The sequence below is a fragment of the Variovorax nivicola genome (genome assembly GCF_051216475.1).
Classification (GTDB): Bacteria; Pseudomonadota; Gammaproteobacteria; order Burkholderiales; family Burkholderiaceae_C; genus Variovorax.
Genome location: NZ_JBPJZK010000004.1, coordinates 1 through 54,296, shown reverse-complemented (window position 1 = coordinate 54,296; position 54,296 = coordinate 1). Strand labels below are relative to the sequence as shown.

55 protein-coding genes are annotated in these 54,296 nt (G+C 66.4%); 32 read left to right on the top strand and 23 right to left on the bottom strand.

The window, feature by feature from the left end; translation table 11 throughout:
* The first annotated feature begins 77 nt into the window (after positions 1 to 77).
* A complete protein-coding gene (locus tag ACSFBF_RS16945; RefSeq protein ID WP_093058685.1) occupies positions 78 to 770 on the top strand; it encodes an ArsR/SmtB family transcription factor in 693 nt (230 codons plus the stop codon).
* 12 nt (positions 771 to 782) lie between these two features.
* Here the strand turns inward: ACSFBF_RS16945 and ACSFBF_RS16940 are convergent, their stop codons facing one another.
* The 8 genes from ACSFBF_RS16940 to ACSFBF_RS16905 form a co-directional block, all read right to left on the bottom strand.
* Positions 783 to 1,790 (bottom strand): Bug family tripartite tricarboxylate transporter substrate binding protein, encoded by a 1,008-nt coding sequence (locus ACSFBF_RS16940; RefSeq protein ID WP_435468907.1) that lies wholly within the window; start codon positions 1,788 to 1,790, stop codon positions 783 to 785.
* A 101-nt stretch (positions 1,791 to 1,891) separates the two neighbouring features.
* A complete protein-coding gene (locus tag ACSFBF_RS16935; RefSeq protein ID WP_435468905.1) occupies positions 1,892 to 2,902 on the bottom strand; it encodes a Bug family tripartite tricarboxylate transporter substrate binding protein in 1,011 nt (336 codons plus the stop codon).
* 125 nt (positions 2,903 to 3,027) lie between these two features.
* Positions 3,028 to 4,545: an AMP nucleosidase gene (locus ACSFBF_RS16930; protein ID WP_435468903.1), complete on the bottom strand. Its 1,518-nt coding sequence runs from the start codon at positions 4,543 to 4,545 to the stop codon at positions 3,028 to 3,030.
* A gap of 316 nt (positions 4,546 to 4,861) precedes the next feature.
* Positions 4,862 to 5,410, bottom strand: a complete 549-nt coding sequence (locus ACSFBF_RS16925) for a TIGR00725 family protein (RefSeq protein WP_435468901.1) — start codon at positions 5,408 to 5,410, stop codon at positions 4,862 to 4,864.
* Positions 5,361 to 6,182, bottom strand: coding sequence for an ABC transporter permease (locus ACSFBF_RS16920; protein ID WP_435468899.1), 822 nt, complete (start codon positions 6,180 to 6,182; stop codon positions 5,361 to 5,363). The genes ACSFBF_RS16925 and ACSFBF_RS16920 overlap by 50 nt, the downstream gene beginning before the upstream one ends.
* Before the next feature lie 19 nt (positions 6,183 to 6,201).
* Positions 6,202 to 7,281 carry an extracellular solute-binding protein gene (locus tag ACSFBF_RS16915; protein WP_007829669.1) on the bottom strand — a complete coding sequence of 360 codons (1,080 nt, stop codon included), beginning with the start codon at positions 7,279 to 7,281 and terminating at the stop codon, positions 6,202 to 6,204.
* A 34-nt stretch (positions 7,282 to 7,315) separates the two neighbouring features.
* Complete coding sequence (locus ACSFBF_RS16910) at positions 7,316 to 8,344, bottom strand: ABC transporter ATP-binding protein (protein ID WP_435468896.1); 1,029 nt, start codon at positions 8,342 to 8,344, stop codon at positions 7,316 to 7,318.
* Positions 8,341 to 9,108 (bottom strand): ABC transporter permease, encoded by a 768-nt coding sequence (locus ACSFBF_RS16905; protein ID WP_435468894.1) that lies wholly within the window; start codon positions 9,106 to 9,108, stop codon positions 8,341 to 8,343. Before ACSFBF_RS16905 ends, ACSFBF_RS16910 begins: the two co-directional genes overlap by 4 nt.
* Positions 9,109 to 9,292: 184 nt before the next feature.
* On the opposite strand from ACSFBF_RS16905, the gene ACSFBF_RS16900 reads away from it, so the two are divergent.
* Both ACSFBF_RS16900 and ACSFBF_RS16895 read left to right on the top strand, forming a co-directional pair.
* Entirely contained in the window at positions 9,293 to 10,207 is a 915-nt protein-coding gene (locus ACSFBF_RS16900) for a LysR substrate-binding domain-containing protein (RefSeq protein ID WP_435468892.1), read from the top strand.
* Positions 10,208 to 10,235: 28 nt separating this feature from the next.
* Positions 10,236 to 11,138 (top strand): ketopantoate reductase family protein, encoded by a 903-nt coding sequence (locus tag ACSFBF_RS16895; protein ID WP_435468890.1) that lies wholly within the window; start codon positions 10,236 to 10,238, stop codon positions 11,136 to 11,138.
* Here the strand turns inward: ACSFBF_RS16895 and gorA are convergent.
* Together gorA and ACSFBF_RS16885 are read right to left on the bottom strand one after the other, a co-directional pair.
* Positions 11,135 to 12,493, bottom strand: coding sequence for a glutathione-disulfide reductase (gene gorA / locus ACSFBF_RS16890; RefSeq protein WP_435468888.1), 1,359 nt, complete (start codon positions 12,491 to 12,493; stop codon positions 11,135 to 11,137). The two genes, ACSFBF_RS16895 and gorA, sit on opposite strands and share 4 nt — an antisense overlap.
* A 79-nt stretch (positions 12,494 to 12,572) precedes the next feature.
* Positions 12,573 to 14,534, bottom strand: coding sequence for a DUF6600 domain-containing protein (locus ACSFBF_RS16885; RefSeq protein WP_435468886.1), 1,962 nt, complete (start codon positions 14,532 to 14,534; stop codon positions 12,573 to 12,575).
* 139 nt (positions 14,535 to 14,673) lie between these two features.
* Between ACSFBF_RS16885 and ACSFBF_RS16880 the strand changes: the two genes are divergently transcribed.
* Positions 14,674 to 16,734, top strand: a complete 2,061-nt coding sequence (locus ACSFBF_RS16880) for a PEP/pyruvate-binding domain-containing protein (RefSeq protein ID WP_435468884.1) — start codon at positions 14,674 to 14,676, stop codon at positions 16,732 to 16,734.
* Positions 16,735 to 16,746: 12 nt separating this feature from the next.
* On the opposite strand, the gene ACSFBF_RS16875 is transcribed toward ACSFBF_RS16880, so the two are convergent.
* Positions 16,747 to 17,658, bottom strand: a complete 912-nt coding sequence (locus tag ACSFBF_RS16875; RefSeq protein ID WP_435468882.1) for an MBL fold metallo-hydrolase — start codon at positions 17,656 to 17,658, stop codon at positions 16,747 to 16,749.
* Between the two features lie 98 nt (positions 17,659 to 17,756).
* Between ACSFBF_RS16875 and ACSFBF_RS16870 the strand changes: the two genes are divergently transcribed.
* From ACSFBF_RS16870 to ACSFBF_RS16860, 3 genes are read left to right on the top strand one after another with little or no spacing between them, the layout of a single operon-like run.
* Positions 17,757 to 18,080 carry an ArsR/SmtB family transcription factor gene (locus ACSFBF_RS16870; protein WP_435468880.1) on the top strand — a complete coding sequence of 108 codons (324 nt, stop codon included), beginning with the start codon at positions 17,757 to 17,759 and terminating at the stop codon, positions 18,078 to 18,080.
* 2 nt (positions 18,081 to 18,082) lie between these two features.
* Positions 18,083 to 18,520, top strand: a complete 438-nt coding sequence (locus ACSFBF_RS16865; RefSeq protein WP_435468878.1) for a YeeE/YedE family protein — start codon at positions 18,083 to 18,085, stop codon at positions 18,518 to 18,520.
* A gap of 17 nt (positions 18,521 to 18,537) precedes the next feature.
* A complete protein-coding gene (locus tag ACSFBF_RS16860; protein ID WP_435468876.1) occupies positions 18,538 to 18,984 on the top strand; it encodes a DUF6691 family protein in 447 nt (148 codons plus the stop codon).
* 8 nt (positions 18,985 to 18,992) lie between these two features.
* On the opposite strand, the gene ACSFBF_RS16855 is transcribed toward ACSFBF_RS16860, so the two are convergent.
* The 3 genes from ACSFBF_RS16855 to ACSFBF_RS16845 all read right to left on the bottom strand — a co-directional run bounded on the left by ACSFBF_RS16855 (position 18,993) and on the right by ACSFBF_RS16845 (position 22,790).
* Positions 18,993 to 20,924, bottom strand: a complete 1,932-nt coding sequence (locus tag ACSFBF_RS16855) for a TRAP transporter large permease (RefSeq protein ID WP_435468874.1) — start codon at positions 20,922 to 20,924, stop codon at positions 18,993 to 18,995.
* Positions 20,921 to 21,589: a TRAP transporter small permease subunit gene (locus ACSFBF_RS16850; protein ID WP_435468872.1), complete on the bottom strand. Its 669-nt coding sequence runs from the start codon at positions 21,587 to 21,589 to the stop codon at positions 20,921 to 20,923. The genes ACSFBF_RS16855 and ACSFBF_RS16850 overlap by 4 nt, the downstream gene beginning before the upstream one ends.
* A gap of 91 nt (positions 21,590 to 21,680) precedes the next feature.
* Entirely contained in the window at positions 21,681 to 22,790 is a 1,110-nt protein-coding gene (locus ACSFBF_RS16845; protein ID WP_435468870.1) for a TRAP transporter substrate-binding protein, read from the bottom strand.
* 220 nt (positions 22,791 to 23,010) lie between these two features.
* On the opposite strand from ACSFBF_RS16845, the gene ACSFBF_RS16840 reads away from it, so the two are divergent.
* The gene (locus ACSFBF_RS16840) at positions 23,011 to 23,421 is read left to right on the top strand and encodes a rhodanese-like domain-containing protein (RefSeq protein ID WP_435468868.1); all 411 of its coding nucleotides are present in this window, start codon (positions 23,011 to 23,013) and stop codon (positions 23,419 to 23,421) included.
* 307 nt (positions 23,422 to 23,728) lie between these two features.
* Here the strand turns inward: ACSFBF_RS16840 and lysM are convergent, their stop codons facing one another.
* Entirely contained in the window at positions 23,729 to 24,190 is a 462-nt protein-coding gene (gene lysM, locus ACSFBF_RS16835) for a peptidoglycan-binding protein LysM (RefSeq protein ID WP_435468866.1), read from the bottom strand.
* Positions 24,191 to 24,324: 134 nt separating this feature from the next.
* Here lysM and ACSFBF_RS16830 point away from each other — a divergent pair, with 134 nt between their 5' ends.
* Positions 24,325 to 25,110: a type III pantothenate kinase gene (locus ACSFBF_RS16830; protein WP_093081040.1), complete on the top strand. Its 786-nt coding sequence runs from the start codon at positions 24,325 to 24,327 to the stop codon at positions 25,108 to 25,110.
* A 3-nt stretch (positions 25,111 to 25,113) separates the two neighbouring features.
* Here ACSFBF_RS16830 and ACSFBF_RS16825 read toward each other — a convergent pair whose 3' ends face one another.
* Genes ACSFBF_RS16825 through ACSFBF_RS16815 form a run of 3 tightly spaced genes read right to left on the bottom strand, consistent with a single transcriptional unit; the run spans position 25,114 to position 28,167 of the window.
* Positions 25,114 to 26,442 carry a serine hydrolase domain-containing protein gene (locus ACSFBF_RS16825; protein WP_435468864.1) on the bottom strand — a complete coding sequence of 443 codons (1,329 nt, stop codon included), beginning with the start codon at positions 26,440 to 26,442 and terminating at the stop codon, positions 25,114 to 25,116.
* Between the two features lie 23 nt (positions 26,443 to 26,465).
* Entirely contained in the window at positions 26,466 to 27,281 is an 816-nt protein-coding gene (locus tag ACSFBF_RS16820) for a crotonase/enoyl-CoA hydratase family protein (RefSeq protein WP_435468862.1), read from the bottom strand.
* Between the two features lie 37 nt (positions 27,282 to 27,318).
* Positions 27,319 to 28,167, bottom strand: a complete 849-nt coding sequence (locus ACSFBF_RS16815) for a 3-hydroxybutyryl-CoA dehydrogenase (RefSeq protein ID WP_435468860.1) — start codon at positions 28,165 to 28,167, stop codon at positions 27,319 to 27,321.
* Between the two features lie 184 nt (positions 28,168 to 28,351).
* Between ACSFBF_RS16815 and purT the strand changes: the two genes are divergently transcribed.
* The 10 genes from purT to ACSFBF_RS16765 all read left to right on the top strand — a co-directional run bounded on the left by purT (position 28,352) and on the right by ACSFBF_RS16765 (position 38,608).
* Complete coding sequence (gene purT, locus ACSFBF_RS16810) at positions 28,352 to 29,554, top strand: formate-dependent phosphoribosylglycinamide formyltransferase (RefSeq protein WP_435468858.1); 1,203 nt, start codon at positions 28,352 to 28,354, stop codon at positions 29,552 to 29,554.
* A gap of 63 nt (positions 29,555 to 29,617) precedes the next feature.
* Positions 29,618 to 30,559: an alpha/beta hydrolase gene (locus tag ACSFBF_RS16805; protein ID WP_435468856.1), complete on the top strand. Its 942-nt coding sequence runs from the start codon at positions 29,618 to 29,620 to the stop codon at positions 30,557 to 30,559.
* 110 nt (positions 30,560 to 30,669) lie between these two features.
* Positions 30,670 to 31,500, top strand: coding sequence for a helix-turn-helix domain-containing protein (locus ACSFBF_RS16800; protein WP_435468854.1), 831 nt, complete (start codon positions 30,670 to 30,672; stop codon positions 31,498 to 31,500).
* Between the two features lie 21 nt (positions 31,501 to 31,521).
* Positions 31,522 to 32,397, top strand: coding sequence for a branched-chain amino acid ABC transporter permease (locus tag ACSFBF_RS16795; RefSeq protein WP_093058707.1), 876 nt, complete (start codon positions 31,522 to 31,524; stop codon positions 32,395 to 32,397).
* 7 nt (positions 32,398 to 32,404) lie between these two features.
* Positions 32,405 to 33,481: a branched-chain amino acid ABC transporter permease gene (locus tag ACSFBF_RS16790; protein ID WP_093058708.1), complete on the top strand. Its 1,077-nt coding sequence runs from the start codon at positions 32,405 to 32,407 to the stop codon at positions 33,479 to 33,481.
* Positions 33,478 to 34,296: an ABC transporter ATP-binding protein gene (locus ACSFBF_RS16785; RefSeq protein ID WP_435468851.1), complete on the top strand. Its 819-nt coding sequence runs from the start codon at positions 33,478 to 33,480 to the stop codon at positions 34,294 to 34,296. The genes ACSFBF_RS16790 and ACSFBF_RS16785 overlap by 4 nt, the downstream gene beginning before the upstream one ends.
* A complete protein-coding gene (locus ACSFBF_RS16780; RefSeq protein WP_435468849.1) occupies positions 34,293 to 35,066 on the top strand; it encodes an ABC transporter ATP-binding protein in 774 nt (257 codons plus the stop codon). The genes ACSFBF_RS16785 and ACSFBF_RS16780 overlap by 4 nt, the downstream gene beginning before the upstream one ends.
* 5 nt (positions 35,067 to 35,071) lie before the next feature.
* Positions 35,072 to 36,928 (top strand): AMP-dependent synthetase/ligase, encoded by a 1,857-nt coding sequence (locus tag ACSFBF_RS16775; RefSeq protein WP_435468847.1) that lies wholly within the window; start codon positions 35,072 to 35,074, stop codon positions 36,926 to 36,928.
* A gap of 47 nt (positions 36,929 to 36,975) precedes the next feature.
* Positions 36,976 to 38,139, top strand: a complete 1,164-nt coding sequence (locus ACSFBF_RS16770; RefSeq protein ID WP_435468845.1) for an ABC transporter substrate-binding protein — start codon at positions 36,976 to 36,978, stop codon at positions 38,137 to 38,139.
* A 7-nt stretch (positions 38,140 to 38,146) separates the two neighbouring features.
* Positions 38,147 to 38,608, top strand: a complete 462-nt coding sequence (locus ACSFBF_RS16765) for an EVE domain-containing protein (protein WP_435468843.1) — start codon at positions 38,147 to 38,149, stop codon at positions 38,606 to 38,608.
* A gap of 22 nt (positions 38,609 to 38,630) precedes the next feature.
* On the opposite strand, the gene ACSFBF_RS16760 is transcribed toward ACSFBF_RS16765, so the two are convergent.
* Together ACSFBF_RS16760 and ACSFBF_RS16755 are read right to left on the bottom strand one after the other, a co-directional pair.
* Complete coding sequence (locus ACSFBF_RS16760; protein WP_081270399.1) at positions 38,631 to 39,284, bottom strand: MarC family protein; 654 nt, start codon at positions 39,282 to 39,284, stop codon at positions 38,631 to 38,633.
* Positions 39,285 to 39,286: 2 nt separating this feature from the next.
* Entirely contained in the window at positions 39,287 to 40,033 is a 747-nt protein-coding gene (locus tag ACSFBF_RS16755) for an SDR family oxidoreductase (protein WP_435468841.1), read from the bottom strand.
* 72 nt (positions 40,034 to 40,105) lie between these two features.
* Between ACSFBF_RS16755 and ACSFBF_RS16750 the strand changes: the two genes are divergently transcribed.
* Positions 40,106 to 40,711: a 2-hydroxychromene-2-carboxylate isomerase gene (locus ACSFBF_RS16750; RefSeq protein ID WP_435468839.1), complete on the top strand. Its 606-nt coding sequence runs from the start codon at positions 40,106 to 40,108 to the stop codon at positions 40,709 to 40,711.
* A gap of 38 nt (positions 40,712 to 40,749) precedes the next feature.
* Entirely contained in the window at positions 40,750 to 41,433 is a 684-nt protein-coding gene (locus ACSFBF_RS16745; RefSeq protein WP_435468837.1) for a dienelactone hydrolase family protein, read from the top strand.
* Between the two features lie 52 nt (positions 41,434 to 41,485).
* Here the strand turns inward: ACSFBF_RS16745 and ACSFBF_RS16740 are convergent, their stop codons facing one another.
* Complete coding sequence (locus ACSFBF_RS16740; protein ID WP_435468835.1) at positions 41,486 to 42,400, bottom strand: LysR family transcriptional regulator; 915 nt, start codon at positions 42,398 to 42,400, stop codon at positions 41,486 to 41,488.
* 133 nt (positions 42,401 to 42,533) lie between these two features.
* Here ACSFBF_RS16740 and ACSFBF_RS16735 point away from each other — a divergent pair, with 133 nt between their 5' ends.
* Together ACSFBF_RS16735 and ACSFBF_RS16730 are read left to right on the top strand one after the other, a co-directional pair.
* On the top strand, positions 42,534 to 42,872 hold the full coding sequence (locus ACSFBF_RS16735; RefSeq protein ID WP_435468833.1) for an alpha/beta hydrolase: 339 nt from the start codon (positions 42,534 to 42,536) through the stop codon (positions 42,870 to 42,872).
* 219 nt (positions 42,873 to 43,091) lie between these two features.
* The gene (locus tag ACSFBF_RS16730; RefSeq protein WP_435468831.1) at positions 43,092 to 43,460 is read left to right on the top strand and encodes a DUF4148 domain-containing protein; all 369 of its coding nucleotides are present in this window, start codon (positions 43,092 to 43,094) and stop codon (positions 43,458 to 43,460) included.
* A gap of 83 nt (positions 43,461 to 43,543) precedes the next feature.
* Here ACSFBF_RS16730 and ACSFBF_RS16725 read toward each other — a convergent pair whose 3' ends face one another.
* Entirely contained in the window at positions 43,544 to 44,695 is a 1,152-nt protein-coding gene (locus tag ACSFBF_RS16725; RefSeq protein ID WP_435468829.1) for a magnesium transporter CorA family protein, read from the bottom strand.
* Between the two features lie 10 nt (positions 44,696 to 44,705).
* Positions 44,706 to 45,692 carry a porphobilinogen synthase gene (gene hemB / locus ACSFBF_RS16720; RefSeq protein WP_435468827.1) on the bottom strand — a complete coding sequence of 329 codons (987 nt, stop codon included), beginning with the start codon at positions 45,690 to 45,692 and terminating at the stop codon, positions 44,706 to 44,708.
* Positions 45,693 to 46,059: 367 nt separating this feature from the next.
* Between hemB and ACSFBF_RS16715 the strand changes: the two genes are divergently transcribed.
* The 9 genes from ACSFBF_RS16715 to tuf all read left to right on the top strand — a co-directional run.
* On the top strand, positions 46,060 to 46,488 hold the full coding sequence (locus tag ACSFBF_RS16715) for a CopD family protein (RefSeq protein ID WP_056522085.1): 429 nt from the start codon (positions 46,060 to 46,062) through the stop codon (positions 46,486 to 46,488).
* 14 nt (positions 46,489 to 46,502) lie between these two features.
* Positions 46,503 to 47,630, top strand: a complete 1,128-nt coding sequence (locus tag ACSFBF_RS16710; RefSeq protein WP_435470041.1) for a VanZ family protein — start codon at positions 46,503 to 46,505, stop codon at positions 47,628 to 47,630.
* Positions 47,631 to 47,680: 50 nt separating this feature from the next.
* Positions 47,681 to 48,034, top strand: coding sequence for a (2Fe-2S) ferredoxin domain-containing protein (locus ACSFBF_RS16705; RefSeq protein WP_435468824.1), 354 nt, complete (start codon positions 47,681 to 47,683; stop codon positions 48,032 to 48,034).
* A gap of 36 nt (positions 48,035 to 48,070) precedes the next feature.
* Complete coding sequence (locus ACSFBF_RS16700) at positions 48,071 to 48,703, top strand: alpha/beta hydrolase (RefSeq protein WP_258352515.1); 633 nt, start codon at positions 48,071 to 48,073, stop codon at positions 48,701 to 48,703.
* A gap of 40 nt (positions 48,704 to 48,743) precedes the next feature.
* Positions 48,744 to 49,913, top strand: coding sequence for a D-alanyl-D-alanine carboxypeptidase family protein (locus tag ACSFBF_RS16695; protein ID WP_435468822.1), 1,170 nt, complete (start codon positions 48,744 to 48,746; stop codon positions 49,911 to 49,913).
* Between the two features lie 204 nt (positions 49,914 to 50,117).
* Positions 50,118 to 50,495, top strand: coding sequence for a 30S ribosomal protein S12 (rpsL, locus tag ACSFBF_RS16690; protein WP_013543948.1), 378 nt, complete (start codon positions 50,118 to 50,120; stop codon positions 50,493 to 50,495).
* 150 nt (positions 50,496 to 50,645) lie between these two features.
* Positions 50,646 to 51,119: a 30S ribosomal protein S7 gene (gene rpsG / locus ACSFBF_RS16685; protein WP_101491328.1), complete on the top strand. Its 474-nt coding sequence runs from the start codon at positions 50,646 to 50,648 to the stop codon at positions 51,117 to 51,119.
* Between the two features lie 96 nt (positions 51,120 to 51,215).
* Positions 51,216 to 53,315 carry an elongation factor G gene (gene fusA / locus ACSFBF_RS16680; protein WP_435468820.1) on the top strand — a complete coding sequence of 700 codons (2,100 nt, stop codon included), beginning with the start codon at positions 51,216 to 51,218 and terminating at the stop codon, positions 53,313 to 53,315.
* A gap of 120 nt (positions 53,316 to 53,435) precedes the next feature.
* Positions 53,436 to 54,296 (top strand): elongation factor Tu (tuf, locus tag ACSFBF_RS16675; RefSeq protein ID WP_435468818.1); only part of this gene is annotated, 861 nt, incomplete at its 3' end.

Below are 54,296 nucleotides of genomic sequence, written 5' to 3'. Positions count from 1 at the left end.
CAGTGTGCGATCGAACCCGCCGCCACACTTCGTCCGCGAACGAAGTGTCGGATGCTGCGTCGTCTTACGATGAGCGCATGGACACCACCGCTTCATCCGCCGATTTCCAGCTGGCCCGCCTGGCCGGCGCCATCGCCGAGCCGGCGCGCGCCCGCATGCTGAGCTGCCTGATGGACGGCCACGCGCGCACCGCGACCGAGCTTGCCACCGTGGCCGAAGTGGCCGCGTCCACGGCGAGCGCACACCTCGCACGGCTGAAGGACGAACGGCTGGTCGACCTGCTGGTGCAAGGCAAGCACCGCTACTTCCGCCTCGCCAACGACGACGTCGCCGCCGCGCTCGAAAGCCTGATGGTGGTGGCCGGCGCACCGCGCACGCCCGAGTTCAAGCCGAACACGCCGAGCCGCCTGCGCAGCGCGCGCACCTGCTACGACCACATGGCGGGCACGGCTGGCGTCGCGCTGCACGACCGGCTGCATGCGCAAGGCTGGCTCAGCGGCTTGCAGAGCGGCTCGTACGAACTCACGTCCGAAGGCGCGATCGCGCTGGAGAGTCTTGGCGTCGAGGTCGATGCGGTGCGCCGCTCGCGCCGCCGATTCGCCTGTGCCTGCCTCGACTGGAGCGAACGCCGTCCGCACCTGGGCGGCGCGCTGGGCGCTGCGTGGCTGCAACTGTCGCTGCGCCGGGGATGGGTGCGGCAGGAGTTGGACGGGCGGGCGCTCACACTCACGCCGAAGGCTCAGCGCGAAATGCCGGAGCTCTTCGCGTGAAGTGCCGAAGGCTCAGGCTTTCAGCTTGAGCAGATAAATCAGCGGCCCGGCCATCGCCGTGTCGAGATCGAGGAAGCTCTCGAAGTCCTTGCCCGCCATCCAGTACGCGTCCCAGTTGTTGCGCTTGATGGTCTTCTGCCAGACATCGGCCGTGGTGGCGCGGCGCACGGCTTCGAGCAGCACGGCCTTGCGTTCGGCCGGGACCTTCTTGCCGGTGAGCACGCCGCGCCAGTTGGCGAGGTCGGCGTCCACGCCCTGTTCGCGCACAGACGGAATGCCCAGGAACGGCCGCTTGGACGACACGCCGATGGCGCGCAGCTTGCCGCTGGCCAGGCTGTCGCTGAATTCGCTGTAGCCCGAGATGCCGGCCGCCGCCTTGCCCGTTTCGAGCGCCTCGACCACCTGTGCGCCGCCGGGGTGCGGCAGGTAGACCAGCGCGCCCGCGTTGCCGGCCACGCGCGCGAGCATGCCGGCGTACATGTGGTCCACGCCGCCGGCCGAGCCGCCGGCGATGACTGTCTTTGCGGCATCGGCGCGCAGCTGCGCGATCAGGTCCTTGGGTGTCTTGATGGGCGAGTCGGCCTTCACCGCCACCACTTCGTAGTCGCTGGTGAGCCGTGCCACCGGCGCGACCTGCGCCATCGTGACGGCGGGCTTCTGCAGCGCCACTGCGCCGACCATGACCATGCCGCTCATCAGCAGGGTGTCGGGGTCGGCGTCGTATTTCTCGACGTACTTTGCCAGGCCGATGGTTCCGCCCTTGCCGCCGATGTTCTCGTAGCTGATGTCGCCCACCGCGCCCGAGGCGATCATCGCGGCGCCGAGCGCGCGGCCGGTCTGGTCCCAGCCGCCGCCTTCGTTGGCGGGAATGACGATGCGCAGCTTGGTGGCGAGCTGCGGTTCAGCCGCGCCGGCCATCGTGGGCCAGAGCGCTGCGGGCATTGCGCCCGCGGCAGCGGTCGATGCGATCCACGCCGCAAGGCTGCGGCGAGAGAGGCCGGTCGGCACGAGATGCGGCATTTTGTTTCCAGTTGTCTGTAAAAGTAACCGGATGATGTCCGAAAAACGTGTCAAGCCCCCATTTAGCGGGCCTAGGGAAAACCCGAGGGGACTGGCCGTTCTCAGGCTTTGAGCTTGAGCAGATAGATCAGCGGGCCGGCCATTGCCGTGTCGGTTTCGAGGAAGTTCTCGAAATCCTTGCCCTCCATCCAGAAGGGGTCCCAGTTGTTCTGTTTGATGGCTTTTTGCCACACATCGGTGGCGGTGGCGCGCCGCACCACCGTCAGCAGCGCCGCCTTGCGGTACGGCGGCACCTTGCGGCCGGTGAGCACTCCGCGCCAGTTGGCGAGGTCGGCCTCCACGCCCTGCTCGCGCACCGAGGCGATGCCCTGGAATGGCCGCTTGGACGACACGCCGATGGCGCGCAGCTTGCCGCTGGCCAGGCCCTCGCTGAATTCGCTGTAGCCGGAGATGCCGGCCGCGGCCTTGCCGGTCGTCAGCGCCTCGACCACTTCCGCGCCGCCGGGGTGCGGCAGGTAGACCAGCGACTGCGAAGCGTCGGCCACGCGCGCCAGCATGCCGGCGTACATGTGGTCCACGCCGCCGGCCGAGCCGCCCGCGATGACGGTATTGGCCGCATCGGCGCGCAGCTGCGCGATCAGATCCTTCGGCGTCTTGAGGGGCGAATCGGCCTTCACCGCGACCACCTCGTAGTCGCTGGTGAGGCGAGCGATCGGCGCCATGTTGGCCATGGTGACGGTGGGCTTCTGCAGCGCCACTGCGCCGACCATGACCATGCCGCTCATCAACAGGGTGTCGGGGTCCGCATCGTATTTCTCGACGTACTTCGCCAGGCCGATGGTTCCTCCCTTGCCGCCGATGTTCTCGTACACCACGCTACCGACCGCGCCGGACGCCAGCATCGCGGCGCCGAGCGCGCGGCCGGTCTGGTCCCAGCCGCCGCCTTCGTTGGCGGGAATCACGATGCGCAGCTTGTTGCTCACGGGCGCGTCGGCGGCGTGGGCGGCGCGAGGCCACAGTGCGGCATGTCCTGCGCCGGCGGCTGCGGCCGAGGCCGCGATCCATGTCGAGAAGCTGCGACGGGAGAGGGGAACGGAGCGCGACTGGGTCATCTTCTTTCCGGTTGCTGTGGGGTAAACCGGATGATGTCCGCGAAACGGCGCAATCCCGCGCGATGGCGGGCAGGACAAACCCTGAGGGCCCGGCCTCTGTAGTGGCCCTCCAGAAGCCCTTCTTCTTACTGGAACGCCACCTCGGCAAAGCTGCGCAGCTTGCGGCTGTGCAGCCGCGTCGAGCCCTCTTCGCGCAGTATCTCGATGGCCCGCATGCCGATGCGCAGATGCTGCTCCACGCGCTCGCGGTAGAAGTGGTTGGCCATGCCGGGCAGCTTGATCTCCCCGTGCAGCGGCTTGTCGCTCACGCACAGCAGGGTGCCGTAGGGCACGCGAAAACGGAAGCCGTTGGCCGCGATGGTCGCGCTTTCCATGTCGAGCGCCACGGCGCGGCTCTGGCTGAAGCGGCGCTGCGGCTGGTTGCCCGGCAGCAGCTCCCAGTTGCGGTTGTCGGTGCTGGCCACGGTGCCGGTGCGCATGATCTTCTTCAGGTCGGGGCCTTCGTAGCGCGTGACGTCGGCAACGGCCTTCTCCAGCGCGAGCTGGATTTCCGACAGCGCCGGAATCGGCACCCACAGCGGCAGTTCTTCGTCGAGCACGTGGTCCTCGCGCACGTAGGCGTGGGCCAGCACGTAGTCGCCAAGCTGCTGCGTGTTGCGCAGGCCGGCGCAGTGGCCCAGCATCATCCACGCATGCGGGCGCAGCACGGCGATGTGGTCGGTGATGGTCTTGGCATTGGCCGGGCCGACGCCGATGTTGACCATGGTGGTGCCGCTGCAGTCCTCGCGCACGAGGTGGTAGGCCGGCATCTGCGGCAGGCGGGGCGGGGCGGTGCCCTGGCTGCCGTCGAGCAGGTGGCCGTAGGTGGCGCTCGAACCCGCAGCGAGCCCGCGCCGGCGCGTGACCACGTTGCCGGGCTCGATGAAGGCGACGTACTCGCTGTTCTCGTCGGCCATGGCCTCGTGGCCCAGGCGCACGAACTCGTCGATGTAGAACTGGTAGTTGGTGAACAGCACGAAGTTCTGGAACCACTCGGGCGCCGTGCCCGAGTAGTGGCGCAGGCGGTGCAGCGAGTAGTCCACCCGCGCGGCCGTGAAGAGCGACAGCGGCTGCGCCTCGCCGTCGCGCGCCTCGTAGGTGCCGTTGGCGATGCCGTCGTCCATCACGCCCAGGTCGGGCAGGTCGAACACGTCGCGCATGAGGGCGCGACGCTCGGCGCTCATGGTGCCTTCGATGTGGTCGTTCTCGGCAAAGGAGAAGTGGATCGGAATGGGCTGCGTGCTGGTGCCCACCTCGAGCTCGACCTGGTGGTTTTCCAGCAGCAGGCGGAACTGGTCGAGGTAGTAGCGCGAGAACAGGTCAGGCCGCGTCAGCGTGGTCTCGTAGCGGCCCGGGCCGGCGACGAAGCCGTAGCTCAGGCCGGCGTTGGCCGGCGGCGTATGGCGCGAGACGGTGTGCGTGTGTACCCGCACGAAGGGGTAGCAGGCCCGCACCCGGCCCGGCAGCGCCTCGCCGGCAACGAAGCGCAGCATCGATTCGCGCAGGTGGGCGAGGCCGCCCTGGTAGATGGCCTTGACCTGTTCGAGTGCAGCGGCGGCATCGGTGAAGCGGGCGGGAGCGACAAAGGTGGGCATGTAGGGCATGACGGCATTGTGCAATGTGTGTGTGTTCAGGGCGCGCTCACGCCGACGGGGTACCTTGCTCCGCGAATGTCCCCCGCCTTCGGCTCCTCCTTTATTTCGCTGCGCAAGGCACCCCATCGACGTGATCGTTCAGAGCACTGGTTGATCAGCCGCAAACCAGCGGCCTGCCCTTGTGCACAGGGCGCTGGGTGCTCCCCGCAGCGAAATAAAGGAGGAGGCCGCAGGCCGGGGGACATTCGCGGAGGGGAGTACCCGGTGTCCTGTGCACGCACCCCGAACTGGGCGGTCGCACAACAAACCCCGACAGGCACCTCTCTCAGGCCAAAAGGCAGGCGAGCACCTTGGTCAGCATGTCTTCCACATCGGTGGCCTGCACCGCCCCCGGCAGCGCCACGTCGCCGTGCATCACGAACACCGGCTTGCCCCACTTGAGCCCCAGCGCCATTTCCGACAGCGTGCCCATGTTGCCGCCGATGGCGACAAGGCACACACCGCTGCGCGCGACGATGCCGTTGCGCATCTCGCCCATGCCGGTCGGAATGGCCACGCTGAGCCATTCATTGGCATTGCGGTCGTCGTCCTCGGGCAGGATGCCCACGGCGATGCCGCCGGCCTCCACGGCCCCGCGCGAGGCCGCGGCCATCACGCCGCCGCGCCCGCCGCAGACCACGGACATGCCCGCGCCGGCCAGCGCATGCGCCACGGCATGGGCGGCCTCGCATTCGGCTGGACCGCCGTCGCCGGGGCCGATGATGGCCACCGGCTGGCGGTAGCGCTGCGGCCCCTGCTGCTTCTGCGCGAGGCGCGCCAGCGCCTCAGTGACCGGCGCCGACAGCACCACGCTCGCGCCTTCGCGTAAAGACATCGCCCACTCCCATCACGATCACACACACAACCATCAGCACCAGCGACAAGGCCGCCGCCACCGCGAAATCGGAACCGCCGTCGCCCACCTGCGCGAGCAGCATCAGCGGCAGGATGTTGAGCTGCGTGCCCACCAGCGCCAGCGCCGTGCCGTAGGTGCCCATTGCGATCGCGGCCACCATGCAGGCGTTCGACAAGACCGAGGGCATCACCTCGGGCACCACCGTGTCCCAAAAAGCCCGGGCACGCGATGCGCCCAGCGTGCGCGCCGCCTGCGCCGGGCGCAGGTCGAGGTTGGCGAACACCGGGTACAGCGACAGCGCCACGCGCGGAATCAGGTAGTAGGCATAGGCAAAGCCCAGGCCCGACACGCTGTAGATCCAGCTGCCGATGACGGCAGGGTCGGCGCCCAGGCCCGCGAGCAGCTGCGTCACGAAGCCCGCGCGGCCGAAGGCCAGGATGAAGCCGTAGGCAATCACCAGCCCGGAGAAGGCCAGCGGCAGGCCCAGCAGGGTCATCATCCATTGGCGCCGGCCTTCGGGCTGGCGCGCCAGTTCGATGGCTATGCAGGTGCCCACCAGCGCCGAGATCGCGCCTGCCGCGAGGCCGAGGCCCAGCGTGTTGCGCAGCGCACCCAGGAACAGCGGGTTGCCGAACAGCCGCCCGAAAGCGCTGCCGCCATCGCCGAAGGCCTCTGGCAGCAGCGCCGCGAGCGGCACCGCGAAGAAAAGCGCCATAAAGGCCCATGCGGGCCAGGCGCCAAAGCGTCGCATCACGTTCCTTCGGGCTTTCTTACTTGCCCAGCGCGGCTTGCGCCCAGAGCTTGTCGACTTCGGCCTTGCGCTCCGAGGCCTTCACCACGTCGAGCGGGCGGATCTGCGGCGCGGCCGGCATCTTGGCCGCCACATCGGCCGACAGCGGCGTGCCCGGCACGGCGGGCCGCACGAAGCCCTGCGCAAACAGCGACTGGCCGGCCTCGCTCATGATGAAGTTGAGCCACAGCTTGCCGGCGTTCGGGTTCGGGCCGTTCTTCACGAGGCTGATGGCGTACGGCGCGGCCACGCTGGCTTCTTTGGGAATAACGACTTCCACCGCGTCGCCCATGCCGTCGACATGCTTGGCCTTGAGGCCGTCGTTCTCGTAGCTGATCCACACCGGGATCTCGCCCTTCAGGAACTTGGCGTACGGCGTCGTGCCTTCCACGCGCAGCACGTTGCCGGCCGCATGCAGCTTGCCGAGGTAGTCGGTGCCGGGCTGCACGTTGTCGACGCTGCCGCCGTTGGCGTACGCCGCTGCAAAGGTCAGCACCTGGCCGATGCCGGTGGAGCGCGGGTCGAGGTAAACCACCGTGCTCTTGAACTCGGGCTTGAGCAGGTCGGCCCAGCCGGTGGGCACGGTCTTCACCAGCTTCTTGTTGACCAGGAAGGCGATGTTGAGCGTGTGGATGGTGAACCAGCGGCCCTCGGCCTCGCGGAACACGGGCGGCAGCTTGTCGAAGTTGACCGGCTTGAAGGGCGCGACCACGTCCTTCTTCGCGGCATCGACGGCCGAGGCGGCGAAGTAGTAGGCGGTGTCCGCCTGGGGGCGGCGCTTGGTCTTTTCGAGTGCGACCACGGTGGCGGCGGAGCCGATGTCGTTGTAGGTCAGCTCGATCTCGGGGTAGCGCTTCTTGAAGTCGCGGAACAGCGACTTCCAGTTGGCCCATTCGGGGCCGGTGTCGAAGGAGACGCAAAGGCCTTCCTTCTGCGCCTCGGCGTACAGCGCCTTCTCGCCCGCGTAGAGCTCGGGGCCGTCGAAGGCGAAAGCGGTGCGTGCCGCGAGGGTGGCCAGGGGCAGTGCGCCGGCGGCCTGGATCAGATGTCTGCGTTGCATGGTGGCTCCTTGAAGGAAGGTTTCAGTGGTTGATTCAGTTGTCGAGCAGGCGAAGGTGTTCGGGCGCGATGGCGATGGCCGCGGCAGCGGGCAGGGACGATTCGGCAAGGAATGGCTTGCCCGCGCCCGGCACTTCGAAGTCGTAGCGCGTCAGCGCACCCAGGTAGCGCTGCGCGCCGATGCGGCCAGCGAGGCGGTTCACGGCGTCGGGCGCCGGGTCGGGCCGGATGTGTTCGGGGCGCACCAGCACGTGCAGCGCGGTGCCGAAGGGGCGGTGGCCGGTGTCGGCGAAGAGTTCGGCAAAGCCCAGGTCCAGCCGGCCCGGCGAGGCCACCTTTGCGGGCAGGATCGTCGAGAGCCCGACGAATTCGGCCACCGCGCGGCTCGTGGGGTTCTCGTAGATTTCGCGCGGCGTGGCGATCTGCAGCAGCCGGCCATCCTTGAGCATGGCCACGCGGTCGGCCATTACCAGCGCTTCTTCCTGGTCGTGCGTGACCAGCAGCGTGGTGGCGTTGAAGCGCTGTTGTATCGAGCGGATCTGGTCGCGCAGATGGCCGCGCACGCTGGCGTCGAGGGCCGACAGGGGCTCGTCGAGCAGCAGGGCGCGCGGGTCGATGGCCAGCGCGCGGGCCAAGGCCACCCGCTGCTGCTGCCCGCCCGAGAGCTGAGCCACGGCGCGCTGCGAGAAGTCGCCCAGCCCCACGATGTCGAGCAGTTCCTGCGCGCGCTTGCGCCGCTCGGCCGTCGCCACCTTGCGCAGCTTGAGCCCGTAGGCCACGTTGTCGAGCACGCTCAGGTGCGGAAAGAGCGCATAGCTCTGGAACACCATGCCGATGTGGCGCTGGTGCACCGGCGTGCGCGACATGTCTTCGCCGCCGAGCATGATGCGGCCGGTGTGGCCCGTCTCCAGGCCCGCCACCAGCTTCAGCAGCGTCGACTTGCCCGAGCCGCTCGGCCCGATCACCGCCACCAGCTCGCCGGTGCGCACGTCGAGCGACACGTCGTGCAGGCCGTGCGTGCTGCCGGGGTAGTTGTAGCTGACGTTGTCGAACAGAAGGCTCATGCGCGCTGCTTTACAAGGGAAGAAGAAAGAAGCGCCGACGCACTGGCCAGCACAAGAAGGATCACCGTGGCCGCGCAGGCAAAGCCCGTTGCGCCGTAGAAGGCCTGCAGCAGCACCACCGGGTAGGTGCGGTTCTGGAAGCTCGTGAGCAGGTTCGACACACCGAACTCGCCCACCGAAATGGCAGCGACCATCACCAGCCCGCTGATCAGGCTCTGCCGCAGGCTCGGCAGCACGATGCCGGTGAACTGCTGCCAGCCCGAGGCGCCGAGCGTTGCAGCCGCCTGTTCGAGCCGGTCGAGGTCGAGGTGGCGCAGGTCGGTCAGCAGTGTGTTCGTGAGGTAGGGCAGCGTGAGAATGGCGTGCGCCGCTATCAGCAGCGGCATCGAGCCCAGCCAGGGCGCGAGGTCGGTGTTGAACACGATCATGTAGCCGAAGGCCAGCGTGATCGCGGGCACCGCCACCGGCGTGGCGCTCACGATGCGCGCCGCCAGGCTGCCGCCGCGCCGCGCGCCGTGGTACAGCGCATAGGCCAGCGGCAGCGCCAGCACGGTGTTGATGGCGCAGGCCGCCATGGCAACCACGAGGCTGCTCACGAAGGCCTTGCGAAAGGAAGTGTCGAGCCAGAGGTCGACATACCACTGCCCCGTGATGCCCGTGGGCAGCAACGTGTTGGTCCAGTTGCCGCCCACGCTGCCTACCAGCAGCAGGGCGATGGGCAGCAGCAGGTACAGGCCGTAGATGAGCGAGATGCCGCGAATCAAGGTTGTCTCCAATGTCTTGGGCACCCGGCATACTTTCCGGATGCGCTACTGTCCGCGCCGAGCATGCCGCCGCGTTGCCTCGAATTCTAGGAATCGAATGCGTACTTATGGGTGAAAGTTGGATGACGACACTTGAGCAATCGGAAAGCGTTTTTCATGCGGCTTTCACAAAGCGGAGCCATGCATGAAGCGCGACTGCCCGACCATCCAGGAACTGCTGGCCTTCGATGCCGTGGCGCGCCACCAGAGCATCACGCTCGCGGCCGGTGCCCTGTGCATCACCGTGAGCGCGGTCAGCAAGCAGATCGCAGGGCTCGAGGCCTTTCTCGGCCGCGAACTGCTGCAGAAGAACGGGCGCGGCGTGCAGCTCACGCCGCAGGGGCGCGTGTACTGGCAGAAGATCTCGGGCGGCCTGCGCGCCATCGAGACCGCGACTTTCGAGGCGCGCTCGGGCGACGCGGGCGCCGGGCTGCTCACGCTGGCGAGCGTGCCCACCTTCCTCACCAAGTGGCTGATTCCGCGCCTGCCCGCCTTCAGCCAGAAAAGCCGCCACGTGATGCTGAGCTTCAGCCGCCACCTGGAGCCAAGCGATGGCATTCCGGCCGGCGTGGACGCCGCGATCCGCTACGGCCCCGACGGCTGGCCTGGCGTGGTGTCCGAATACATCGCGGGGCGCGAGTTCGTGCTGATCGTGGCGCGTTCGCTGGTCGAGGGGCGGCATCGCATCGCGCAGCCCGCCGACATCGTCGGCCACACGCTGCTGCATCACGAGGGCGCGCCCAGCGCGTGGCGCCAGTGGGCCGCGCAGCACGGCGTGCCCGAAGTGCAGATCGTGGCCGGCCCGCGCTTCGCGCAGTACTCGGCGCTGATCCAGGCGGCGCTCAACGGGCTGGGCATCGGCCTCGTGCCGAAGCTGCTGGTGCAGGAAGAACTCGCCGAAGGCGCGCTGCTGAGCCCGTGCGGCACGCCGGTGAGCGTGAACCAGGGGCACTACCTCTGCTACCGGCCCGACCGGCTCGACCTGCCGGCCTTCGCGGCGTTTCGCGAATGGCTGCTGGACGAAGGGCTGAAATCGCGCGGCGTGGAGACCGAGGCATGATCGCCGCGACAACCAAGGAATCGAATCGATGAAAGTCGCAGTCATGGGCGCCGGCGCAGTCGGCTGCTACTACGGGGCCATGCTGGCGCGCGCCGGGCACGAGGTGGCGCTGGTCGGGCGGCCTTCGCATGTGGAGGCCGTCAACGCCAAGGGGCTCCGGCTGGAGACCAAGGCCTTCGACGAATTTGTGAAGGTGGCTGCGAGCACCGAAGCCGACGCAGTTCAGGGCGCTGACCTCGTGCTGTTCTGCGTGAAATCGACCGACAGCGAATCGGCTGCCGCGCAGATCAAGCCGCATCTCGCGCCCGGTGCACTGGTGCTCACCTTGCAGAACGGCGTGGACAACGACGAGCGCGTGCGCTCGGTGCTGCCGTCGAACGAAGTCGCCGCGGCGGTCGTCTACGTGGCGACCGAGATGGCAGGGCCGGGCCACGTGAAGCACCACGGGCGCGGCGAGCTGGTGATCGCGCCTTCGCGCATGAGCGAACAGGTCGCGCAGCATCTTGCCGCTGTCGGCGTGCCCACGCAGATATCCGACAACGTGCGCGGCTCGCTGTGGGCCAAGCTGATCCTCAACTGCGCCTACAACGCGCTCTCTGCCGTCACGCAGCTGCCCTACGGCGTGCTGGCGAAGGGCGCGGGCGTGACCGACGTGATCCGCGACGTGGTGGCCGAATGCCTCGCGGTCGCGAAGGCCGAAGGCGTCGTGGTGCCCGGCGACACCGACGCCGCCGTGCGCGGCATCGCGCAAAGCATGCCCTCGCAGTATTCGTCGACCGCGCAAGACCTTGCGCGCGGCAAGCTCAGCGAGATCGACCACCTCAACGGGTTGGTCGTGCGGCGCGGCGAGGCACTCGGCGTGCCCACGCCGGCGAATCGCGTGCTGTTCGTGATGGTGAAGCTGCTCGAAAGCAAGCAGCAGCAGGTCTAGCCGGGCATCGGTTCGCGCATCGTCACGAACTCTTCGGCCGCGGTTGGGTGGATGCCCACGGTGCTGTCGAACAGCGCCTTCGTTGCGCCTGCACGCATCGCCACCGCAAAGCCCTGGACGACTTCGCCCGCGTCCGCACCCACCATGTGCAGGCCCACCACGCGGTCGCTCGCCTTGTCCACGATCAGCTTCATGAATGTGCGCTCGCTGCGGCCCGACAGCGTGTGGCGCAGCGACTTGAACTCGCTCGAGAACACCGTCACCTCGCCGAACTTCGCACGCGCGTCGAGCTCGCTGTAGCCGCAGGTGCCGATGTTCGGGTGCGTGAACACGGCGGTGGGAATGAACTCGTAGTCGAGCCGGCGCTTGCCCTTGCCGAAGAGTTCATCGACCACCACCATCGCCTCGGCCAGTGCCACCGGCGTGAGCTGCACGCGCGTGGAAACGTCGCCCACCGCGTAGATCGACGGCACCGAGCTGCGGTAGTGCGCATCGACTGCGATCGCGCCGCGCTCGTCGAGCTTCACGCCTGCCGCCTCGAGGCCGAGCCCCTGCGTGTTGGGCACGCGGCCGGTGGCGAAGAGCACCGTGTCGGCCTCGATCTGCTGGCCGCGTGCCAGCGTGACCGTAAGCCCGTGCGGTCCGCGCGTGACCGAGGCGGCTTCGCAGTTCAGCCGGATGTCGACGCCGGCCTTGCCCATCTCGTTCGCCAGGAACTGCCGCACGTCGTCGTCGAAGCCGGTGAGCAGGTGCGCGCGGCGGTGCAGCTGCGTGACCTTGGAGCCCAGCCCGTTGAAGATCGATGCGAATTCGCAGGCGATGTAGCCGCCGCCTACCACCAGCAGACGCTTGGGGAACGGGTCGAGGTCGAACATCGCATCGGAGGTCACGATGTGTTCGCGGCCCGGAATGTCGGGCACGAAGGGCGTGCCGCCGGTGGCCACCAGCAGATGGCGCGCGGTGTGGCGCCGGCCGTCGATTTCCACCGTGTGGGCATCGACCAGCTGCGCCCATCCGGTGACGAGCGTGACGCCCGAGTTCTTCAGCAGCGAGGCATAGATGCCGTTGAGCCGCGTGATCTCTTTTGCGCGCTGCGATTTGAGGTGCGCCCAGTCGAACTGCGGTGCCCCGTGCAGCTTCCAGCCGAAGCCCGCGGCTTCCTCGAAGGACTCGGCATAGCCGGCCGCGTAGCTGTAGAGCTTCTTCGGAATGCAGCCCACGTTGACGCAGGTGCCGCCGAGTTCTGCGGCCTCGGCGATGGCGACGCGGGCGCCGGTATGCGCCGCCATGCGAGCAGCGCGAACGCCCCCGCTGCCGCCGCCAATGACGAAGAGATCGAAGTCGAATGTGGGCATGAAAGGCTTGCTCCTTGGCCGCCGACTGTAGCGGCGAGGCGAAGGCAGCGCTTTCAGCGGGGCTTGCGGTGGAGCGTTCTCAGCGTGAGTCCGGCGAGGTCCAGAGCCTGCGCGGATCGTCGCTGCGCTGGCCTTGAGGCTGCGGTTGGGGTGCGATGCCGCGCTGCTGCTGGAGCGCGCGCAGCTGGGCTTCCTGCGCCTGGCGCATTGCGTTCTGCTGGGCCTGCTGTTGGGCTTGCACCTGCTGCTGTGCCTGCGCGGCGCGCAACTGCATTTCCTGCTGCTGGCGAAGCATCTGTTGCTGGGCCAGGGCCTGCTGCTGCGCCGCGCGCTGTTGCTGGAGCTGCATCTGCTGCATTTGCTGTTGTTGAAGCACCTGTTGCTGCTGCTGGGCTTGCGCCTGCGCGGCACGTTGCTGCATTTCCTGCTGTTGGCGCAGCGCCTGTTGCTGCTGGATCTGCAGTTGTTGTTGCTGCTGTTGCTGTTGCCAGCGCTCCTGCTCGCCGCGCTGGCGCCAGTCTTGTTGCGCCCGCCAATCCTGCTGTTGGCGCCATTCCTGTTGCTGACGCCCGCCCTGCTGGCGCTGCCATTCCATCTGCTGTTGTTGGATCTGTGCGGCCTGCGCCGCGCGCTGCTGCATCAACTGCTGCTGTTGCGCCTGCTGGAACTGGACTTGCTGTTGCTGCCGCGCCATCAGCGCCGCAGCCGGCGGCATCTCGGCGGCGGGCCGGCCGAAGCCACCGCCGAAGCCGTTGATGGCGATGCCCGGCGTGGGCGCCACCGGCCCGCGCGAGAAGCGGTCGTCCGGCAGCCGCACCAGGTCGCGCCGCCCGAAGGAGCCGCGGCCGAAGCGGTCGGCGGGCAGCACGGTCACGGCGCCCGGCATCTGCTGGTTGGCATAGAAGTCGTTGCGCTGCCCGGCCTGCCGGTTGTAGATGGCCATGCGGTTCACCTGGTCCACATAGCGCTGGCTCGCGTGGTAGCCGGGGCGCCATTGCTCACCCGGGGCCAGCGGGAACCAGCCCACGCCGTTGCGACCGTTGCCGATCTGTACGCCCGCGTTGGCACCACCACCTACGAAGCCCACCAGCGCCGGCGAATACACCGGTCGCCCATTCGGACGCCCCGGCACCCAGCCCCAGCGCGGGCCCACGCGTGCCCAGCGGCCGTAGTGGAAGGGCGCGAAGCCCCACGGCGCGGCGTCGACCCAGGTAAGCCCCCAGGGCGCGACGTTGACCCACTGGCCGTCGCGATAGGGCGCCCAGTCGGCATCGACGTTGCGCGGGAACCAGACGTCGCCATACGTGGCGTCGCTCTGCCAGTCGCCGTAGTTGTCGAGTTGCTGGTAGCCGACCACCTCGCGCGACACATAGCGCGCGGAAACCGACTGGTCTTCGAGGCGGTTGCGCTCGGCCACCCAGGCTTCAAAACCGCCGGTCTGCTGCGGCGCCCCGCCCACGGCCGAAAGGTCGCGGCCCGACACGGTCAGCTGCTGCCGCGCGCCCAGCGATTGCGACTGGCCGTTGTCGCCGTAGAGCGTGACGCGGCCCGAGGCCACCGCCACCCAGGTGGTGCCGGCGGCCGGATCGGATGCAATGCGGTATTCGCCCGGCTCGTCGATCACCACCGCGAGGTTGCCGGTGTCGACTTCTACGCGCTGGCCCGCGAGCTCGTCGCGCACGCGCAGCTGAAGGTTGCCCTGGTTCGAGGTGATGCGCGCCGTGTCGTCGTCGAGTTCCGAAAACTCCACGTGCGTCTGCCCGTCGAGCCGCAGCGCCGCCGAGCCGATGTACAGCTCGGCCCGCGCATTGCGGTCGGTCCAGAGGCGGTCGCCGGTGGTGATGGGGCGGTTGGGCTGTGCGTCGTACCAGCTGTCTTCGCCGGCCGGCGCGAAGCTCACAGTGCCCTGCTGGAAGTTGAGGCGGGCGACGCGGCCCGGCGGGTCCTGCTGAGCGCTGGCCGCGAGGCCGATGCCCAGCAGGGCTAGGCCGAGCAGCCATCGGCGCGGGGCGTAAAGCATGGAAAGGGCGGGTTGGCTCATGGCGTTGTTCTCTGATCCTCGGGACGATGCGAAAGCGCTGTGTTTGTAACGCGCGAGAATCCGCTGCCGCTGTCACCGCCTGTCCCTTGCTTGGTGAAGCGCGCGTGCATTCGGCAACCGGCTGTAAGGAGGGACTCCCATGAAAAACCAGAAGAACGTATGCCCCATGAGCGTCGCGCGCTCCCGAAACGATAGCTTGACTGCGCTGTGCCTAGTAGCCGCGGCGACCTTTGCAGCTATTCCCGCAACCGCCACTGCCCAGCTTGCGCGCAAGCCGTCTTACTACCAGCTGCAGAACCAGCCGCAGCCCGAGGGCCCGGCCGCGCAGCTCGTGCCGCGCCCTTCGGTGCCGTCGTCGCTGCCCGCGCTGCGCAGCCAGGGCGACTTCGACCAGATGGCGCGCGTCTACGACACCGGCACGCCGATGCAGCTCGCGCACGTTCTGTTCGCCATCGACCGGCAGGCAAAGCCGGCGCGCATGTACTACATCGACACGCCGCGCTACCAGCTTCACGTGCGCTTCCTTCGCGATACCCGGCTGGTGCCGAGCACCGTCAAGCGCGAGATCGACCGCAACTACCTCGTGCCCGATCGCCGCTTCCTGTTCGGCACGCTGAGCTGGCAGCAGAACATCGGCACCTTCACCTACGAGTTCTGGGAAGGCGATCGGCTCACCGCGCCGCTGCTGCGGCAGGCCGATGCGCAGGTCAAGGCGAGCTTCTTCGCGCCCGTGAAGTTCAAGACCAACTCCACGCTGCACGAACGCGTGGCGAAGGAAGCCGGCGTCGACTCCGTGAGCCAGGAGGCGCTGATCCGCGAGCAGCCCTTTCTGCCGATGAACCTGGGCACCGCCACCGGCCGCGTGCGCATCGTGGACGACGAATCCGGCCAGAGCGGGGTGCTCGCGCTGCTGCCCGACGACATCGCCGTGCTGCGGCAGGTGCCGATCAGCCTGCCGCCGGTGGCCGGCGTGCTGACCGAGCGGCCCTCGACCGCGCTGTCGCACGTCAACCTGCTGGCCAAGGGCTGGGGCATTCCGAACGCCTATGTGCGCGACGCCGCCACGGTGCTGAAGGCGCACGCGGGCCAATGGGTCGCGTTGAAGGTGGCTGCCTCGGGCTACCAGGTGCGCCGCCTCACGCCTGAAGAGATCGCGGCGCTGCCACCGCGCGCCGCGCGTACCGCTGCTGCTGGTGCGGTGCCCGGCAGCGCACGGGCCATCAAGCCCGACCTGCGCGAAACCCGTCTGCTGTCGCTGGCGTCACTGCGTGCGCGCAACAACGCGCAGTGCGGCACCAAGGCCGCAAACCTCGGCGCCATGCTGGCCGCGCACATTCCGGGCACGTCGGTGCCCGATGGCTTCTGCATTCCGTTCGCGCACTACGACCGCTTCATGCGCGCCAACGGCCTGGCCGGGCGCATCGCGCGCATGCAGCAGCAGCCCGGCTTCGCGAGCGATCCGAAGATCCGACAGAAGGCGTTGGCGCAGCTGCGCGACGAGATCGTGCAATGGCCGGTCGATGCCGCCACCGCGGCGGCATGGCGCGCCGCGTGGCAGTCGCAGCTCGGCGGTGGTGGCGTGTTCGTGCGCAGTTCGTCCAACTCCGAAGACCTGCCCGGCTTCAGCGGCGCGGGGCTCTACACCACGGTGCCCAACGTCAAGACCGGCGACGCGCTCGAAGTTGCAGTGAAGAAGGCCTGGGCCTCGGTCTTCAACCCCGAAGCATGGGAAGCTCGCAGCGCCGCAGGCTTCGGCGCCGAGTCGGTGCTGATGGGCGTGTTCGTGCAGACCGCCATCGACTCGACCAACGCCGGCGTGATGATCACGCGCGACCCGTTCGACGCGGGGCATCCGCATGTCACCTACATCTCGGCCAAGCGCGGCATCGGCATCCGCGTGGTCGAGGGGCAGCGCGTGGCGGAGCAGGTGATGTATTCGAGCTGGTCGAAGGCCATCCAGGTGCTGAGCCGGTCGGCCGAGGAAACCTCGTTGCAGCTCGACAAGGAGGGCGGGGTGAAAGAGGTGCCGGTGGAGGTGGGGCGCAACGTGCTTACGGACGAGCTGGTGGTGCGGCTTGCCAACGTGGGCGCGGCCGTGAAGCGAACGTTCAACGCGGTCGATCAGGACATCGAATGGGCCACCGTGGGCGACCGCATCGTGCTGTTGCAGGCTCGGCCGTATGTGGAGCGGCGGCGCTGACGCCTTCAGCCTTCACGCCGGGGTGGCGCGGCCGCGGTGGCCCGGGAGGGTGTTCAGCGGAATGCGCAGGTAGGCCACTCCGTTGTCGTCGGGCGGCGGCAGTCGTCCGGCGCGCACGTTGACCTGCATCGACGGCAGGATCAGCGTCGGCACTTCGAGCGTGGCGTCGCGCGCGGTGCGCATGCGCACGAATTCGTCCTCGCCGATGCCGTCGTGCACGTGGATGTTGTGGGCGCGCTGTTCCGCGACGCTGCTCTGCCAGCGGGGCTCGCGGGTGGCAGGCGGGTAGTCATGGCAGACGTACACGACCGTCTCGGGCGGCAGGGCGAGCAGCCGGTGCATCGAGCGGTAGAGCTGGCGCGCATCGCCGCCCGGGAAGTCGGCGCGCGCACTTCCCAGGTCGGGCATGAACAGCGTGTCGCCGACGAAGACCGCGCCGTCCACGAGGTACGCCATGTCGGCCGGCGTGTGGCCGGGCACCAGCAGCGCAACCGCTTCGACGTCGCCTATACGGAAGGATTCGCCGTCCTTGAAGAGATGGTCGAACTGGCTGCCATCGGGCAGGAAGTCGCGCTCGAGGTTGTAGAGGCTGCGGAAGGTGGCTTGCACCGTGCGGATGTGCTCGCCGATGGCGATGCGCCCGCCGGCCTGCGACTGCACATGGCGCGCCCCCGAGAGGTGGTCGGCGTGCGCGTGGGTCTCGAGGGTCCAGTCGACCTGCAGCGCCTGCGCACGCACATAGGCCAGCAGGCGGTCGGTCGAGACGGTGTCGGTGTGGCCGGACTTGAAGTCGTAGGCCAGTACCGGGTCGATGACCGCCGCGTGCCTCGTGGCGTGGTCCCAGATCACGTAGGACACCGTGCCCGTCGCGGGGTCGAAGAATGCCTGGGTGGTGGTGCGGCGGGACGCGGTGGTCGTTGTCATGGGAACTCCTTCTGTAATGCCTGGGGTCAGGCCCTCATTCAAGTCATCAACATTATATTAATTGATATAATGTAAAAACCCGAACTGACACTGCTCCCATGAAGGTTTCCACCCTCGTCATCGACCCCGAAGCGCTGCGCGGTGCCGCCGGCCAGGCGGTCGCCATGCTCAAGCTGCTGGCCAACGAAGACCGGCTGCTGCTGCTGTGCCAGCTTTCGCAGGGCGAGATGTGCGTGAGCGACCTGGAAAGCGTGCTGGGCATCCGCCAGCCCACCTTGTCGCAGCAGTTGTCGGTGCTGCGCACGGAAGGCGTGGTCAATACCCGCCGCGAGGGCAAGAACATCTACTACAGCGTGGCCGACGCCGCCCTGCTGGAGATTCTCGCGGTGCTCTACCGCCTCTACTGCCCGAAGGAGAGTTGAAGATGCCCACCGTCGACTGGCCTCATTTCACGCCTTGGGCCGCGCTGGCCGGTGGCGTTCTCATCGGCATTGCCGCGGCGATGTTCGTGCTGCTCAACGGGCGCATCGCCGGCATCAGCGGCGTTTTGGGCGGATTGCTGCGCCCGGCGAAAGGCGACGTGGCCTGGCGCGCGGCCTTCGTGCTCGGCCTGGTCGGCGCGCCACTTGCCTACGGCCTGTTCGCCGTGCTGCCCGCGGCGCGGATCGACGCAGGCTACGGCGCGCTTGCGCTGGCCGGCCTGCTGGTTGGCGTGGGCACGCGCTATGGCGCGGGTTGCACCAGCGGCCACGGCGTGTGCGGCCTGGCGCGGCTGTCACCGCGTTCGCTGGCGGCCACCGGGGCTTTCATGGGCGCAGGGTTTGCCACGGTGTTCGTGGCGCGCCATCTGTTGAACCTGTGAGCAAGGAGCGATTCGCCATGCTGACAGTCATCGCCTCCTTGCTCGCAGGCCTTGTCTTCGGGCTCGGCCTCATCGTGTCCGGCATGGCCAATCCGGCCAAGGTGCTCGGCTTTCTCGACATCGCCGGCGCCTGGGATCCGTCGCTTGCGTTCGTGATGGGCGGGGCGGTGGCCATAAGCGCGGTCGCTTTCCTGTTCGCGCGGCGGCGCAAGGTGTCGTTGCTCGGCGCGCCGATCGCGCTGCCCACCGCGCGCCGGATCGACCGCCGCCTGATCGGTGGCAGCCTGCTGTTCGGCGTCGGCTGGGGTGTAGCGGGCTTCTGTCCCGGCCCCGGACTGGTTTCGCTCGGCACGGGCGAGCTCAAGGCCGCGGTCTTCGTGGGCGCCATGCTGCTGGGCATGGGCCTGTTCGAACTCCTCGAGCGCCGCCGCCGCGCCCGGCCTCCAGTTTCAGCCCCTGCCTGAGCGCGCCATCATCCGTACAGATACTGCGGCAGCCAAAGCGTCAACCCCGGCCAGATGTACATGAACACCATGCACAGGATCACGATCAGCATGTACGGCATCATCCCCGCGAAGATCTGGTTGATCGTCACATGCGGTGGCGACACTCCTTTCAGATAGAAGGCCGACATCGCCACCGGCGGCGAGAGAAATGCCGCCTGCAGGTTCACGAACACCAGCACGCCGAACAGCAGCGGGTCGATCTGGAAGTGCGCGAGCAGCGGCAGGAAGATGGGCACGAAGATCACGATGATCTCGGTCCACTCCAGCGGCCAGCCCAGCACGAAGATGATCGCCTGCGACAGCAGCAGAAACTGCAGCGGGCTGAGGTTCATGCCCAGCACCCACTCTTCGATGATGCGCTGCCCGCCCAGCAGCGCGAACACCGCCGAGAACAGCGCCGAGCCCACGAACAGCCAGCAGACCATCGAGGTGGTCTTGAGCGTGAGGAACACGGCCTCCTTGGTCTTCTTGAAGTCGAGCGTGCCGGCCTGCCATGCCATGAGAAAGGCACCAGCCGCGCCGACCGCAGCCGACTCGGTGGCGGTGGTGATGCCGAACAGGATCACGCCCAGCACCACCAGCGTCAGCGTGGCCAGCGGCATCACCGACGACACCAGCATGCGCAGAATCTCGAACTGCTCGGCATCCATGCGCCAGTAATACCAGGCGAGCAGCGCGAGCGTGAAGAGGCTGGCCAGCAGGAAGCCTGTGTAGAAGGCTTCGGGCACTGCGGCGGTCTTCGGTGCATCGACGGCTTCGCCGAGTTGTTGCAGGCCGCCCTCAGCGGTTGGTGGCGGCGAAGCGGATTCGCTGCCAGGTGGTTCTTCGACACCGCCGGGAGGCTCCTGCAGGCTGCCTTCCGATGCGGACTCTTTCGGCTCGTCGGACGTGGGAGGTTCAGCGAGCCCGGTGCCGGAGGCCTCGGGCGATGCAGCAGCGGCCGGGGTTTCGGCCTTCTGCGTCGCCTGCTGCTGCGCCACCGTCGGCGCGTTGTTGTCCTTCTGCGAGTAGATCGTCACATACCACCACACCGACCCCAGCGTCGCAGCCGCGAGCGCCAGCGGCACCAGCGCATTCAGCAGGCTGCGCAGCAGCAGCCACCATGTGATGCGCACGCCTTCCGCCGCACCGCGCATGGCACGCGCGGGTGACACCACTGCCGCGAACAGCGCCGGCAGCATGCGTGGTGAATAGCTTGCCGCAATGTGCGCGACCCACGGCGTGACTGGCGCGCGCTGCTGGTCGGGCGGCAGCTTGGGCGCCACCTTCGGCTGCAGCAGCGCCCAGCCGATCACGTAGAGCAGGTACAGAAACGCGAGGAAGAAGCCCGGGAACATGGCGGCCGCATAGAGCTTGACCACCGACTGCCCGGCCACGGCCGCGTACACGATGATCATCACCGAGGGCGGAATCAGAATGCCGAGCGTGCCGCCGGCCGTGATCACGCCGGCAGCCAGCCGCGTGTCGTAGCCCGCGTTGAGCATCGGCCGCATCGCGATCACGCCCATCAGCACCACCACCGCGCCGACCAGGCCGCTCGCGATGCCCCAGAAGGTGCAGACGATCAGCGTGGTCACGGCCAGCGAACCTGGCACGCGGCGGAATGCGAGCTGCACGCTGTGGAACATCTTGTCGACCAGCGCGCCGCGCTCCATCACATAGCCCATCAGCACGAACAGTGGTATCGAGAGAAGCGTCTCGTTGGTCATGGCGCCGAAGGCGCGCTGCACCATCAGGTCGAAGACCTTGTTGTCGAGCCAGGGCGAGGCAGGGTCGTAGAAGGCGATGAAGCCGAAGAACATGCCCAGCCCCATCAGCGTGAACGCCGTGGGAAAGCCGAGCATGATCACGACCACGATCAGCCCAAGCATCAGGAGGCCGAGTGCGGGTTCGCTCATGCCGCACCTCCAGTCGTGTCGCTCTTGCGCTGCTGCGCGGCCTGCTCGATGGCCTTGGCCTTGTCGATCACCTCGCGCTTGTCGGCTTCATTGACGTAGCTGCTGCCGGCGAGCTGTTCGCTGACCACGTCCATTTCTTCGGCGTCCTTCAGGCGCGGGGTCCACACGCCGGTCTTCAGGCACAGCGCGCAGCGCACCATCTCCGCGATGCCCTGCAGCAGCAGCACCGCGCCGGCCACGGGAATCACGAACTTGAAGGGGTAGACGGGGATCGGGTCTGCGTTGAAGGTCTGCTCATGCATTGCCAGCGATTCACCGAAGTAGGTCCAGCCCGACCAGGTGAGCGCCACCACGCCGGGCAGGAAGAAGAGCGCGAACAGCACGAGATCGAGCGCGGCCTGTGTGCGCGGCTTCATGCTGCCGTAGAAGAAGTCGCCGCGCACATGGCCGGCCTGTGAGAGCGTGTAGGCGCCGCCCATCATGAAGAGCGTGCCGTAGAGCATGTTGTTGGCGTCGAAGATCCAGGCGGTGGGCGCGTTGAGCGCATAGCGCTTGAACACCTCGCCGCACACCAGCAGCATCAGCGCCACTATGAGCCACGAGAAGGTCTTGCCCACGACCATGCTGAACCGGTCGACGGTGTGGAGGAAGCGTTGGATGGTCATGAAGGCATGGGCAAACAGCAAAGCACGCATCGGAAAGCCAGCCATCCGGAATGCCCCGGATGGCTGGCGCGAACCGTCACCGAAAAATCCTTCAGGCCTTCTTTTTACTGAAGTAGTGGTTGTAGGCCATCTTGAAGTCCACCCCGTAGTCGTTCTGCCACTGCAGCGCACGCTCGGCGAACACGCGCTGCGACTCCAGCACCTTTTTGAACAGCGGGTTCTCTTCGGCCTTCTTTGCCACGGTCTTGTCCCAGGCCGCGAGCTGCGCGCGCAGCACAGCGTCGGGCGTCTTGTAGAACTTGATGCCGGCCTTCTTCATGTCGGCATAGTCCTGCGAGTTGCGCTGCACCGCCTTCCAGCTCATGTCGGCGCTCGCGGCCTGCACCGCGTAGTCGATGATCGAGCGCAGCTCCTGCGACAGCGCGCTGTACTTGCCCTTGTTGAACAGCACCTCGAACTGCTCGCCCGACTGGTGGAAGCTCTGCAGCATGCAGTTCTTCACCACGTCGGGGAAGCCCAGCGTGCGGTCGCTCGATGCGTTGTTGAACTCGGCCGCGTCGATCAGCCCGCGGTCGAGCGCGGGCACGATCTCGCCGCCGGGCAGCGGGTTCACCGCCGTGCCCATCTCGGTGAACATGTCGACCGCCAGCCCGACGGTGCGGAACTTCAGGCCCTTCATGTCCTCGACCTTGGCCACCGGCTTCTTGAACCAGCCCAGCGGCTGCGTGGGCATCGGGCCGTAGAGGTACGACACCACTTCCATGTTCAGGCTCTTGTAGATCTCTTCGAGCAGGACCTTGCCGCCACCGTAGTTGTGCCAGGCCAGCACGGTGTTGGCGTCCATGCCGAAGCCCGGGCCCGAGCCCCACAGCGCGAGCGCCGAGTTCTTGCCGTAGTGGTAGGCCACCACGCCATGGCCGCCGTCGAGCGTGCCCTTGTTCACCGCTTCGAGCAGCTGGAACGCGGGCACCACGGCGCCCGAGGGCAGCACCTCGATCTTGAGGCGCCCGCCCGCCATGTCATTGACCTTCTTGGCGAAGTCGTTGGCGTACTCGTGGAAGATGTCCTTGGCGGGCCAGGTGCTCTGGAAGCGCAAGGATGTGGTCTGGGCCACGCTGACCATCGGCACCGACATGGCGCCTGCGGCCACGGCTGCACCCTTGAGGAGGTTGCGGCGGCGGGGTGATTTGCTGTCTGTCATGTTGTCTCTCTCCAAAACAAGTTCTGATGACGAAGAAACCCTGCCCGCCCCTTGGAGTTATGTTTGGCAGGCCCAAGCCGCATCTTTGGCGCGCAGTAAAACGCGACAAACAGGGTTTTCACGAACTGGTGAAAAATTCCACTATCCGGCTGGGCTCCGGGCAGCGAAAAAACGGGCGCTGCCCCTGAAGTAACCCTATTTATTGGAAGGACGCAAAGAGATGACTGAACCAGTTGGGGAAAAAGGCTACGCCGGCGACGTGACGCCCGAGCAGGCCGCGCAGTGGATGGCCAGCGGCGAGGCCGTGCTGGTCGACGTGCGCACCGACGCCGAGCGCGAGTGGGTCGGCTACGTGCCCGGCGCCGTGCCGCTGGCCTGGAAGCAATGGCCGGGCATGGCGATGAACGCCGCGTTCGACGACGGCATCCGGGCCGCCGCCGAAGGCAAGAAGAAGCTGGTGCTGCTGTGCCGCAGCGGTGTGCGCTCTATCTCCGCTGCCAAGCGCGCGACGGAACTGGGTCTTGAGGCCTACAACATCCTTGAAGGCTTCGAGGGGAACCCGGACGAGCAGGGGCATCGTGGGCAGATTGGCGGCTGGCGCAAGCGTGGGCTGCCTTGGAAGCAGAACTAGGCATTCCTGTTCTGGGCGCGCTCACGCCGACGGGGTACCTTGCTCCGCGAATGTCCCCCGGCCTTCGGCCTCCTCCTTTATTTCGCTGCGCAAGGCACCCCATCGGCGTGATCGTTCAGAGCACTGGTTGATCGGCCAGCACAACAGCCGCGTCCATGTGCGAATGGCATCGGGTGCTCCCCGTAGCGAAATAAAGGAGGAGCCGAAGGCGGGGGACATTCGCGGAGGGGAGTACCCGGTGTCATTCGCACACACCCCGAAAAAAAGGCCCACCGAAACCGGTGAGCCTTTTTTGATCCAGCCGTGGTCAGAGCGCCGGAATCCGCAGCTTCTGCCCCGGATAGATCTTGTCCGGACTGCTGAGCATCGGCTTGTTCGCCTCGAAGATCGCGTTGTATTTGTTGGCATCGCCGTAGTACTTCTTCGAGATGGCCGACAGTGTGTCGCCCCTCACCACGTCGTGATACTGCGCGGGCGGTGCGGCCGGAGCGACGAGGTTGTTCTCGACACTGGTCACGTTCGCCACGTTGCCCGCGGCCAGCGAAGCTTTCTCGCTGGCTTCCTGCGAGGGTGCCTGGCCGGCAAGAGTGACCACGCCGCTGCTGGCCGTGTAGGTCACATCGAGGCCCGTGAGGCCCAGGTTCTGCGTCTCGATGTACGTCTTGATGGCGGCCGCCGCCGTCGCATTGGCGTCGGGCGTGGCGGCCTGAGCCGACGATCCGCCGAACAGTTTCTCGCCCGCCTCCTTGATGAAACTCAGCAATCCCATGGCTTTCTCCTTGTGCGGTGGTGGATGGAATTGGCGAATGTAGCGGCGGAACACCGAGGGCTGGCGTAGGCCCATGCCGCGTGTGTCAACGACGCGCCAGCAGGAATAGACACAAAGTCGCAATAATCCCGCGCATGTCATCCCCCTTCCTCGCCATCGACATCGGCAACACCCGCCTCAAATGGGCGCTCTACGACTCGGCCCGCCCCGGCGCCGCGTTGCAGGCGCAGGGCGCCGAATTCCTCGACCACATCGAACGGCTGGCCGACGGCCCCTGGGCCGACCTGCCTTCGCCCGGCTCCATGCTGGGCTGCGTGGTGGCCGGCGACGCGGTGCGGCGCCGCGCCGAAGAACAGATCGTCGAGCGCTTCGACTGCACGCCCCGTTGGGTGATGCCCAGCGCGGGCGAGGCAGGCATCGTCAACGGCTACGACCATCCCACCCGCCTGGGCGCCGACCGCTTCGTGGCGATGATCGGCGCGCGCCACCGCATGCTGGCCGAGAGGCCGGGGCAGCCTCCGCGGCCGATGGTCGTGGTGCTCATCGGCACGGCCGTGACTGTCGAGGCGATTGACACCGAAGGCAAGTTCCTCGGCGGCCTGATCCTGCCGGGCCACGGCATCATGCTGCGCGCGCTGGAGTCGGGCACGGCGGGGCTGCATGTGCCCACCGGCGAGGTGCGCGAATTTCCCACCAACACCAGCGACGCGCTCACCAGCGGCGGCACCTACGCCATCGCCGGCGCGGTCGAGCGCATGGTGCAGCACGTGCGCTCGCACTGCGGCATGGAGCCGGCCTGCTACATGACCGGCGGCGCGGGCTGGAAGATGGCGCCCGTGATGAACGGGCACTTCGAGCTGGTCGAGAGCCTGATCATGGACGGCCTTCTGGTGATTGCCCGGGAGCGGGCGGCCGCCTGAGCCTCAGGGGCGCATCAGCGCCTCGGCCATCGCCTGGAACGCGGGCAGCGTCAGCGGATCGTTCGCGCCGTTGGCCGCCACCGGGTGCGCCGCATAGCGCACGATCACCATCTCGGCCTTCGGGTCCACATAGATGCTCTGGCCGTGGATGCCGCGCGCCATGTATGCACCGTGCGGGTTGTGCGACACCCACCACATGTCGCGGTACGACCAGCCCTTGAGCAGCGGATAGCCGGCCTTCACGAACTTCGCCGGGTCGCCGCCGCGCTGGATGTCTTCCACCACCGCCTTCGGAATGGCCTGCTGCCCATTGGGCGCGCGGCCGCCGTTACGCATGGTCTCGCCGAAGCGCGCGAGGTCGCGCAGCACGGTGTTGAGGCCGCCGCCGCCCGACTCGGTGCCGATGCGGTCGACCATGAAGTAGGCGTCCTGCTCGGCGCCGATGCGGCGCCAGATCTTCTCGCTCAGCAGGTCGGCCAGCGACTGGTTGCTGGCGCGGCGCACGATCCAGGCCAGCACCTCTGCGTTGACGGTCTTGTAGGCGAAGGCTTCGCCGTGCTCGCCTTCCTTCTTCAGCGTGACAAGGAATTCGTAGAACGACTTCGGTCCCGCATAGCCCGGGCCTTGCACCAGCATGCCGCCGGCGCGGGCGTAGTCCCAGATCTCGGCCTTGGGGTCGGCGTAGTTCTCGGAGTAGTGCACGCCGATGGTCATGTCCATCACCTGGCGCACGGTGGCGTCGCCGTAGGCGGTGTCCTTGAGCTCGGGGAGGTATTTGGTGACGGGCGCGGCCGGGTCGAGCTTGCCTTCGTCCGCGAGGATGGCCGCCAGCGTGCCCACGAAAGACTTGGTAACCGACATCGCGATGTGCGGACGCTCGGACGTGAGGGCGCCGAAGTACTTCTCGTAGACCACCTTGCCGCGGTGCAGCACCAGGATGCCGTCGGTGTAGGTGCCGGAGATCATCTGGGCGAAATTCAGCGTTGCGTCACTGCCCAGGGGCTTGAACGTCACCGCTTCGATGTCGAAGCGCGGCGTCGCCGCCGGCAGCGGGCTGGCCGCGCCGCTGCCGCGCCACACGTTGGCGGTGGGCACCGTCTCGCGCACATGCGAGAAGCTCCAGCGCGTGCGCGGAAACACGCCGCCGGCCGGGTTGTCGAAGGTGATGAGCTTGTCGGGCGCGGGCGGAAAGCCCTTCATCCAGCCCAGCGCATCGACCGAGGTGGCCGCGGGGTCTGGCAGCGCGGGGGGCGTGGGCGTCTGGGCGGAGGTTGTATTCACGGCGAGCAGGGTGAAGGCGGCGGCAAGCGCCGTGCGAATGAAGAGGGGCATGTTGTTGTTCTGGATGAAGGGGATCAACGGCCGCTGAAGCGCGCCGGGCGGCGTTCGATGAAAGAGCGCACGCCCTCGGCGGCGTCCTCGCTGTTCGACAGGCGCTTCTGCGTCTCGATGAACTCCGACACCGCTGCCAGCGGCCCCTGCTCGACCGCTTTGATCACGTTGAGCCGCGTGGCCACCACCGCCAGCGGCGCCTGTGCCGCGATGCGCTGCGCAATGGCCAGCGCCGCATCGAGCTCCTGCCCGGCCGGCACCACCTTCTGCACGAAGTTGAGGCGATAGGCCTCGGCGCTGTCGAATTCATCCGCCGTGAGCAGATGCAGCATCGCGTTACCCACACCGGCTCGCTCGGCCATGCGCAGCGTGGCGCCGCCCGTGGCCATGATGCCGCGCTGCACTTCCATCTGAGAGAAGCGGCAGTTGTCGGCCGCCACCACGATGTCCGCGCCCAGCATCAGCTCGATGCCCACCGTGAAGCAGATGCCCTTCACCGCCACCACCATCGGCTTGGTGCGGCGGCGGTAGTCGGGCAGGCCGAAGTCGTGCGGCTCCACCAGCCCAACGGGCGTGGCCTTCTCGCCGCGCTTCATGTACTCGGTGACCGCCGGCAGGTCGAGGCCCGCCGTGAAGTGATCGCCGAAGGCATGCAGCACGCCCACGCGCAGGTTCGGATCGTCGTCGAGCCGTGTGTAGGCCTCGGCCAGCTGTTTGAACATCGGCGGCGTCCAGCCATTGCGCTTGGCCGGGCGGTTGATGCCGATCAGCAGCACGTGGTCGAGCACCTGGGTGTCGATGCAGCCTTCTGCCGGTGGGGTGGTGGGAGTCGCAGTCATCGGTCTTGTCTCCGTGTTGTTGTTATGGCTGCGCGGCTCAGTAGGTGTAGACGCCGCGGCCCGTTTTGCGGCCGAGCTGGCCGGCCGCCACCATTTCCTTCAGCAGCGGGCAGGGGCGGTACTTGGAATCGCCGAACTGCTCCAGGTACACCTCCATCACGGCCAGGCACACGTCCAAGCCGATCATGTCGGCCAGCGCCAGCGGACCGATGGGCTGGTTGCAGCCCAGCTTCATGCCGGCGTCGATGTCTTCCGCCGAGGCGATGCCCTCGGCCAGCACGAAGAAGGCCTCGTTGATCATCGGCACCAGGATGCGGTTGACCACGAAGCCCGGCGCGTTCTTCACCGTGATGGGCGACTTGCCCAGGCGCTCGGCCAGTTCCTTCACCGTGTCGTGCGTGGCGTCGCTCGTGAGGTAGCCGCGAATGAGCTCTACCAGCGCCATCATCGGCACCGGGTTGAAGAAGTGCATGCCAATGAAGCGGTCGGGGCGCGAGGTGGCGGCCGCCAGCTGCGTGATCGAGATCGACGAGGTGTTCGAGGCAATGATGACTTCGGGCGCCAGCATGTCGTCGACCTGCTTGAGGATCTTGAGCTTGAGCGCGTGGTTCTCGGTGGCCGCCTCGATGACCAGTTGCGCGCTCTTCAGGTCTTCGTAGTTGGTCGAGCCCTTGATGAGCGCCAGCGCGGCGGTCTTCTGCTCGGCGGTGAGCTTTTCTTTCTTGATCAGGCGGTCGAGGCTGCCCGACACCGTGGCCAGGCCCTTGTCGACCGCCGCCTGGGCGATGTCGACCATCACCACATTCACGCCGGCCACCGCGCAGGCCTGCGCGATGCCGTTGCCCATCGTTCCGGCACCGATGATGCCGACAGTCTGGATAGCCATGAGAGAACTCCTTGAAGAAAACAAAAAGGGGGTGCGCGCGGCCTGCGCCACGGCAAAACATCGATTGTGAAGCAGCCCCGCGGCCGCGCCGTTGCCGTGTGCGACACCGGCGGCCCGCCGTTGGCTTACAGTGCGGCGGTTGCTTTTCCCTGCTCGTTTTCCCGCTCTTTTCGACCCTCCGACCATGACCACCCTCGGCACCCCCCTTTCCCCCTCTGCAACCCGCGTGATGCTCCTGGGCTCCGGCGAACTAGGCAAGGAGGTGCTGATCGCCCTGCAGCGCCTCGGCGTCGAGACCATCGCCGTCGACCGCTACGAGAACGCCCCCGGCCAGCAGGTGGCGCACCACGCGCGCACCATCACCATGAGCGATCCCGAGCAGCTGAAAGCGCTGATCGAGGCCGAGAAGCCCACGCTGGTGGTGCCAGAGATCGAGGCCATCGCCACGCCCATGCTGCAGCAGCTCGAAGACGCCGGCGTGGTGCGCGTGATTCCCACGGCCCGCGCCGCCCGCCTGACGATGGACCGTGAAGGCATCCGCCGCCTGGCCGCCGAGACGCTGGGCGTGCCGACCAGCCCCTACAAGTTCTGCGACTCGCTGGCCGAGCTGCAGGCCGCCATCGATGGCGGCATTGGCTACCCCTGCATCGTCAAGCCCGTGATGAGCAGCTCAGGCAAAGGCCAGAGCAAGATCGACCGCCCCGCCGACGTGCAGAAGGCCTGGGACTACGCCATGGCGGGCGGCCGCGTGAGCCACGGCCGCGTGATCGTCGAGGGCTTCATCGACTTCGACTACGAGATCACGCTGCTCACCGTTCGCGCCAAGGACGCCGGTGGCACCGTGCAGACGCAGTTCTGCGACCCCATCGGCCACGTGCAGGTGAGCGGCGACTACGTCGAAAGCTGGCAGCCGCACCCCATGGCCCCCGCCGCGCTGCAGAAGGCGCAGCAGATCGCGCAGGCCGTAACCGCTGACCTGGGCGGCCAGGGCCTCTTCGGCGTCGAGTTGTTCGTGAAGGGCGACGAGGTCTGGTTCAGCGAAGTCAGCCCGCGTCCGCACGACACCGGCATGGTCACCATGGCCACGCAGTGGCAGAACGAGTTCGAGCTGCATGCGCGCGCCATCCTGGGCCTGCCGGTGGACACCTCGCTCAAGAGCCCGGGTGCCAGCGCGGTGATCTACGGCGGCGTGGACGCCACCGGCATCGCCTTCGACGGCGTGGCCGAGGCGCTGCAGGTGCCCGGCAGCGACATCCGCCTGTTCGGCAAGCCCGAGAGCTTCCTGAAGCGCCGCATGGGCGTGGCGCTGGTGCACGCGGCCGACACCGACACCGCCCGCAAGCTCGCCAAGGAAGCCGCCTCGCGCGTGAAGCCGCGCAAGGCATAGCCAGTTTTCGCAAGCCGCGCCGCAACGGCGCGGGCATGGTCGAGCGGTTCCACCGGAGACACCATGCTGCACCCCCAGGCTCGCGCCTTGCTCGACTTCATCGAGGCGCGCGGCATTCCGCCGACGCACACCCTGTCGCCCGCCGACGCGCAGACCTTCTACCGTGAACGCCGCGTCGCCACGCAGCCGCTGCCGGCCGAAGTGGCCGAGGTTCGCGACCTCGCCGCCGACGGCCCGCACGGCACCATCCCGGTGCGGCTCTACCGCCCGCTGGGTTCCGGCGCCGGCCCGCTGCCGGTGCTGGTGTACTACCACGGCGGTGGCTGGGTCATCGGCGACCTCGACACGCACGACGTGCTGTGCCGCGAGCTGGCCAATGGCGCGGGCTGCGCCGTCGTCGCGGTCGACTACCGCATGGGCCCGGAGCACCGCTTTCCCGCCGCCGTCGATGACGCGCTGGCCGCCACCCGCTGGGTGCGCCGAGAAGCCGCGGCGCTGGGGCTCGATGCGGATCGGCTCGCAGTGGGCGGCGACAGCGCCGGCGGCAACCTCGCGGCGGTGGTGTCGATTGCCGCGCGCGATGCCGGCGACCTGCCCATCGCCTACCAGCTGCTGATCTACCCGGCCACCGACATGCGGCGCGGCCATGCCTCGCACCAGACCAACGGCCAGGGCTACCTGCTGACGGCAGACACCATCCGCTACTTCCACGACCACTACATCACCGACCCGGCGCACGACCTCGACTGGCGCGCCTCGCCGCTGCTGCACACCGACCTGTCGAAGCTGCCGCCCGCGCTGGTGCTCACCGCCGGCTACGACCCGCTGCGCGACGAAGGGCTGGCGTATGCGGAGGCGCTCACGGCCGCGGGCAACCGCGCCATGTACGTGTGCTTCGAACGCCAGATCCATGGCTTCGTGCCCATGGGCAAGGTGCTCGACGAGGCCAACACGGCAGTGGCGCTCTGCGCCGCCGAACTGCGCCGCGCACTGGCACCGGCCTAGGGAAAGTCCCCGCGCAAATCGATATCGCGCGGGCGGCTCGCGCCGCTACGATCCAGCCAACAAAGACGCCACCCCACAGTGGCAGTCCACCGATGCAGGAGACAAACACCATGCAGCGAACGAGGACGACGCCGCCCGAGCGCGGCGCCGCACGGCAGGGGGAACGCCTGATGTGGCTCACGCCGCATCGCGTGTTCTATGCCGGCCTGCTCGGCGCGGCCGCCGAGCGCACGATGGGCGGACACGGCGTGTACGTGTCGCCCGCCGGCGCGCCGCCGAACCGCATCCGCATCGGCGGCGGGGCATGGATGAGCGGCGAATTCATCGTGGTGCCGCCGCACGTGCTTCACCAGGTGGAGTGCGCGCATCCGCTGATCTTCAACCTGCTGATCGAATCGGAGTCGGTCGACCCGGCACGCATGCCGGCCTTCCTGCAGCACTGCGGCCCGGTCGAGGCGCCGGCCTTCGTGCAGCGCGTGCGCGAGGCCCATGCGCACCTGCTGGCGGCTTCGGCGCGCGGCATGAGCTTCGAGGGCTTCGACTTCGATGCGATGTTCTTCGGCGAAGCGCTCGCGCCGCGCGCGCTCGATGCGCGCATCCGCAAGGTGGCCGACGCCATCAATGCCGACCCCGCCACGCCGATGTCGGCCGAAGAGTGCGCTGCCTCGGTGCACCTGTCTTTCTCGCGCTTCCTGCACCTGTTCAAGCAGGAGACCGGCATGGCCTTTCGCGCCTTCCGGGCCTGGAAGCGTGCGCGCAGCCTGCTGCGCTACGTGCACCAGGGCAGCACGCTGACCGACATCGCGCTCGACACCGGCTACCCCGACTCGACGCACTTCAGCCATTCGATTCGCCAGGTCTACGGCCTCAAGCCCAGCGACATCGTGGCCGGTTCGCGCCGCCTTGCGCTGCACGATGCGGCCGGCGGCTTCAGGCACTAGCAAGAGCGGTAGAGCGGCCCCATGCAGATCCTTCAACTCCTGCTGTCGGGCATTGCGCAAGGGTGCATCTACGGCCTGATCGCGCTGGGCTTCGTGCTGATCTACAAGGCCACCGAGACGGTGAGCTTCGCGCAGGGCGACCTGATGATGCTCGGTGCCTTCGGCGCGTTCGCCGGCATGTCGCTGTTCGGCATGCCGTTCTGGCTCGCAGCGATCTTCGCGGTGGTGGCGATGGCGGCCTTCGGCGTGCTGCTCGAACTGGTGGTGATACGGCCCATCCTCGGGCAGCCGCAGTTCTCCATCGTGATGCTGACCATCGGCATCGCGTACGTGGCGCGTGGGCTCATCACCATGGTGCCGGGCATCGGCACCGAGACGCACACGCTGGCCGTGCCCTACAAGGACCAGATCTGGAAGCTGGGCGAGCTGGTGGTCAACCTGGAGCAGCTGGCGATCATCATCGCCACGGCCATCCTGTGCGGGCTGCTGTTCGCGATGTTCCGCTACAGCAAGCTGGGCATCGCGATGCAGGCCTCGTCGCAGAACCAGCTCGCGGCCTACTACATGGGCATTCCGGTGAAGCGGCTCAACGGGCTGGTGTGGGGGCTTGCGGCTGCAGTCGCTGCCATTGCGGGCATGCTGCTCGCGCCCATCACCTTCGTGCACGCGAACATGGGCTTCATCGGGCTGAAGGCTTTTCCGGCGGCGGTGGTGGGGGGCTTCGGCAGCCTGCCGGGTGCCATCGTCGGCGGGCTGGTGATCGGCATCGTCGAGTCGTTCGCGGGCTTCTATTTGCCCGACGGTTTCAAGGACACGGCACCGTACATCGTGGTGCTGCTGATGCTCATGATCAAGCCGAACGGGTTGTTCGGCGAGAAGCTGCGCAAGAAGGTGTAAGTCTCATATGCGCTTCATCTTCAAGACCAGCTACGACCAGGACATCCGCCTTGCGCGGCACGGCGGGCATGTGTTCTGGTACGGCCTGCTCATTGCGTTCCTCATCGTTGCGCCATGGGTCATCGACGAGTACTGGCTGGCGCAGCTGACCTTCGTGCTGATCTACGGGATCGTCGGGTTGGGGCTGATGCTGCTGGCCGGCTTCACGGGGCAGTTTTCCATCGGGCATGCGGCGTTCCTCGGCACGGGTGCGTACACGCAGGGGGTGCTGACGAATCTTGGCGTGCCGTTTCCGCTGGCGCTGGTGGCTGCTGCTGCGTTGTCGGCGGCCGTGGGCGTGGTGGTCGCGTTGCCGGCGTTGCGCGTGAAGGGCATCTACCTCGGCATCGCGACGCTGTCGTTCGGCTTCATCGTCGAGGAGGTGTTCGCACGGTGGGAGAGCGTGACGGGCGGCAACGCGGGGCTGCATGTGAAGTCGCCGCAGCTCTTCGGCTGGTCGCTGGGCTCGGGTGACGGCTTCTACTTCCTGTGCCTGGTGGTGGCGGTGCTGAGCACGCTCGGCATCCTGAACCTGCTGCGCTCACCGACCGGTCGGGCCTTCGTCGCGATTCGTGATTCGGAGATTTCGGCGCAGAGCATGGGCATTCACCTGGCGCGCTACAAGACGATGTCGTTCGCGATATCGGCTGCGCTCGCTGGGCTGGGCGGGGCCTTGTATGCGCACAAGCTCAGCTTCATCTCGCCGGACCAGTTCAGCATCCTGCAGTCCATCGACCTGCTGCTGATGGTGGTGATCGGCGGACTCGGTTCGGTGCACGGTGCGTTTCTGGGCGCGATCTTCCTGATCGCGATGCCGCAGCTGATCTCCATCGGCAAGGACTGGTTGCCGGCGGTCATCGGCCAGGCGCCTGGCCTGCAGGGGCTGGTGTATGGCGTGGTGCTGATTGCCTTCGTGCTGTTCGAGCCGCTGGGGTTGTACGGCCGCTGGCTGAAGATCCGCACCTGGCTGCAGCTGTTTCCGTTCTACCGCAGGGGGTTGTTCAAGCGGCAGAAGTCGTTCACCAAGTCGGACCGGTTGCGATGAGCGGCGACATCCTCCTTTCCGCGAAAGAGCTGAGCGTGCGCTTCGGCGGTGTGCTCGCGGTCAACAAGGTGAGCTTCGACGTGCGGCGCGGCGAGGTGTTCACGCTGATCGGCCCGAACGGCGCGGGCAAGACGACGGTATTCAACCTGATCAGCCGCATCTACACGCCGACCACGGGCGAGATCACGTGGCATGGCGAAGAGGGCGGCCCGATTGCGTTGACGCAGCAGGCGCCGCATGCGATTGCTGCGTTGGGCATTGCGCGCACTTTCCAGAACATCGAGCTGTTCGAGCACGCGACGGTGCTGCACAACCTGCTGATCGGCCGCCACACGCACCGGCAGACGGGGCTCTGGAGCGAGGTGTTCTTCACGCCCGCCACGCGGCGTGCGGAGATCGCGGCGCGCGAGAAGGCGGAGCAGGTGATCGAGCTGCTGGATCTTCAGCATCACCGCGATTCGATGGTGGCGGGGTTGCCCTATGGCGTTCGCAAGGTCGTCGAGCTGGCGCGTGCGTTGTGCACGGAGCCGAAGTTGCTGCTGCTCGATGAGCCGTCTTCGGGGCTCAACGTGGAAGAGACGGCGGATATGGCGTTCTGGATTCAGGACATCCAGCAAGAGCTGGGGGTGTCCGTGCTGATGGTCGAGCACGACATGTCGCTTGTGTCGAAGGTGTCCGACCGGGTGCTGGCGATGAACATGGGGGAAGTGTTGGCTACGGGTTCTCCCAGCGAGGTGCAGGCGGATTCGCGTGTTATCGAGGCTTATCTTGGGACCGTGGACGACGTGAGCAGCTTGAGGAGGGTGGCGGCATGAGCGACGCTGTTCTCCAACTCATGAACGTCGAGAGCGCCTACGGCCCCATCAAGGCCATCAGGGGCGTGAGCCTCAAGGTGAAGCAGGGCGAGATCGTGACGGTGCTCGGTTCGAACGGCGCGGGCAAGACAACCATCCTCAAGACCATCTCCGGAATCATCGATCCCCGCAAAGGCAGCATCGAGTTCCAGGGCAAGGACATCACCGCCAAGGACCCGGCCTACATCGTGCAGCAGGGCCTGAGCCACGTGCCCGAGGGCCGCGAGGTGTTTCCGCTGCTGTCGGTGAAGGACAACCTGCTGATGGGCGCGTACACGCGGAAAGATCGCGACGGCGTGGCGCGCGACATGGAGACGGTCTACACCTACTTCCCCATCCTGCGCGAACGCGCCACGCAGGACGCTGGCCTGCTGTCCGGCGGGCAGCAGCAGATGCTTGCGATCTCACGCGCCATCATGGCCGCGCCGCATCTCATTCTTCTGGACGAGCCCAGCCTCGGCCTGAGCCCGAAGCTGACGAAGGAAATCTTCGAGATCGTCGTGCGCATCAACCGCGAGCGCGGCACCACGATTTTGCTGGTCGAGCAGAACGCCAACATGGCGCTCAACGCGGCCGATCATGGCTACGTGCTGGAGAACGGCCGCATCGTGATGGAAGACTCCTGCGAACGCCTGAGGGAGAAGGAAGACATCAAGGAGTTCTATCTCGGTGTGAAGGACGATGGCGTGCGCGGCGAGCGGCGCTGGAAAAAGAAGAAGACCTGGAGGTAGCCACCATGCAAGGACTCTGGGAACTCAACACCTTCGAACCCCGGCTCGACGTCGTCGTGCCCGGCGACACCATTCCCGCGATGTTCTGGAATGCGGTGAAGCAACGCGGCGACAACATCTGGATGCGGCAGAAAGAGCTGGGCATCTGGCGCAGCTGGAGCTGGCACCAGACGGCCGATGCGGTGCGCGAGATTGCGGCCGGGCTCCAGGCCATCGGCTTTGCGCCGGGAGAGTGCGCGTCGATTTTGTCGAACACGGTCATCGAATGGGTGCTCGCCGACCTGGCCGTGCTCAGCTGCGGAGGCGTGTCCAACGGCATCTACCCGACCGATGCGGCTTCGCAGGTGCATTACCTGTGCGAAGACTCGCGCACCACAGTGCTCTTCGTGGAAGACGACGAGCAGCTCGACAAGGCGCTCGAAGTGCGCGCCGGCCTGCCGGGGCTGCGCTGCGTGATCGTGTTCGACATGGAAGGCCTGCGCGACCTCGACGATGCGGCGGTGATGAGCCTCGACGCGCTGCGCACCCTCGGCCGTGCGCATCTGGCCGCCGATCCGCAGGCAGTCGAGCGCACAGTGGCGGCCTGCCGCCCCGAAGACCTCGCCATCCTCGTCTACACCTCGGGCACCACCGGCAAGCCCAAGGGCGCGATGCACAGTCACGCCGGGCTCGTGTACACCGCGCGTGGCTACAACACGCTCATCGCGCAGGACGAGAGGGACGAGCGCATGTGCTTCCTGCCGCTGTGCCACATCGCGGAGCGCATGGGCGGTGAGTACTTCGCGATGTATACCGGCTCGATCCTCAACTTCGTGGAGAACCCCGAGACGGTGCCCGAGAACGTGCGCGAGATCGCGCCCACCGTGTTCACGGCTGTGCCGCGTGTGTGGGAGAAGTTCTATTCGGGCGTGATGATCGCGCTGAAGGAAGCCAGCCCGCTGCAGCAGGCCGCCTACAAGTGGAGCATTGGCGTGGGCGAGGAGATCGCCAACCGCGTGCTGGCGGGCGAAGATGTCGGCGCGGCGCTGAAGTTCAAGTTCAGGCTGGCGCGCGTGCTCGCGCTGGACAACGCGCGCAAGCTCATCGGCATCCACCGCTCGCGTTTCCTGGTGACGGGCGCGGCGCCCATTTCGCCCGAGCTGGTGAAGTGGTATCTCGCGCTTGGCGTGCCGATGCTGGAGGTGTGGGGCATGACCGAGTCTTGCGGCGCCTCCACCGCCGTGCCGGCCACGCGCATCAAGCCGGGATCGATCGGGCCGGCCACGGGCTACAACGAGGTGCGCATCGACGCCGCGTCCGGCGAGATCCTGGTGCGCGGCCCCAATGTCTTCATGGGTTACCTCAACCTGCCCGAGAAGACCGCCGAGACCATCGACGCCGAAGGCTGGCTGCACACCGGCGACGTGGGCGTGATGGACGAGGACGGGTATTTCCGCATCACCGACCGGATGAAAGACATCATCATCACGGCGGGTGGGAAGAACGTGACGCCGAGCGAGCTGGAGAACGAGCTCAAGTTCAGCCTCTACATCACCGATGCCGTGGTCATCGGCGACAAGAAGCCCTACCTCACGGTGATCGTCATGATCGACCAGGAGAACGTCGAGAAGTTTGCGCAGGACCACGACGTGCCGTTCAGCAACTATGAGAGCCTGACGCGCACGAAGGAAGTGCAGGATTTGATCCAGGGCGAGATCGATCGCGTCAACGCCAGGTTCGCGCGCGTCGAGCAGATCAAGAAGTTCTTTCTGCTCGAAACGCAGCTCAGCGCGGAGGACGAGGAGCTCACGCCCACGATGAAGCTCAAGCGCAAGTTGGTGCAGACCAAGTACGCCGAGCGCATCGAGGCCATGTATCGCTGACCGAGATTGCAGATCCGTTTTTTTCGTCAACCCGAGGAGACAACCGCATGAAGCTCAAGACACTGACGACGCTGGCCGTGCTGGGCCTGATCGCGACGCTTGCGTCCGCTCAGCAGCAGGGCGTGAGCAAGGACGAGATCCGCATCGGCACCATCCAAGACCTGTCGGGTCCGCTCGCGGGCTTCGGCAAGCAGGCGCGCAACGGCATGCAGCTGCGGGTGGACGAACTCAACGAGCAGGGCAGCCTGAACGGCCGCAAGCTCAAGCTGTTCGTCGAAGACTCGGGCTACGACCCGAAGAAGGCGGTGCTGGCCGCGCAGAAGCTGGTGAACCAGGAAAAGATCTTCATCATGGCCGGCCACATCGGCACTGCGCAGAACATGGCGGCGATGCCGGTGCAGTTCGACAAGAACGTCGTCAACTTCATGCCCATTACCGCGGCACGCGAAATGTACGAACCGCTGAACCGGCTGAAGTATTCGTTCGCGGCCACCTACTACGACCAGATCCGCCTGGCCCTGCCGAAGATGATCAAGGACAAGGGCGCCAAGAAGGTCTGCACCATCTACCAGGACGACGAGTTCGGGCTCGAGGTGCAGCGCGGCGCGGAGGCGGGCCTGAAGGCCGCGAACATGGAGCTGGCCGAGAAAACCTCGTTCAAGCGCGGCGCCACCGACTTCAGCTCGCAGGTCGCGAAGATGAAAGCCGCCAACTGCGACCTCGTGGTGCTCGGCACCATCATCCGCGAGACCATCGGCACCGTGGGCGAGGCGCGCAAGACAGGCTTCAACCCGACCTTCCTGGGCTCGAGCGCGTCCTACACCGACCTGATCCACAAGCTGGGCGGCAAGGCGATGGATGGCGTCTACGCCACCATGACGGTGCAGAACCCCTACACCGACGAGCAGTCGCAGCCGCTGCGCTTCTGGGCCAACAAGTACAAGACCAAGTTCAATGAAGACCCGACGGTGTTCTCGGTGTATGGCTACGTGATCATCGATTCGTTCATCAAGGCGGCGACCAAGGCTGGCCCGAACCTCACGACCGACAGCTTCATCAAGGCCATGGACAGCATGACCTTCGAGCCCGACATGTTCGGCAGCCCGAAGAGCAACTACACGGCCACCAAGCGCCTGGGCAACGACCAGTCACGCCTGTCGCAGATCAAAGACGGCAAGTGGGTCGTGGTCTCCGACTATGTGACACCATGACGGGACCATGCCCAATTACTGGTTGATGAAATCCGAGCCCAATGAGGTCTCGATAGACGATGCGCTCACCGCACCCGGCGCCACTGTGGCGTGGACCGGCGTGCGCAACTATCAGGCACGCAACTTCATGCGCGACGGCATGAAGGTCGGCGACGGCGTGCTGTTCTATCACTCGAGCTGCCCGGAGCCGGGCATTGCCGGCATCGCGCGCGTGGCCTCGGGCATCAAGCCCGATCCGACGCAGTTCGATTCGAAGTCGCCTTACTACGACGCAGGCTCGAAGAAGGACGACCCGCGCTGGCTGCTGGTGGACGTGCAGGCGCTGCGCAAGACGCGGCTGCTGGCCTTGCCCGAGCTGCGAGCAAAGCCGGAGCTGACCGAGCTGGTCGTGCTGCGTAAGGGCAACCGGCTGTCGATCACGCCGGTCGAGCCTGCGCACTGGCGGATCATCGAGAAGATGCTGGCCTGACGGCCAGGTTGGCGCCGGCTGCTTAGCCGATCTTGTTCAGGATCGGGAACAGCTTGCCGAGCCCGTCGGCCATCACCTCGACCGCGAGCGCCGCAAGAATCAGCCCCATCAGCCGCGTCATGATGTTGATGCCGGTCTTGCCGAGCACGCGTGCAATAGGCTGTGCGAGCGAGAAGGCCAGGGCGGTGGCCAGCGCCACCACCACGCCGTAGCCCACCAGAATCGCAAGCTCCCACAGGTGCTGCGCCTTGTCGGCGTAGATGACCACGGTGGAGATGGTGGCCGGGCCGGTGAGCAGCGGAATGGTGAGCGGCACCACCGCAATCGACGCGCCCATCGACGCCTTCACCTCGGTGGCGCGCAGTTCCTCGACGTTGGTCTTGCTCTCGGCCGGCTTGGCGTTGAGCATCGACAGCGAACTCATGAGCAGCAGCAGGCCGCCGCCGACCTGGAAGCTCGCGATGGATATGCCGAAGAAGGACAGCAGCTGCAGACCCAGCAGCGCGCTCACCGCAATGACCACGAATGCGCTGAAGGCCGACATGCGCACCGTGTGGCGGCGCTGCGCGTCGCTGTAGCCCTGCGTGTAGTGGATGAAGAAAGGCACGATGGCCAGCGGGTTGACGATGGCCACCAGCGTCACCAGCGGCTTGATCAGGTCCATCGAGGTGCTCATGGTCAGCGGCCTCCGGTGACGTCGAGCAGGGCCATGGTGGTGTAGCTGGCCTCGGGCGAGAGCAGCCACAGGATGGCGCCGGCGATTTCGTCGGCGCTGCCGGTGCGCTGCATGGGCACGGTGGGCGCGAGGTCGAAGGCGCGGTCGGGCATGCCGCCGGAGGCGTGGATCTCGGTGTCGATCAGGCCGGGGCGTACCGCATTGACGCGGATGCCTTCGGCCGCCACTTCCTTGGCCAGGCCGATGGTGAAAGTGTCGATGGCGCCTTTGCTGGCGGCGTAGTCGACGTACTGGTCGGGTGAACCCAGCCGAGAGGCGCCGCTGGAGACGTTGACGATGGCGCCGCCCGCGCCGCCGTACTTCGTGCTCATGCGCCGCACGGCCTCGCGCGCGCAGATGAAGCTGCCAATCACGTTGATGCGGAACATGCGCTCCAGCCGGGCCACGCTCATGTCGGCGACGCGCGCCTGCACGTCGACCACGCCGGCATTGTTGACAAGGGCCGTGAGGCGGCCGAACCGGGCGTCGACCTTCTGGAACATGGCGAGCACCTGCGCCTCGTCGCCCACGTCGGCTTGCACAGCCATGGCGGCGCCGCCGTTTGCGCGGATGGTGCGCACCACCTCGTCGGCGGCCAGCGAATTGCTGGCGTAGTTGACGGCCACCGCGTAGCCGCGCTGCGCGGCGAGCAGGGCGGTGGCGGCGCCAATGCCGCGGCCGCCGCCCGTGATCAAGAGCACCTGGTCCAAAACCTACCTCCTGCAGAGAAACTGCGTGTCAGTTAAAACCGTTGGCTTGGATTACATCATCGGGGCACGCGCATGAGCACCAGCAAGACGATTGACTACTACTTTGCGCCACAGAGCCCGTGGACCTATCTGGGGCATTCCCGCTTTGCGGCGATTGCCGCGGCTGCGGGCGCCACGGTGCGCGTGCGGCCCATCGACCTGGGCAGCGTGTATCCGGTGTCGGGCGGGCTACCGCTGGGCAAGCGCGCGCCGCAGCGCCAGGCGTACCGGCTGGTCGACCTTGCACGCTGGTCGCGGCACCTCGGCCTGCCGGTGAACGTCAAGCCGAAGTTCTTTCCGGTGGCCAGCGACGACGCGGCGCGGGTCATCATCGCGGTCGACATGCACGACGGCACCGAGGCCGCCATGCGCATGAGCGAGGCGGTGTTCGCAGCCGTGTGGGTGCAAGAGCGCAACATCGGCGACCCGAAGGTGCTCGATTCGCTGATCGTCGAATGCGGGCTGTCGCCCAAGCGCGGCGAGCAGTCTCAGAGCCAGGCGGTTCAGGAGCGCTACGAGGCCTACACGCAGGAAGCCATCGACATCCAGGTGTTCGGCGCGCCCAGCTACGTGATCGACGGCGAGATTTTCTGGGGGCAGGACCGTCTCGACTTCGTCGAACGGGCGCTGCGCCCGTAACCCGGCATTTACTTATTTGCCATCTAGGAGCAAGACACATGGGTCAATTCATCGATCTCACCGCCAAGGACGGCTTCACCTTCCCCGCCTATGTGGCCGAACCGGCGGGCAAGCCGCGCGGCGCGGTGGTCGTGGTGCAGGAAATCTTCGGCGTGAATTCGCACATCCGTTCGGTGGCCGACGGCTATGCGGCCGAGGGCTACCTGGCCGTGGCGCCGTCGACCTTCCACCGCGTCAAGCAGGGCGTGGAGCTGGGCTACTCGGAAGACGACATGAAGAACGGCTTCGGCCTGAAGACCGCTGTCGAGGCGCTGCCGGCGCCGGGCGTGCTGCAGGACATCGAGGCGTCGATTGCCTACGCATCGAAGGCGGGCAAGGTCGGCATCGTCGGCTACTGCTGGGGCGGCCTGCTGGTGTGGCGCTCGGCGGCGCTGCTGCCGGGTCTGGCTGCTGCTGCGCCTTACTACGGCGGCGGCATGACCTCGCCGGAAGAAACGGCACGCCAGCCCAAGGTGCCGGTGCTCGCGCACTTCGGCAACCAGGATCACTGGATTCCGCTGGACACCATCGAGTCGTTCAAGAAGGCGCATCCGGAGGTGGAGGTGCATGTGTATCCGGTGGGCCACGGCTTCAACTGCGACCAGCGCGGCTCGTACGACGCCGACGCGGCCAAGCTGGCGCGCGAGCGCACGCTGGCGTTCTTCGCCAAGCACCTCGGCTGAGCCTGGCACTCGTTCTCCAATGAAAAAACCCGGCGCTGCCGGGTTTTTCATTTCATGAATGGCTCGGCTTGCGTGTCGTGGCGCCCGGGCCGACCCGGGTCTGCAGGAAGTCGAGCAGCGCGCGCAGTGCGGCGCTGTTGTGGCGCCGTTGCAGGTACGCGGCCGACAGCCACATGTCCTTGCGCGCGTAGTCCTGCAGCACAGGCACCAGCTCGCCGTGGTCGAGGTGCGATTGCACGAGGATCGACGGCAGGTAGATCACGCCGAAGCCGTGCATGGCCACGCGGATCAGCGGCGCGCCTTCGGTGCAGTCCATGCGGCTTTTCACCGGTATGTCGATCGGCGTGCCGTTGTCGTCGAAGCGCCACACCGGCTGCTGGCCCTGCGACGAGAAAGTGAGCGCCTCGTGGCCCGACAGGTCGCGCGGATGCTCGGGCTTGCCGTGCTTCTTCCAGTAGACCGGCGAGGCGCAGACCACCATGTTCATGAGGCGCAGCTTGCGCACGATCAGGTTTGCGTCCTCGACGGGGCCGCTGCGCAGCTCGACGTCGATGCCTTCCTCGGCGAGGTCGACGGCGCGGTTGGTCAGCTGCAGGCTGATCGTCACGTCGGGGTAGTAGCGCATGAAGTCGGCCAGCAGGTTCGGAAACTCGCCGCTGCCCATGCCGTGCGGGGCCGAGATGCGCAGCCGCCCGCCGGGCTGGCTGGCGCGGTCCTGCAGTTCGGACTGGGTGAGTTCGACCATCTCGAGCATCGGGGTGCTGCGCTCCAGCAGGAGCTGGCCGGCATCGGTGAGGCTCACGGAACGGGTGGAGCGGTTGAGAAGACGCACGCCGAAGCGGGTTTCCAGCTCGGCCACATACTTGCTGACGGTGGCCTTCGACATGTCGAGCCTCTTGGCTGCCTGGGAAAAACTGCCGTGCGAGGCGACTTCCCGGAAGGTTCTGATCAGATCGAGACTGTCCATGTGAATGAGTCCATTGTTTCCGTTTTGGGAACGCGATGGTTCGATTCTCCCGGGTTTTTCCTAACCGGCCTGGGCGACACTTCGGTTACACGCCGACGTCGCCAGCCCAGTTGGACCGTTGGAAGGAACTGAAATGAAGACCCCGAACATCATTGCCGCTGCCGTCCTGTTGCTGCTTGTCGCCTCCGGCGCGCAGGCGCAGGGCGCCCAGCAGGGCTTCGAGCCGGTGCAGCCGCTCAGGGCCGTCACCAGCCGCAGTGATGTGGTGGCCGGCGCGGATGCTGCGGCGCGCGGTGGCAATGTCTACGGCGACGTGGTTGCGGCGCCCCTGATCTCGCGGCCGAGTTCGCTTGACCGGGCGTCGGTTCGTGCCGAGGCCGTGGCCGCCGCCCACGCGCCGAACCAGAACCTGGACCGCCGCGCCTTCGCCAACAGCGAAGTGCCGCCGCAGTTCCAAGCATCGCGGCGATAAGCCGGAAGTCTTCTCCTGCAAGGCCGGGCCGGTGCGAACCGGACCCGGCTTTTTTCTGTTGGCATGCCTTGATGTCGGCATTGTTTCAATAGAGGAAACACCGTGTCTCTGAACCGAGTGTTTTGGCATGGCTGTTCGCCCGGAAACTCGCCGCACAGGCAAGCGAACCAGCAAGCCTGGTGGACGAACCATCCAACGAACATCCTAGGAGAACTGAATATGAAGACCTCGCAAATCCTCGCCGCTGCCGCCCTGACCCTGCTGGCCGCCACTGGCGCTCAAGCTGAAACGTACCAAGGCGTGAACACCGCCGTTTCGACCAAGAGCCGTGATGAAGTCAATGCCGAAGCCGTGCGTGCCGCATCGGCTCCGAACCAGAACGTGACCCGCGGTTCGCGCGGCCCGGAAACGGTCGCCGTGTCGAAGGACCGCGCAATCGTCGAAGCCGAAGCCGTTCGCACTTCCTACGCTCCCGACCAGAACGTGACTGGCGGCTCGCGCGTCAACAGCCGCGTCATCTCGACCATGCAAAACCCGATGGACGCTCGCGTTCAGGCCGAGCAAGGTTCGGGCGCTGTCGCCAAGTAATTGAAGCGGTCCTTCGGGGCCGTCGAAATGCAAAAGGGCCACGCGAAAGCGTGGCCCTTTTTCTTTGGCTGGCGATTCCGGAATCAGCGCGTACGCGCGAGATAGCGCTTGCGCCAGAAGATCAGCACCAGCACCACCGCGATGACCAGCATCGACGTCATCGCGATCCAGAAGCCGTCGGCCTTGTGCACGAGCGGGATGAACTCGAAGTTCATGCCGAAGATGCCCGCGATGAGGTTCAGCGGCAGGAACACGGCGGTGAGCACCGTCAGCACCCGCATGATGTCGTTGGCGCGGTGGCCCTGCACGCTGAAGTGCATTTGCACGGCGGTCTCGGCGTTCTGCTCCAGCCGGTGCACATGGTGCACCACGCGCTCGATGTGCTCGAGCACGTCGCGGCTGCGGATCATGATGAGTTCGCGCTCGCGCCGCTCCGTCTCGCCCTTGGGCACGGGGAGCGTTTCGAGCGAGTCGATCCAGTCCTGCATGGCGGCGCGCTGGTCTTCGCAGATCTCGTCCAGGTGGTGCAGCGACTGGCGCGCCTCCATCAGCGCGCCCCAATTGGTGAAGCGGCTGCGCGGGTCGATCAGCTCGGTCTGCCAGTGGTCCAGCTGCTTGGTGAGTTCGCGCCGCAGGTCGAGGTAGCCGTCGACGATCTGGTTGATGACGCGCAGCATCAGGTCCGAAGGGCTGGTCGGCAGGCGGGCCGAGGTGGCGCGCACGTCGAGCGCAGGGGCGCCGCGGTCGTCGGGCGAGGCGGCCGCCAGCAGGCGCGTGGCGAAGGCGTCGCGCACCGCGCCGTCTTCCGGGTGCACCGACAGCAGCACGCGGTCGAACACCGCGAAGCCCACCGGGCGGGTGTCGACGCGGCGCAGCACGGGCGGGCCGCTACGGGGCAAGGGCGGGGCTTCGCTGCCATTGCCCTTGCCGTTGCCCAGCGCCGCCTGGCCCTGTCCGTTGGCCAGCCGCCGGAACACCAGCACGTCGTACTGCGAGGTGTAGTCGTAGTGGGAGGGCAACTGGTCGTTGAGCAGGTCGGCCACGTGCAGGTCGACCAGTTGCGTGAGGCACAGCGTCTGCAGGATCTGCTGCGCCTCGGCCAGCGAGGCCCGGAATTCTTCCCGTGTGAGCGAGATCCAGAGGTAGCCGCCGGTGCCGCACGCGCCCGGCACGGTCAGCGGTGCCAGCGCGGCATGCTCGCTGACCTGCGAGCGGTTGATTTCGAAGATGCGCATGCCGGCGCTGTTACTTCTGCAGCAGTCGCGCGGCGTCGAGCGCGAAATAGGTCAGCACGCCGTCGGCGCCGGCGCGCTTGAAGGCCAGCAGGCTTTCGAGCACCACGGCGTCGTGGTCGAGCCAGCCGTTCTGGGCTGCGGCCTTGAGCATCGCGTACTCGCCGCTCACCTGGTAGGCGAAGGTCGGCACATGGAACTGGTCTTTCACGCGGCGCACGATGTCGAGGTAGGGCATGCCGGGCTTCACCATCACCATGTCGGCGCCTTCGGCGATGTCGATGGCGACTTCGCGCAGGGCCTCGTCGCTGTTGCCGGGGTCCATCTGGTAGACCTTCTTGTTGCTCTTGCCGAGCGTGGCGGCCGAGCCCACGGCGTCGCGGAAGGGGCCGTAGAAGGCGCTGGCGTACTTGGCGCTGTAGGCCATGATGCGCGTGTGAATGTCGCCGCGGGCTTCGAGCGCGGTGCGGATGGCGCCGATGCGGCCGTCCATCATGTCGCTTGGCGCCACAATGTCCACGCCGGCCTGCGATTGTGTGAGCGCCTGCTTCACCAGTACTTCGACGGTCGCGTCATTGAGGATGTAGCCAGTGTCGTCGAGCAGGCCGTCCTGGCCGTGGCTGGTGTAGGGGTCGAGGGCAACGTCGGTCATCACGCCCAGTTCGGGGAAGCGCGCCTTGAGGGCGGCCACCACGCGGGGAATCAGCCCGTCGGGGTTGAAGGCTTCGCTGCCGTCGGGCGTCTTGAGACTGGCGTCGATCACCGGGAACAGGGCCATCACCGGGATGCCGGCCGCCACGCACTGCTCGGCCACGGGCAGCAGTTGGTCGAGGCTCAGGCGGTCCACGCCGGGCATCGAGGGGACGGCATCGCGACGTTTCTCGCCTTCCTGCACGAACACTGGGTAGATCAGGTCGTTGACCGTCAGCGCGTGTTCTCGTACCAGATTGCGGGTGAAAGCGTCGCGCCGCAGGCGCCGCGGCCGCCCGGCGGGGAACATGGCCAGAGGGGAAGATGATGACGTCATATATCCAAAATTGTGCCTGAAGCGATCTTTCACAGACTTTCTCTCCGAGTGTCCAGTTGTCTGACAACTACGGAAATTCGTAGAACCAAGGTACTCAAATTTTTGCTTCAAATGTCAAAGAAAGTGCCTCAGTCGCTTGAAACCTTGTTTCGTCTTTGTTAAATTCTGAAGCGGGCGGCTTGCCGCTCCCCGCTTTTCCTCCCTGAGCGGGTGCCTTGATGTGTGACAGCAAAAGGGCTTCCCAGCCCGACGTGAAGACGTCGGGCTTTTTTTTGCCCTCTGTACGGGGGCATCGCCGCAAAAGCGGGGTCGACGAGAGGGGCGCCACTAAACTGCCGCCATGCTCTGGGTCAAATCTCTTCACATCGTCTTCATTGCAAGCTGGTTCGCGGGGTTGTTCTACCTGCCCCGTATCTTTGTCAATCTGGCGATGGTGCCGCCCGAGTCGGTGGCCGAGCGGGAGCGGCTGCTGTTGATGGCACGCAAGCTCATGCGATTCACGACTTTCCTGGCGGTTCCCGCGCTCGGCTTCGGCCTGTGGCTGTGGCTGGGCTACGGCATCGGGCGCGGCCCGGGCAACGGGTGGATGCACGCCAAGCTGGCGCTGGTGCTGGTGGCCATCGGCTATCACCACGGCTGCGGTGTGCTGCTGCGCCGTTTCGTGGCGGGCGAGAACCGGCGCAACGACCGCTGGTTCCGCTGGTTCAACGAGCTGCCGGTGCTGCTGCTGCTGGGCATCGTGATCCTGGTGGTCGTCAAGCCGTTCTGAGCCCGGTGCACACGGTGGAGAGGCCGCACAAGTCCGCCGCGCTCCCCCTGGCGCTCGCGTACGCGGCGCTGATCGTCTACGCCAGTCTCTATCCGTTCGCCGACTGGCGCGACCAGGGGATCGCGCCGTGGGCCTATCTGTGGGCGCCCTGGCCCAAGTACTGGACGGGCTTCGACTTCGCCGTCAACGTGGTGGGCTATGTGCCCTTCGGCTTCCTGTGTGCCTTGGCAGTGTTGCGCACGCGCCGGGCCACCAGCGTCTGGTATGCGGTGCTGCGTGCTACCGTGGCGGGGGCGGCGATCGCGTTCGCCATGGAGACGCTGCAGAGCTACCTGCCCGCACGCATCCCTTCCAACGTGGACCTGGGGCTCAACACGACGGGTGCGGTCCTTGGCGCGGTGCTGGCGGCGGGGCTGGAGCGGCTGGGAGCGGTTGCCCACTGGAGCCGCGCGCGTTCGCAGTGGTTCGCCGAGGACTCGCGCGGCGGGCTGGTGCTGCTCGCGCTGTGGCCTTTTGCGCTGCTGTTCCCGGCGGCCGTCACCTTCGGGCTGGGGCAGGTGTTCGAGCGGCTCGAAGTGGCGATCTCCGAATGGCTGCTCGACACGCCCTTCATCGACTGGCTGCCGCTGCGGCAGTTCGAGCTCGAACCGTTGGTGCCGGCGGTGGAGCTGCTGTGCGTGATGCTCGGCGCACTGGTGCCGTGCCTGCTGGGCTATCTGGTGGCGCGCTCCGTGGTCCAGCGCGCGGTGCTGCTGCCGCTGACGCTGCTGGCAGGCATCGCGGCCTCGGCGTTGTCGGCGGCCTTGAGCTATGGGCCCGAGCACGCATGGGCGTGGCTGGGCCTGCCGGTGCAAGTCGGCATGGCCGCGGCGTTCTTCGCCGGCGTGTTGTTGCTGTTCGCGCCGCGCCGCTTGTGTGCGGCGCTGCTGCTGGTGGGGCTCGTGCTGCAGTTGAGCCTGCTGAACCAGGCGCCCGAGAGCGCGTACTTCGCGCAGACCCTGGCCACCTGGGAGCAGGGGCGCTTCATCCGCTTCCATGGGCTGGCGCAGTGGCTGGGCTGGACCTGGCCCTTCGCGGTGTTGGCGTATGTGGTGGTCGCCCTGTCGCGCCGGGGGCGGCCCAATGCCGTCACGACGGTCTGAGCGTTTGAAGGCATGAACACGGGGCCAGGGGCGGTCACTAAAATCTGCCGATGCCCAGTTCTTCCACAGCCGCGCCGTCCGGCTATTACGGCCGCCACATCTTCTTCTGCCTCAATGAGCGCAAGAACGGCGAAGACTCCTGCTCCATGCACAACGCACAGGAAGGCTTCGACCGCTGCAAGGCGAAGGTCAAGGAAGAGGGGCTATCCGGGCCCGGCAAGGTGCGCGTCAACAAGGCCGGCTGCCTCGACCGCTGCGCGGGCGGGCCGGTGGCCGTGGTGTACCCCGAGGCCGTCTGGTACACCTTCGTCGACGGCGATGACATCGACGAGATCGTCGAGTCGCACCTGAAGAACGGCCAGGTTGTCGAGCGGTTGCTGTTGCCTCCCGATGTCGGCCGCTGAACTTTTCCGCCGACCCTTTGCTCGTACTTTGCGCCAATGAATTCCCAGACCGAAAAGATCAGCCTCCAGGGCGCCGCCGGCGCGATCGAGGTTCAACGCGACCAGCCTGCCGGCACCCCGCGCGGCATCGCAGTCATCGCCCATCCCCACCCGCTGTTCGGCGGCACGATGGACAACAAGGTGGTGCAGACGCTGGCGCGCGCATTCGTCGCCAGCGGGTGGACCACGGTGCGTTTCAACTTCCGCGGCGTGGGCGCCAGCGAAGGCGTGCACGACGAAGGGCGCGGCGAGCTGGAAGACATGTTGAATGTCGTCGGCCAGCTCGCTCCCGAGGGGCCGCTGGCGATCGCTGGTTTTTCTTTCGGCGCTTTCGTCGCGACCGGTGCCGCCGCAAAGCTCTGGACCGAACGCGACATCCGCCAGATCGTGCTGGTGGGCACGGCCGCCGCGCGCAACACCGTGGCCACGCTGCCGGCCGAGGCGCACGAGCGCATGCTGGTGGTTCATGGCGAAGCCGACGACACCGTGGCGCTGTCCGCCGTGATGGACTGGGCGCGGCCGCAGTCACTTCCTGTCACAGTCGTCCCCGGGGGCGGCCACTTCTTTCACGGACAATTGCCGCTGCTCAAAAGTCTCGTGGTTCGCCATCTGCGCGCGGACGTCGCATGAAAGCCTCGCAGGCTTGTTTTCGTCTCTTTCCAAACTCCCCATGAATCGTTTTCTTGGCGCGCTCCGCGCGCTGGTCTTTACCGCCGCCGCATCCGTCAGCCTGATCGCCGCCGCCCAGGTGCCGGCACCGCCTGAAATTGCCGCGCGCAGCTACCTGCTGCTCGACGTGACCGCGAACCAGATCCTGGCCCAGAAGGACATCGACAGCCCGGTCGAGCCGGCTTCGCTCACCAAGCTGATGTCGGCCTACCTGGTGTTCGATGCGCTGCGCGCCAAGAAGATCACGCTGACCCAGACGCTGCCAGTCAGCCCGCGCGCCTGGAAAATGCCTGGTTCGCGCATGTTCATCGACCCCAAGATGCAGGTGCCGGTGGAAGACCTGATCAAGGGCCTGATCGTGCAGTCGGGCAACGACGCCACGGTGGCGCTGGCCGAAGGCGTTGGCGGCACGGTGGAGCACTTCGTCGAGATGATGAATGCCCAGGCCAAGGCGCTGGGCATGAAGAACACGAGCTACAAGAACCCCGAAGGCCTGACGGCGCCCGGCCACACCACCACGGCCCGCGACCTGAGCATCCTGGCGACCCGCCTGGTGCGCGACTTCCCCGAGGAAGCCAAGTACTACGCGATCAAGAAGTACCGCTACCCGGGCACCCCGTCGACCAACGACACCAACCGCAACCTGCTCTTGTTCCGCGACCCGACCGTCGACGGCCTGAAGACCGGGCATACCGAGGCGGCCGGCTACTGCATGATCGCCACCGCCAAGCGCGATTTTCCCAACTTGACCGGCGGCCGTCGCCTGCTGTCGATCGTGCTGGGCACCACGGGCGAGACTGTGCGCGCCAACGAATCGCAGAAGCTGCTGAACTGGGGTTACACAGCCTACGACGCCGTTCGCCTGTTCGACGCCGGCCAGCCGGCCGCAACCCCGGCCGTCTGGAAGGGCAAGGCGAACACGCTGAAGCTGGGCCGCCCGGAAGCCATCGTGGTCGCGGTGCCGGCCGGCACTGCTAGCAAGATCAAGACCCAGGTGTCGCGCCCCGATCCGCTGGTGGCGCCGTTCACCAAGTACCAGGCCGTCGGTTCGCTCAAGGTCACCCTGGACGACCAGCCGGTCGCCGACGTGCCCCTGGTCGCCCTGGAAGCCGTCGAGCAGGCAGGGATATTCGGCCGCGCCTGGGACGCCGTGCGGCTCTGGATCAAGTAGGCCGGAGGGGTGACAAGGCCGCCGGCGGTCTTCCGCCGCGGCTGACCTTGCCGTTTCAGACTCGTTTGCTATACTCGTGGGCTTTTCGGAAATTTCCGAAGGGTTTCACGTTTTCGTTATTCCCGGCTTCCTTGCCTTGCGTCACGTCAAGGACCAAGGGCGGTTTTGCAACCAGGGCCGGGTTGTTTTGGGACTAATTCATTCATGCCAACCATCAATCAACTGGTGCGTCAGGGTCGAACGGTCGAAAAGATCAATTCGAAGAGCCCTGCCATGCAGAACTCGCCGCAACGTCGCGGTGTCTGCACCCGCGTCTACACCACGACGCCCAAGAAGCCCAACTCGGCGCTTCGTAAAGTTGCCAAGGTCCGTCTGACCAATGGCTTCGAAGTCATCTCCTACATCGGCGGCGAAGGCCACAACCTGCAGGAACACAGCGTCGTGCTGGTTCGCGGCGGTCGTGTCAAGGACTTGCCCGGTGTGCGCTACCACATCGTGCGCGGTTCGCTCGACTTGCAAGGCGTGAAAGACCGCAAGCAGTCGCGTTCCAAGTACGGCGCGAAGCGTCCCAAGAAGGCTTAAGCCTTCCTGTCGTCAAAAAACAAACGGTGTTCGGTTGCCTTGGCGGGCACATCGAACGAAGTGACCCACTGTCGGGTCGAGTAAGTGAGAGTCCTGACTGGCTCTCGCGGTACCGGAAACGGTGCCAACTGAAGCAAAGAGGTTAGAAAAATGCCACGTCGTCGCGAAGTCCCCAAACGTGAAATCCTGCCGGATCCCAAGTACGGCAATGTCGAGCTGTCGAAGTTCATGAACGTGATCATGGAAGGCGGCAAGAAGGCTGTTGCCGAGCGCATCATTTACGGTGCACTCGAATTCATCGAAAAGAAGAACCCGGACAAAGACCCGCTCGAAGCTTTCACCGTTGCCATCAACAACGTGAAGCCGATGGTCGAAGTGAAGTCGCGCCGCGTTGGCGGTGCGAACTATCAAGTGCCGGTCGAAGTCCGCCCTGTCCGTCGCCTCGCCCTGTCGATGCGCTGGATCAAGGAAGCTGCCCGCAAGCGCGGTGAAAAGTCGATGGCCCTGCGTCTGGCCAACGAACTGATGGAAGCCACGGAAGGCCGTGGCGGCGCCATGAAGAAGCGCGACGAAGTGCACCGCATGGCAGAAGCCAACCGGGCGTTCAGCCACTTCCGCTTCTAAAAATCAAACTTCGCTTGGGCGTTGGGTGCTGAGTGTCGGGCGTTGTGCCCGTGCTCGGGGCCCAGCGCTCAACGCATTTCAACCCGAAAGTAAATCATGTCCCGCAAGACCCCCATCGAGCGCTACCGCAACATCGGCATCTCCGCGCACATCGACGCTGGCAAGACCACGACGACCGAACGTATCCTGTTCTACACCGGTGTGAACCACAAGATCGGTGAAGTGCACGACGGCGCCGCCACGATGGACTGGATGGAGCAAGAGCAAGAGCGTGGCATCACGATCACGTCCGCTGCCACCACCTGCTTCTGGAAGGGCATGGCCGGCAAGTTCGACGAACACCGCATCAACATCATCGACACCCCCGGCCACGTGGACTTCACCATTGAAGTCGAGCGCTCGATGCGCGTGCTGGACGGCGCTGTCATGGTGTACGACGCCGTCGGCGGCGTGCAGCCCCAGTCGGAAACCGTCTGGCGCCAGGCCAACAAGTACAAGGTGCCCCGTCTCGCGTTCGTCAACAAGATGGACCGCACCGGCGCCGACTTCCTGCGCGTGCGCCAGATGATGGTGGACCGCCTGAAGGCCAACCCCGTCGTGATCCAGATCCCGATCGGTGCCGAAGAGCACTTCCAGGGCATCGTCGACCTCGTGAAGATGAAGGCGATCATCTGGGACGAAGACAAGGGCGTGACGTTCCAGTACGGCGAGATCCCCGCCAACCTGGTCGACGTCTGCAACGAATACCGCGAAAAGCTCGTCGAAGCGGCTGCCGAAGCCAGCGAAGAGCTGATGAACAAGTACCTCGAAGGCAATGAGCTGACCGAGGAAGAAATCAAGGCAGCCATTCGCAAGCGCACCATCGCCGGCGAAATCCAGCCGATGCTGTGCGGCTCGGCCTTCAAGAACAAGGGCGTGCAGGCCATGCTCGACGCCGTCGTCGAATACATGCCCGCGCCGACCGACATTCCCCCGGTCAACGGCCTGGACGAAGACGAAGCGCCTGTCATCCGCAAGGCTGACGACAGCGAGAAGTTCTCGGCCCTGGCATTCAAGCTGATGACCGACCCGTTCGTGGGCCAGCTGACCTTCGTGCGCGTCTACTCTGGCGTGTTGACCAAGGGCGACAGCGTCTACAACCCGGTGCGCGGCAAGAAGGAGCGTATCGGCCGTATCGTGCAGATGCACGCCAACAACCGCGAAGAAGTCAACGAAATCCGCGCCGGCGACATCGCTGCCTGCGTGGGCCTGAAGGAAGTGACCACGGGCGAAACCCTGTGCGACCCGACGGCCATCGTGACCCTCGAGCGCATGGTGTTCCCGGAATCGGTGATCTCGCAGGCTGTTGAGCCCAAGACCAAAGCCGACCAGGAAAAGATGGGCATCGCCCTGCAACGCCTGGCTCAGGAAGATCCTTCGTTCCGCGTCAAGACCGACGAAGAATCGGGCCAGACCATCATCGCCGGCATGGGCGAGCTCCACCTTGAAATCATCGTGGACCGCATGAAGCGCGAATTCGGCGTGGAAGCCAACGTGGGCAAGCCGCAAGTGGCTTACCGCGAAACGATCCGCAAGACCGTCGAAGATGCCGAAGGCAAGTTCGTTCGCCAGTCGGGCGGCAAGGGCCAGTACGGTCACGTCATCCTGAAGCTCGAGCCGCAGGAAGCGGGCAAGGGCTTCGAGTTCGTTGACGCCATCAAGGGCGGTGTGGTTCCTCGCGAATACATCCCCGCGGTGGAAAAGGGCGTTGTCGAAGCGCTGACGCAAGGCGTGCTGGCGGGCTACCCCGTCGTGGACGTCAAGGTCACGCTGCACTTCGGTTCGTACCACGACGTGGACTCGAACGAAATGGCGTTCAAGATGGCCGCCATCTTCGGTTTCAAGGAAGGCGCTCGCAAGGCCAGCCCCGTGATCCTCGAGCCGATGATGGCCGTGGAAGTCGAAACGCCTGAAGACTACGCCGGCAACGTGATGGGCGACCTGTCGTCCCGCCGCGGCATGGTGCAGGGCATGGACGACATGATCGGTGGCGGCAAGTCCATCAAGGCCGAAGTGCCGCTGTCGGAAATGTTCGGCTACTCGACCACGCTGCGCTCGATGTCGCAAGGCCGCGCCACGTACACGATGGAGTTCAAGCACTACGCTGAAGCTCCCCGTAACGTCGCCGAAGCCATCGTGGCCGCTCGCGCCAAGTAAGCAATTCAATTTCGAATCTGTCTGCGACCGTGTGCCCCTCGCTGCCCGTGGCGAGGGAACCAGCAATGCGGTGCAGACATAAAACCCAATCACGGGCACTGCTCTTTCAAGGATTGAAAAATGGCAAAAGGTAAATTCACCCGCACCAAGCCGCACGTGAACGTGGGCACGATCGGTCACGTTGACCACGGCAAGACCACGCTGACGGCTGCGATCGCAACGGTTCTGTCGGCCAAGTTCGGCGGCGAAGCCAAGGCCTACGACCAGATCGACGCTGCGCCTGAAGAAAAGGCCCGCGGCATCACGATCAACACCGCGCACGTCGAGTACGAGACGGCCAACCGTCACTACGCACACGTCGACTGCCCCGGTCACGCCGACTACGTGAAGAACATGATTACCGGCGCTGCCCAGATGGACGGCGCGATCCTGGTGTGCTCGGCCGCCGACGGCCCGATGCCCCAGACCCGTGAACACATCCTGCTGGCTCGCCAGGTGGGCGTGGGCTACATCATCGTGTTCCTGAACAAGTGCGACATGGTCGACGACAAGGAACTGCTCGAGCTGGTCGAAATGGAAGTTCGCGAACTCCTCGACAAGTACGAATTCCCCGGCGACGACACCCCGATCATTCACGGCTCGGCCAAGCTCGCCCTGGAAGGCGACAAGGGCGAACTGGGCGAAGGCGCCATCATGAAGCTGGCCGAAGCCCTGGACACGTACATCCCGACGCCTGAGCGCGCCGTGGATGGCACGTTCCTGATGCCCGTGGAAGACGTGTTCTCGATCTCGGGTCGCGGCACCGTGGTGACCGGCGCTGTCGAGCGCGGCGTGATCAAGGTTGGTGAAGAAATCGAAATCGTGGGCATCCGCCCGACGGTCAAGACCACCTGCACCGGCGTGGAAATGTTCCGCAAGCTGCTGGACCAAGGTCAAGCTGGCGACAACGTCGGCGTGCTGCTGCGCGGCACGAAGCGCGAA

What these genes read in the sequence shown, in the direction of transcription:
- ACSFBF_RS16945 (WP_093058685.1), top strand. Translation starts at nt 78, where the DNA reads ATGGACACCACCGCTTCATCCGCCGATTTCCAGCTGGCCCGCCTGGCC.
- ACSFBF_RS16940 (WP_435468907.1), bottom strand. Translation starts at nt 1,790, where the DNA reads ATGCCGCATCTCGTGCCGACCGGCCTCTCTCGCCGCAGCCTTGCGGCG.
- ACSFBF_RS16935 (WP_435468905.1), bottom strand. Translation starts at nt 2,902, where the DNA reads ATGACCCAGTCGCGCTCCGTTCCCCTCTCCCGTCGCAGCTTCTCGACA.
- ACSFBF_RS16930 (WP_435468903.1), bottom strand. Translation starts at nt 4,545, where the DNA reads ATGCCCTACATGCCCACCTTTGTCGCTCCCGCCCGCTTCACCGATGCC.
- ACSFBF_RS16925 (WP_435468901.1), bottom strand. Translation starts at nt 5,410, where the DNA reads ATGTCTTTACGCGAAGGCGCGAGCGTGGTGCTGTCGGCGCCGGTCACT.
- ACSFBF_RS16920 (WP_435468899.1), bottom strand. Translation starts at nt 6,182, where the DNA reads ATGCGACGCTTTGGCGCCTGGCCCGCATGGGCCTTTATGGCGCTTTTC.
- ACSFBF_RS16915 (WP_007829669.1), bottom strand. Translation starts at nt 7,281, where the DNA reads ATGCAACGCAGACATCTGATCCAGGCCGCCGGCGCACTGCCCCTGGCC.
- ACSFBF_RS16910 (WP_435468896.1), bottom strand. Translation starts at nt 8,344, where the DNA reads ATGAGCCTTCTGTTCGACAACGTCAGCTACAACTACCCCGGCAGCACG.
- ACSFBF_RS16900 (WP_435468892.1), top strand. Translation starts at nt 9,293, where the DNA reads ATGAAGCGCGACTGCCCGACCATCCAGGAACTGCTGGCCTTCGATGCC.
- ACSFBF_RS16895 (WP_435468890.1), top strand. Translation starts at nt 10,236, where the DNA reads ATGAAAGTCGCAGTCATGGGCGCCGGCGCAGTCGGCTGCTACTACGGG.
- gorA (WP_435468888.1), bottom strand. Translation starts at nt 12,493, where the DNA reads ATGCCCACATTCGACTTCGATCTCTTCGTCATTGGCGGCGGCAGCGGG.
- ACSFBF_RS16885 (WP_435468886.1), bottom strand. Translation starts at nt 14,534, where the DNA reads ATGAGCCAACCCGCCCTTTCCATGCTTTACGCCCCGCGCCGATGGCTG.
- ACSFBF_RS16880 (WP_435468884.1), top strand. Translation starts at nt 14,674, where the DNA reads ATGAAAAACCAGAAGAACGTATGCCCCATGAGCGTCGCGCGCTCCCGA.
- ACSFBF_RS16875 (WP_435468882.1), bottom strand. Translation starts at nt 17,658, where the DNA reads ATGACAACGACCACCGCGTCCCGCCGCACCACCACCCAGGCATTCTTC.
- ACSFBF_RS16870 (WP_435468880.1), top strand. Translation starts at nt 17,757, where the DNA reads ATGAAGGTTTCCACCCTCGTCATCGACCCCGAAGCGCTGCGCGGTGCC.
- ACSFBF_RS16865 (WP_435468878.1), top strand. Translation starts at nt 18,083, where the DNA reads ATGCCCACCGTCGACTGGCCTCATTTCACGCCTTGGGCCGCGCTGGCC.
- ACSFBF_RS16860 (WP_435468876.1), top strand. Translation starts at nt 18,538, where the DNA reads ATGCTGACAGTCATCGCCTCCTTGCTCGCAGGCCTTGTCTTCGGGCTC.
- ACSFBF_RS16855 (WP_435468874.1), bottom strand. Translation starts at nt 20,924, where the DNA reads ATGAGCGAACCCGCACTCGGCCTCCTGATGCTTGGGCTGATCGTGGTC.
- ACSFBF_RS16850 (WP_435468872.1), bottom strand. Translation starts at nt 21,589, where the DNA reads ATGACCATCCAACGCTTCCTCCACACCGTCGACCGGTTCAGCATGGTC.
- ACSFBF_RS16845 (WP_435468870.1), bottom strand. Translation starts at nt 22,790, where the DNA reads ATGACAGACAGCAAATCACCCCGCCGCCGCAACCTCCTCAAGGGTGCA.
- ACSFBF_RS16840 (WP_435468868.1), top strand. Translation starts at nt 23,011, where the DNA reads ATGACTGAACCAGTTGGGGAAAAAGGCTACGCCGGCGACGTGACGCCC.
- lysM (WP_435468866.1), bottom strand. Translation starts at nt 24,190, where the DNA reads ATGGGATTGCTGAGTTTCATCAAGGAGGCGGGCGAGAAACTGTTCGGC.
- ACSFBF_RS16830 (WP_093081040.1), top strand. Translation starts at nt 24,325, where the DNA reads ATGTCATCCCCCTTCCTCGCCATCGACATCGGCAACACCCGCCTCAAA.
- ACSFBF_RS16825 (WP_435468864.1), bottom strand. Translation starts at nt 26,442, where the DNA reads ATGCCCCTCTTCATTCGCACGGCGCTTGCCGCCGCCTTCACCCTGCTC.
- ACSFBF_RS16820 (WP_435468862.1), bottom strand. Translation starts at nt 27,281, where the DNA reads ATGACTGCGACTCCCACCACCCCACCGGCAGAAGGCTGCATCGACACC.
- ACSFBF_RS16815 (WP_435468860.1), bottom strand. Translation starts at nt 28,167, where the DNA reads ATGGCTATCCAGACTGTCGGCATCATCGGTGCCGGAACGATGGGCAAC.
- purT (WP_435468858.1), top strand. Translation starts at nt 28,352, where the DNA reads ATGACCACCCTCGGCACCCCCCTTTCCCCCTCTGCAACCCGCGTGATG.
- ACSFBF_RS16805 (WP_435468856.1), top strand. Translation starts at nt 29,618, where the DNA reads ATGCTGCACCCCCAGGCTCGCGCCTTGCTCGACTTCATCGAGGCGCGC.
- ACSFBF_RS16800 (WP_435468854.1), top strand. Translation starts at nt 30,670, where the DNA reads ATGCAGCGAACGAGGACGACGCCGCCCGAGCGCGGCGCCGCACGGCAG.
- ACSFBF_RS16795 (WP_093058707.1), top strand. Translation starts at nt 31,522, where the DNA reads ATGCAGATCCTTCAACTCCTGCTGTCGGGCATTGCGCAAGGGTGCATC.
- ACSFBF_RS16790 (WP_093058708.1), top strand. Translation starts at nt 32,405, where the DNA reads ATGCGCTTCATCTTCAAGACCAGCTACGACCAGGACATCCGCCTTGCG.
- ACSFBF_RS16785 (WP_435468851.1), top strand. Translation starts at nt 33,478, where the DNA reads ATGAGCGGCGACATCCTCCTTTCCGCGAAAGAGCTGAGCGTGCGCTTC.
- ACSFBF_RS16780 (WP_435468849.1), top strand. Translation starts at nt 34,293, where the DNA reads ATGAGCGACGCTGTTCTCCAACTCATGAACGTCGAGAGCGCCTACGGC.
- ACSFBF_RS16775 (WP_435468847.1), top strand. Translation starts at nt 35,072, where the DNA reads ATGCAAGGACTCTGGGAACTCAACACCTTCGAACCCCGGCTCGACGTC.
- ACSFBF_RS16770 (WP_435468845.1), top strand. Translation starts at nt 36,976, where the DNA reads ATGAAGCTCAAGACACTGACGACGCTGGCCGTGCTGGGCCTGATCGCG.
- ACSFBF_RS16765 (WP_435468843.1), top strand. Translation starts at nt 38,147, where the DNA reads ATGCCCAATTACTGGTTGATGAAATCCGAGCCCAATGAGGTCTCGATA.
- ACSFBF_RS16760 (WP_081270399.1), bottom strand. Translation starts at nt 39,284, where the DNA reads ATGAGCACCTCGATGGACCTGATCAAGCCGCTGGTGACGCTGGTGGCC.
- ACSFBF_RS16750 (WP_435468839.1), top strand. Translation starts at nt 40,106, where the DNA reads ATGAGCACCAGCAAGACGATTGACTACTACTTTGCGCCACAGAGCCCG.
- ACSFBF_RS16745 (WP_435468837.1), top strand. Translation starts at nt 40,750, where the DNA reads ATGGGTCAATTCATCGATCTCACCGCCAAGGACGGCTTCACCTTCCCC.
- ACSFBF_RS16740 (WP_435468835.1), bottom strand. Translation starts at nt 42,400, where the DNA reads ATGGACAGTCTCGATCTGATCAGAACCTTCCGGGAAGTCGCCTCGCAC.
- ACSFBF_RS16735 (WP_435468833.1), top strand. Translation starts at nt 42,534, where the DNA reads ATGAAGACCCCGAACATCATTGCCGCTGCCGTCCTGTTGCTGCTTGTC.
- ACSFBF_RS16730 (WP_435468831.1), top strand. Translation starts at nt 43,092, where the DNA reads ATGAAGACCTCGCAAATCCTCGCCGCTGCCGCCCTGACCCTGCTGGCC.
- ACSFBF_RS16725 (WP_435468829.1), bottom strand. Translation starts at nt 44,695, where the DNA reads ATGCGCATCTTCGAAATCAACCGCTCGCAGGTCAGCGAGCATGCCGCG.
- hemB (WP_435468827.1), bottom strand. Translation starts at nt 45,692, where the DNA reads ATGTTCCCCGCCGGGCGGCCGCGGCGCCTGCGGCGCGACGCTTTCACC.
- ACSFBF_RS16715 (WP_056522085.1), top strand. Translation starts at nt 46,060, where the DNA reads ATGCTCTGGGTCAAATCTCTTCACATCGTCTTCATTGCAAGCTGGTTC.
- ACSFBF_RS16705 (WP_435468824.1), top strand. Translation starts at nt 47,681, where the DNA reads ATGCCCAGTTCTTCCACAGCCGCGCCGTCCGGCTATTACGGCCGCCAC.
- ACSFBF_RS16700 (WP_258352515.1), top strand. Translation starts at nt 48,071, where the DNA reads ATGAATTCCCAGACCGAAAAGATCAGCCTCCAGGGCGCCGCCGGCGCG.
- ACSFBF_RS16695 (WP_435468822.1), top strand. Translation starts at nt 48,744, where the DNA reads ATGAATCGTTTTCTTGGCGCGCTCCGCGCGCTGGTCTTTACCGCCGCC.
- rpsL (WP_013543948.1), top strand. Translation starts at nt 50,118, where the DNA reads ATGCCAACCATCAATCAACTGGTGCGTCAGGGTCGAACGGTCGAAAAG.
- rpsG (WP_101491328.1), top strand. Translation starts at nt 50,646, where the DNA reads ATGCCACGTCGTCGCGAAGTCCCCAAACGTGAAATCCTGCCGGATCCC.
- fusA (WP_435468820.1), top strand. Translation starts at nt 51,216, where the DNA reads ATGTCCCGCAAGACCCCCATCGAGCGCTACCGCAACATCGGCATCTCC.